The organism is Phaeodactylibacter sp., assembly GCF_022763345.1.
In the GTDB taxonomy this organism is placed as follows: domain Bacteria; phylum Bacteroidota; class Bacteroidia; order Chitinophagales; family Saprospiraceae; genus Phaeodactylibacter.
Genome location: NZ_JALEGS010000030.1, coordinates 1 through 57671, shown reverse-complemented (window position 1 = coordinate 57671; position 57671 = coordinate 1). Strand labels below are relative to the sequence as shown.

Here is a 57671-nt window from a genome sequence, read left to right as displayed (position 1 = left end):
TACTTTTTTGCCCACTCTTCAGGGTCCGTATCTTCGCCCAGTTCGACCAGCAGCTGATCGGGGATGAGGAAGTCCGGCACTTGTTCTTCCGGCGCTTCTTTAAGGATCCAGCCCTCCCTTTGTGCGATTTGATCGAGTTGGGACTCCAGCCATTTGACCGCATTGGGCCGGATTTCCTTTCCGGTCACCGTTTTCTTCTTGCCATTCTGATGGTAGGAGATGGTGACGCTCTGCATATCCGGGATACGCCCCCGGTAGCTATCGCGGAACTGCCAGAAGTTGGCCCGGTCAAACTCGCCCAGGATGCGTTCCATTTCAGATTTTTCCAGTTTTCTGACGAAGGTGCCCAGCCGGTCGGTATAGCGTTCTCCCTTGTAACTGGCAATGCCATTTTCGTAGATGGTCAGGGTGAATACCGGACAGCGCCCGTAGCAGGGCCCTTTGCTCATTTCAATGAGGGGGTCGAGCTTACTCAGTGAAGCCGAAGCCGGGGAGCCGCAACTGTGGAGCATGGTCAGGACCGCACCGAAAAAAAGCAGGAAGCCCAGATTCCTGGGGGGAACGAGAGGATTGATACTCATCAGGAAACGAAGGTTTGGTTTAAGCAGTGGATGATGGCAGCACAGGTCCGCTTGGCGGTATGCGCTGGTGGATTGAAACCGGTTGAGCAGGCAGGCTTTATGCTCCAAATGAGAGCCGTCGCCGCTTACGCTACTGTTTCAGTCACACGGATTCACTGCCATAATACAACAATTCTGGTTGGTTACAGCTACCGGCCACCGCCATCGTTCTCACCGGGCAATAATAAGCTTTTTGACGTGCATTTTATTCCCATACCGGATTTTTATATAATAATTTCCGGCATGAAAGCCCGCCACACTGAGCTCCGCTTCGGGGCCTACGGCTTCAACCTGCTGTACTAAACGGCCGGCAAGGTCAAAAATTGCAAACTGTGCCGGTTCATTTCCGGGCAGGCGGATTCGAAGATGGTCTCTGGCGGGATTCCCAATTATGGAGACCTCTGACGAAGAGCTGCCCGTTGTTTGGATGGAAACAGGCGTGCAGGAGCCTTGCAGCAGCCCGGGGCGGTAGGACTGCAGGGTGCTCAGCACACGCGCTTTTTGGCCGGGTGTGAACAGGGCCATACAGGCATCCTGCGTGAAATTCATGAAGTTCATAAACATATCCGGCGAGCCGCAGGAAAACGGGGGCAGGGTGGGGCAGGTACCTTGGTAGGTGTCGGCCTGAAGTGGGGTATCGGCAATGCCATCGTCCTGATCGCAGTTGAAATTGTCTGCATTGGGGCCCCAGAGGTGCTGCAGATTGAAATAGTGGCCGAGCTCATGCGTACAGGTACGCCCCAGGTGAAAAGGGGGGCTGACAGTGCCGGTCGTGCCAAAGGCATCAGGCCGGATGTAAAGCCCGTCTTCAGCGGGCGTTTCCTGCCCCTCCTCCGGGAAGGTAGCGGAGCCTAGTGCGCCATCGTTCCGGCCAGCCACCCAGATGTTCAGGTAATGGTCGGGGTCGAAGCCGTCTCTGCCGCCCAGGTCTGTATAGCAAAGTCGCCGCTTGCCACTGGAAAAGGTGTTGGTGATGCCGGCCACCGGTGTGGAAGTGCGCGTGATGGCAACGAGGCAGAATTCCAGCTCCAGGTCACTAACAAGCTCATCAAAGAGGGGGTGGACAAATGGGACTTCCACATTCAGGCTTCGGAAGTCCTGATTCAGGACCTCAATCTGTGATTCGACCTGTTCGTCGGAAATATTTTCTTCAGCGGTATGCCAGACTACGTGCACAGCCACCGGGATGACGACAGGCTCCCGGATTGGCACGATGGCTCCACTGTTTCTCACCGGGCTGTTGTGGGTATTCAGCGCACAGCGTGGCTGGGCCTGAGCTAGCGCAACTACGCTGCTCAACAGAGTGTAAATCAGTAGAAAACGCGCAGTAATGGGACGCATGGTTTTAATTGCTCAGCAGCTCGTACACCTCATCAAGCTTTGGCGAAATGACGATTTCTGTACGGCGGTTTTGTGCTTTTCCGGCAGCGGTATTATTAGTCGCGACCGGCATGTTTTCGCCCCGGCCGGCAGCGGTAAGCCGCTGTGGGGATACTCCAAACTGAGTCAGAATTTGGGTGACGGCAACAGCCCGGTCCACGCTGAGGTTCCAGTTGGCCAGCTCACTGCCATCTGAATCGGTATGCCCTTCGACGAGGATGTCAATGTCCGGGTTGTTCTTTAGCGCCCCGGCCAGTTGGCGCAGGGCTTCCTTGCCAGAGGGGTCAATACGGGTACTGCCGCTAGGGAAGAGCAGCTCAGCGCTAAGGGACACATAAAGCTTGCCGCCCCGGTCCTCCACAGTAAGCCCGCGGGAGGAGAATTGCCGGACGAGGTCACCCAGGCTGGCCCGTACGCCCTGCATATTGTCCTCCTTGAGGTTGAGCATTTCCTCCAGCTCCTGAATACGGATATTCCGGTCCTGAAGGGTGCCCTTCATCGCGGTATAGTCGTACTCCATGGTGTTGAGGCGGTTGGCTTTTTGGTAAAGCTCGTATTCCAGCCCTTCGAGGCGTTCTCTGTCCTTGTCCAGGTTTTGTTGCTGTTGGGTGAGCTGACGCTGCAGGGCCACCTTCTCATAGGAGGCTGTCTCGTCAAGCTCATTGCGCTCTTCGAGGATGCGGTCCATACGCTGAAGCAGGTCCTGATAGCTGCGGTTCAGGCTTTTATTGGTCACAACGTACTCTTCCAGCTCAAGGCGGGTGTTACGGACCTCAATTTCCAGCTGCCGGGTTTCTTCAGCGAGCTTATTGTACTCGTTTTGGAGCGAATCCGTAGACTGGGCTTCCTGCTCATAAAAGGTTTTGAGCTCTTCCATCTCCTGGTACTCCTTCTTGGTCACACAGCCGGACAGCAGCGCGACAAATAAAATTGCAATTGGAAAAAGGGGCTTCATGCTGCAAATTTTTTGTGCAATGTACCAAATTTTGTGAAATCACAGAAACACCTGTTCGTAACGAATCTCTCCACCGGTCTAGTTTGCAGGTGGTTATTTATTTCAGCCGGATTGATTCGCGATTTTTTTGCGTTACAAAGGGTAAGCCCATTAACTTTGCAGAAAAAATAATCCAATGACCATCCGTTTATTCTTTTTTCTGTCTGCCCTGTTCCTTGTGTGGAGCTGTCAGAACGATACCGCTGGCTCCACCGCAGGACAAACATCCGAAACCACTCAGTCTGAAGCCTCAGTAACTGCACCTGCTGAAAAAGAAGCTCGCCCGCAGCCCTCGCTTTATCAACCCCCACAGAGTACGGAAGTCCTGTTTTTAAGCATTGATGACCAAACAGCCGCTGCCGGAGAAACGGTCTGCACACCGGTTCGCGCTAAGGGCTTCAACAGTCTTTTGTCCATGCAGTATACCGTTGCCTGGGACCCGGACGTGATCTCCTTCAAGGGTTTGAAAGATTTTGGCCTGCCTCACTTATCTATTCAAAACTTTGGTACCACTAAAGTGCAGGAAGGCGTGATGCCAGTTGCCTGGATCGATAATGCACTCAAAGGCGTGACCGTTAGCGCCGGGAACCCGCTCTACACGGTTTGTTTTGAAGCCAAGGCAAGCGGGCAATCCAGTCCGGTACAAATCATCGATAAGCCTACAGCTATCGAAGTGGTCAATTTGGGCGAAAAACTGGTTGGGCTGGACAGTGAACCGGGCACAATTACGGTACAGTAGCACCTCTGTTTTGAGCACAGGTATCACTTATTTGGTAAACTTCCCGGAGTTTCTACTCATTTTATGGACAGAAATTATATTTTTGTTGGAAATCGTACCTTATGAGTAATATCGTTACCCAGCGTTTTGTCAAGTGCCATGATAAACTGAAGGCGGATAATCAGGTAAGGTCTAGCCGTCAGTTTGCCTTGTCGCTTGATTATTTGCCCCAGAGCCTGAGCGAAATTCTGAAGGGCCGGCGCGATGTAACGATAGAGCTGCTGCGCAAAGCCGTGGAGCAGTATAAGATCAATCCGGTTTACATTTACACTGGTGAGGGGCCCATGTTTATGAGTGAGGAAGGCGATAAAAGCTTCCGGGTGCTGACCATTGTAACCAACTCTAATGAAGACGAACGCATTGTGCATGTGCCAGTGCCGGCGCAGGCGGGCTATGCTGCTGAGATGACAGACCCCACCTTTATTCAGGAACTGCCGCATTTCACACTACCGGATTACAAGTACAAAATTGGAACTCACCGGTCTTTCGATGTAGCGGGGGATAGCATGGAACCCACACTGTTTGAAGGAGACAAGGTCATTTGCAGCTACCTGGAGCCCACGCTTTGGGAGTCTGGCATAAAAGATAATTACGTTTATGTGGTGGTCACCCGGGGCGATGTAGTGGTGAAGCGGGCCTTCAACCACCTGAAAGAGAAGCAAACCCTGGAGCTGCATTCTGATAACAACTTCTACGAACCTTATCACCTCAATCTTGGCGATATTCGGGAAATCTGGTATGTGCGGGCCAAGATCAGCCCATTCCTGCCTTCCCCGCAAAACATCAAGCGCTACCTCCATGATGAGATGAAGGACCTCAAACAAACCATTCAAAACCAATCCAGACTGATCAACAACCTCAACGAAACCGTGGAGCAGCTGTTGAACAGCAAAACAATTACCCAACCACATGAAAAACATCAGGATTAAAGGGACCATCAAACACGTGAAGCTCGAAGGCGGCTTCTGGGGCATTGTAGCCGATGACGGGCAGGAGTACCGGCCTGTCCAAATGCCCGAACAGCTCAAGCACGATGGGGAATCGGTTGAGGTGACGCTCAAGCCGGTAGAGGAGGAAATGTCCATCCATATGTGGGGGCAACCGGTTAAGGTCGTCTCTTTTCATACCCTGCACCCTTAAAACAACAAAAGAACCCGCCAGGATTGTAAAATCGAGGCGGGCACTTTGGTCCCGGTTCAATCTTTTCCGGGTAACGTGATGAACGATTATCGTTTTCAGGTGCGATAAAAGGCTTTATAGCCCTTTAAGCCACGTCCTATCTCCTCTGCCATTCCGAGTGATCCAATTGAGGGACGTTGAGCTGAATCTTGTTGCGTTCAAACAGGAAAGCAGATAGTTTGGCTGCCACTTTTGCTGCGCCTTCATTCCCCTTCTCAAGGGCTTCGGGCGTGAAGTAGTGCTTGACAAAGTGAGTGTCAAACTTTCCGCTTGTAAAGGCTTCGTGTTCGCAGACAAACTTGCCGAACGGCAAAGTTGTCTCCACCCCTTCGATTTCATACATCTCAATGGCCTCAATCATGCGCTGAATAGCCGCATCGCGATTAACGCCGTAGGTTACCAGCTTGGCAATCATCGGGTCATAATAGATCGGAATTTCCATGCCTTCTTCGTACCCATCGTCAAGGCGGATATCATCCCCTTTCGGACGGCGGTAGCGGGATAGGGTGCCAACGCTTGGGAGGAAGTTTTCCGCCGGGTCTTCGGCATATACCCGAAGTTCCAGGGCGTGGCCGGTAATGCTCAGGTCTTCCTGTTTGATCTGCAAAGGCTCGCCCCGTGCGATGAGGATCTGTTGTTCCACCAGGTCCACACCGGTAATGAGCTCCGTGACCGGGTGTTCTACCTGCAAGCGGGTATTCATTTCCAGGAAGTAATAGTTCATGTCGGCATCCATGAGGAACTCCACCGTGCCGGCTCCGGTGTAGTTACAGGAACGGGCCACATTGAGGGCATCATTGCCCATCTTCTCCCGCAGCTCCGGTGTCAGAATACAGGAAGGCGCTTCTTCCACTACCTTTTGGTGGCGGCGCTGAATGCTGCATTCCCGCTCAAAGAAGTGAAGGTAGTTGCCGTGCTCATCGGCCAGCACCTGAATTTCGATATGGCGTGGCGAGGTCACATATTTTTCAACAAATACCGAGCCATCGCCAAAAGCAGAAGTCGCTTCGCTAATGGCCCGCTTCATCTGATCTTCGAATTCATCCGGATTTTCAACAATCCGCATCCCCTTGCCACCACCACCGGCGGAGGCCTTGATCAGTACGGGGAATCCAATCTCTTTAGCTACTTTTTTGGCTTCGTCAATATCCGTAATGGCGTGGTCCAGCCCCGGCACCATAGGGATATCGTAGGCTTTCACCGCATCTTTGGCGGCCAGTTTGCTACCCATGACTTCAATAGCGTGGGGCCCCGGTCCAATGAATTTGATGCCGGCATCTTCGGCAGCCTGAGAGAACTTCGCATTCTCACTCAGAAAACCGTAGCCCGGGTGTATGCCATCTACATTTAGAGACTTTGCGACTTCCAGGATCTTATCGATAAGCAGGTAAGATTGAGCGGACGCCGGAGGGCCAATGCACACCGCTTCATCCGCGAATTTGACATGAGGCGCGTGCCGGTCTGCTTCAGAGTAAACAGCAACGGTACGTATACCCATTTTCTTTGCGGTCCGCATGACACGTAGTGCGATTTCGCCCCGGTTGGCGACAAGGATTTTTTTCATTGGTTTTAGCTTTTTTGTTGGACAGCTCTGAGAATTGCGAGCTGCTCGTTCTGTTTTCCTGCGGGAAAATAGTTATTTTCCCGGCCATTACACAACCAACAGCGCGGAACGGCGCGATGATTTTTCGCACCTTTTCTCTGATGGGGCGGAATCCAGCCGTGGCGCGGCAAAACCAAATTTATGATTGATCAACCCCGGCAGCTGTGGGCACCTACCGAGGCCTTCCGGGCGCAATCCCGCCTGGCCCACTACCGGCAATGGCTTAGCAAGCACCACCAACTGAACTTTGACGACTACGAGGCGCTTTGGTCTTGGTCGGTGGCCGAACCAGCCGCCTTCTGGGCATCCCTTTGGGACTATTTTGACATTATCGCGCATCAGCCGTACACTCAGGTCATGTCAGATGACCCTATGCCGGATACCAAATGGTTTGAAGGGAGCACGCTGAATTACGCAGAGCATATTTTTCGTAACCGAACTACTGCGCACCCTGCCCTGATGGCACAGTCCGAAACCCGGCCCCTGCACAGCCTCAGCTGGGCGGAGCTGGAAGAACGGGTCGCTGCCTTTGCAGCTTTCCTACAGGCGCAGGGCGTGGAAAAAGGCGACCGGGTCGTTGGGTTTTTGGCGAATACCGAAGAGGCAAGCATTGCTTTCCTGGCGGCCTGTTCGCTGGGCGCCGTCTGGTCGAGTTGCTCGCCGGACTTCGGGACCAGCAGCGTAACGGACCGTTTTCAGCAAATCGAGCCTAAAGTGCTCATCGCTGTGGATGGCTATACTTATAATGGTAAGCCCTACGATAAAATTGAGGTGGTACAGGAGATTGTAGCGGCACTGCCCACTTTGAAGCGGGTCGTACTCGTACCTTTCCTGGATGAAAGTGCCGAGGCAGCGGCGATTCCCAAAGCTGTAAGCTGGGCGGATGCCCTCAGGACTCCCCACGATGGGTTAGCGTTTGAGCCGGTCCCGTTTGCTCACCCTATCTGGGTGCTGTACTCCTCAGGCACCACGGGTATTCCGAAAGCGATCACCCATAGCCACGGCGGCGTACTGCTGGAACATCTGAAGTACTTGGCTTTTCATAATGACGTGCATCCTGGCGAACGCTTCTTCTGGTTCTCCACTACGGGGTGGATGATGTGGAACTTCGTGCAGGCGGCTATGCTGGCAGGCGCCACGCCGGTATTATACGATGGCAGCCCCGCCTACCCGGACATGACCGTCATGTGGGCATTTGCCGAAAAGGCGAAGATCAACCACTTCGGTACGAGTGCGCCCTTCCTGGTGGCGAGTATGAAGCGTGGCATCAATCCTTCCAAAGATTTCGACCTCAGCGCACTGCGATCTATTGGCTCAACGGGCGCGCCCCTGCCACCGGAAGCTTTCGATTATGTGTATCAGCATATCAAGGAAGACCTCTGGCTTTGTTCGATGAGCGGCGGCACGGATGTTTGTACGGCATTCGTGGGTGGCTGCCCGGAACGCCCGGTCTACATGGGCGAAATTCAGTGCCGTGCCCTTGGCTGCGCCTTGTATGCCTACGATGAGGACGGGCAGCCGCTGGAAGATGAAGTTGGAGAAATGGTGATCACAAAACCAATGCCCAGCATGCCGGTCTACTTTTGGAATGATGCCGGAAAGGCCCGTTACCGGGAAAGCTATTTTGAACTGTTCCCGGGCATTTGGCGGCACGGCGACTGGGTGAAAATTACCAGTCGGGATTCCCTGGTTATCCTGGGCCGCTCAGATGCCACGCTCAACCGGCATGGCGTCCGCATCGGTACTGCGGAAATCTACCGGGCGGTCAACAAGGTACAGGCCATTAAGGACAGCCTGATTGTGAATCTGGAGCTGGAAGGCGGGCAGCACTACATGCCCCTGTTTGTACTGATGAATGAAGGGCAAATGTTAACGGATGAGGTGAAAGCAGAACTGAAGACCACGCTCCGGCAAACCTATTCTCCCCGTCATGTACCAGACGATATCATTGAGGTGGCCGACATCCCCTACACGATCAGCGGCAAGAAGCTGGAGGCACCGGTAAAGAAAATCCTGCTTGGGCACCCGGTGGAAAAAGCGGCTAACCGCGATGCCATGCGCAATCCGGAGACCCTGGATTTCTTTATCGACTTTGCAAAACGGGTTAATGGCTAATAAAAACTGGCCCGGTGCAGCCCCGGCCGATAGGGCCGGTTGATGAGGTCAAGGATTTTCTGATAATCCTCTGGGTTGTTCAGGAAGTCCAAATTCTCAATATCGATGATCAGGATAGGGAGTTGTTCGTTAGAGCGGAAAAACTCAAAGTAGGATTGCTGGATTTCCTGCAGGTAGGAAGGCTCGATTTCCTGTTCAAAAGCCCTGCCCCGTTTACGGATGTTGTCCATAAGGCGGTCTACGGAGCGGTGGAGGTACACAAGCAGGTCCGGCTTTGGGAAAGCGGCGTTCAGAATGTTGAACAACCGCTGGAAGAGGCGGTACTCCTCGGTATTGAGGTTGTTGCGGGCAAAAAGCAGGGTTTTGTAAAAGATATAATCCGCAACGATGCCCTCCTGAAAAAGGTCGCGCTGTGCCAGTTCCTGCTGCAATTGCTTGTGGCGCTCGGTCATGAAGAAGAGCTCCACCGGGAAGGCATAGCGGTCCGGATTTTGGTAGAAATGTGGTAGAAAGGGATTGTCAGCAAACTCTTCGAGCAGGAGTTTGAAGCCGAAATCTTCCGCCAGCATTTGCGAAAGGGTAGTCTTGCCAGCGCCGATATTCCCCTCGATAATCAGGAACTGGTGTTGCATGGATTGGTCGTTGTTCATGATTCGCGTCTCGGTTTACAGCACATTGACTTCCGGTTTGAGAGCAATGCCGAACTGCCGCTGCACCTCCTCCATAATCCGTCGTGCCAGCGCCCAGACTTCAGCCCCGGTGGCACCTCCGTGATTGACCAGGACGAGCGCTTGTTGGTGGTAAGTGCCCACATTCCCGATGCGCTTTCCTTTCCACCCGGTCTGCTCAATCAGCCATCCGGCGGGTACTTTGGTGTGCGTATCCCCCTGCGGATACCCGGGAATGGTAGGGTGCTGGTCCCGCAAGGCTTCAAAGCGGGCATTGGCAATCACCGGATTTTTAAAAAAGCTGCCGCTGTTGCCCAGTACTGCGGGGTCTGGTAGTTTGCTTTGCCGGATGTGGATGACCGCCCGGCTGATGTCTTTAGGCCCCGGTTGTTGAATGCCCCACTGCTCCAGCGTTTCGGGTATGGCACCATAGCTGGTGTTGAGGCGGTGCTGCCGGCGGGTGAGCCTGAGGTGGATAGCGGTGATAAAGATTTGCCCCTTCAGAGACCGCTTGAACAGGCTGTCCCGGTAGCCAAAAGCGGCGTCCTCCTTTGTAAACTCCAGCGCTTTGCCCGTACTCAGGTCAATAGCTTCCAGCCGTTCGAAGACATCTGACAATTCCACTCCGTAGGCCCCGATATTCTGAATGGGAGCAGCTCCGGCGGTGCCGGGTATGAGCGACAGGTTTTCCAGCCCGCCCAGGTTTTGTTCCAGTGCCCAAAGTACGGTTTCATGCCAGTTTTCACCCCCGCCGATGCGCACCAAGGTGGTGTCTGTATCTTCAGCAAGGATGGATTTTCCCATAATCCGGTTGTGCAATACCCATTGGTGGAGGTCTTGGGTCAGGAGGAGATTGCTGCCGCCGCCGAGGACGAATACAGGGCGTTCCGGGTGCTGCCGTCGAAGGTCCTGTAGCATCTCAGGGCTTTCTATATCCGAAAAGAAAGCCGCTTTGGCGTTTATGCCGAAGGTGTTGTAAGCCCGCAGGGATTGTTGTTCCTGAATCATTGTACCACCGCTTTCTTTTGAATAACCTCGCAACCCCACAGTCCCGGTTTGATGTTGACCAGGACGGTGTCGCCCCGTTCCAGTGTGCCGGGGTAGGGGGTTAGGCTGGTGATTTCCTGGATTTCCTGCCGGTAGTAGAATTCAATCTCAAAGACATTCGGAGCTGGTTGTTCTCCGGCTATGGGCCCGCTGCGACTGGCGTAACGGGCACTTTGGGAAACGAACTCCACCGGCGTTGGTTGTGCAGGGGGGCTGAGCAGCCGATTGCTCAGGCTGCCGGCCAGCGGCCCAAAAATAGTACAGGAAAGCCCAAAAAAAATATAAATCTGGATTTTTTCAGTTAGCCCATTTTCATGCCGGGCTGCATAGTGCCCCAGTGCAAGACCGATGCAGGCACCCACGCCCATGCTGTAAAATGCCAGGCTGGGCATATCCAACGTGCGGTTGAACCATGCGAATTCAAGTGCGTAGACGACGACCAGCCCCAGCATGGCCAGGCCAGCCAAGGTATACGTTAGCCGCTCCTTCAGCGTATAGGCCATGTTTAGATCGGTTCGAATTGCAGTTTAGCCAGTGTGTTGTAGGCTCCTTCTTCCCGCTGAGAAAGCTCAGTATGTGTGCCCTGCTCGATGATCTGACCATTTTCAATAACGAAAATCTGGTCTACATCGCGAATCGTAGCCAGCCGGTGTGCGATGATGATGGACGTCCGGCCCTCCATCAGGGTAGCCAGTGCATCCTGAACCACCTTTTCCGATTCGGCATCCAGGCTGGAGGTCGCTTCGTCTAGCAAGAGTATAGCGGGGTCTTTGAGGATAGCCCGCGCAATTGCAATACGCTGCCGCTGTCCCCCCGAGAGCTTTACGCCGCGCTCGCCCACCAGGGTGTCCAGCCCTTCCGGGAAGGTTTGGATGAAGTCCCAGGCATTGGCTTTCTTTGCTGCCTCAATGATTGCTTCTTCCCCAGCATTCGGGTTGCCGTAGAGGATGTTCTCGCGAATGGAACCTCCGAAGAGGATGACTTCCTGAGGCACGATGGCGATATTCCGGCGATAGGCTGTTGTATTGAAACTGGAAATCGGTTGCCCGTCTACCAGGATGTCTCCCTCATCAATATTGTAGAAGCGCAGCAGCAGTTGTACAATTGTGGACTTTCCGGCTCCGCTCGTCCCTACGAGTGCCACCTTCTGTCCCGGCTCTACCTGAAAGCTCATGTCTTTCAACACCTCAATATCCGGGCGGGTGGGGTAGCGGAAGCGCACGTTTTTATACTCGATATGACCTTTGACCGGGATGTCAGGAATATGCGCCGCATTTTGGATGTCAATTTCCTGGTTTTCCAAAAGGATTTCACGAATACGCTCGGTGGCCCCAATGGCACCCAGCAGCTCCGTGTAGAAATTCCCAAGACCAGCAATAGAGGCACCAATAATAGCGGTGTAAGCTACAAATTCAATGAGAACGCCTACGCTCATGGTCCCATCCTGAACCATCATAGCTCCCTGCCAGATGATAAAGAAAAGCGCCCCAAACAGGAAAGTAACGATGAAGACAGAAAATAAAGCCCGCCATCGTGCGTACTTCAGTGACATACCTACCACCCGGTTGATCCGTTTGCTGTAGCGTACCGATTCAAACAGCTCATTGGTGAATGCCTTTACCGCCTGAATGGCCTGCATGGTTTCGTTGAGGATGTTATTGGACTCCGCCAGCTCCTCCTGCCGCTCCTTGGAAAGCTTGCGGATGAAGCGCCCAAAGAACATAGCTCCAATAATGACTACCGGAAAGGTGGCCAGCATAATGAGTGAAAGCTGAGGTGCCCGAAAAGCCAGGAAGATAATACCCGCAAGCAGGATGATGATCTGGCGCAGGAATTCGGCAAGAGTGATGGAAAAAGCATTGTAGAGCTTCTCTACATCGGCTGTAAGCCGGCTCACCAGCTCACCCACGCGGGCGTGCTCAAAGAAAGACATGGGCATAGAGATAAGCTTCTCGTACAGTGCTCTTCTAACATCAGCAATACCCTTTTCACTGACGATGGAAAACAGGTAGATGCGGAAATAAGACACTGCGCCCTGCACTACCAGAATGATGGCAAGTATCCAACCTACATCGACCAGGGAGTAGGGCATTTCCTTTTCGCCGGAAGCGATATCGACCATCAGCCCGGAAAGATAGGGGAACACCATGAAGGTGATCGAAGAGACAAATAGCAGTACTAGCCCGAAACCGAATGCGAAACGGTAAGGGCGGATAAACCTGAAAATCTTAGCGGCGGCAGCCAGCTTTTCCCGGGTAAGGCGGACTTTGGGCGCATCATCAGCGCCTGACTTGCGTCTGGACATTATTGTAATTGGTTTTTTTGCGTTCCACGATCATAAACAAATCGAGCCGCTTTAAGTTAAATCCACAGTTGCAATAATCCAGCAAATGAATACATCAACCGGAAGCAAGGCTTGAGATACAGTTTGGTTGGTAGTGCTTGTCCCCTAAAAGTGAGCCAAAACTACTACCTATTTACCAATAGCGTTTTCGTACATGTATCCAAGTACTTTTTTTGGAGGGTGTCAGAAAAAAAATTAGCTTTGTAGCCACCCACACACAGGTATGCCGGGCAGGCAAGCGGACTTATTGCCCACCTGCCGATACACAGCGACTCCCTAATTATAGTTCGAATTTGTTCATCCATTCCCCAGTATTGAATGAAAATTAAAACCAGTCTACTCGGTCAGGGGCTTAGGGCTGTTTGACTTGGGCCCTTCGATTCCCAAATCCCATTAACTATGCAAAGACAATTTTCAGTCCTTCTTTTTTGTTTTTTGGTGCATACGACGCTAACTGCCCAGTTTGTGGATATAGGGTTTACTTTCGGTAGTATGTTCTACAGCGGGGATATTTCACCCAGCGACCCCAGAGCGATGATCCAGGAAATGCGCCCGGCGGGCGGGATTTTCTGCCGGCTTTCTTCCAGTAATGTATTCTCCACCCGGTTTTCCCTTAATTTAGGCAGCGTTCAGGGCGATGATTTTCGGAATAACCGCGAACAAAGAGGGCTGGCTTTCCGTACCAACATCACTGAGTTTTCAGCAATCGGCGAGTTGCATGCCTGGCGCATCCGGCATACCGAATATAGCTTTACGTTCCCCTATCTGTACGGTGGAGTAGGGCTGTTTCATTTTAATCCCAGAAGGGAAGTGGACGGGGAGTGGATAGAGCTTCAGCCGCTTGGTACTGAGGGGCAGGGAATCCCGGGTTATGCGCAACGGTATAATCTGACTCAGTTTTTTGTGCCCTTTGGAGCTGGCATTAAGTTTATTACCCGGAAGTTTACGTTCGGGTTTGAATTTGGCCCTCGTTTTTTGCTAACGGATTACCTGGATGATGTGACCGGGGCAGAAGTGAACCATCGGGATATTTTCATCAACAACGGTCCTCTGGCTGCCCAGCTTAGCCGGCCTGCGCTAGGGGGGGAACAAGGCGTGGACCAGACTTACCGCCGTGGGGTGACCTCCCGGGACTGGTACTATATGATGAATATCACGGTTTCCTACAATTTCGGTGCAGGGCTAAATAAAATGCTATCTGATCCGGTCCCTTGCCCCAAATGGTATAAGCCAACGAACCGAAGACTATAATAAATCCCTGTACTAATAATTATTTTGGATTGGAAAGCGTTTCTTAATCTCGAAGCGTCTATCCTTCAGACTAATACCCTAATTGATCATTCAATCCCAATGAACAGCATTATGACACGCAAGCTTATCCACTTTATCCAACCCCTTTCCCTGTCTATTTTACTGACCGGACTCCTTGGTTTTGTTGCCCAGGGCCTTCAGGCGCAAACGCACCTTGGGGTCATGGGAGGCGTTTCCCTTTACAGCGGCGACCTTTCTCCAAAGGAATTCGGCGTTTACCTGGGAGAGGTGCGGCCCGCATTCGGCGTATTTGCCCGGTTTGAACTGGGGCGTGCCGCTGCATTGCGGTTAGGGATCAACGGAGGTTCTGTAGAAGGCGATGATGCCCGGCATGGACGGGAAGACCGCGGCTTAGCCTTCAGAAGCCGGATTACAGAGTTTTCAATGGTCGGCGAGCTGAACCTTTTCAAAATTGGTGCGGCCAGGAACCGCGGCCTTGTCCCTTACCTGTTTGGCGGTATAGCTGTTTTCCGTTTCAATCCGGAAGCCCCCTTTGATGGAGACTATATCGAATTACAGCCATTAGGCACAGAGGGGCAGGGGTTGCCCAATTATGAAGACCCCTATCGCCTTACCCAATTCGCGGTGCCAATGGGCGTTGGCGTTAAGGTCCTGCTGAGCGATCAGCTCACGTTGGGGCTGGAGTTTGGTGGCCGCATGCTCTTCACTGACTATCTGGACGATGTTAGCAATACAGAAGTCAACTACTTCGATGTACTGGAGGGCAACGGGGAACTAGCCGCCCGCCTCAGCCGCCCAACCGTGGAAGATCCTACCGCTGACACCAGCTACCGGCGTGGTGGTCAGTACAACGACTGGTATTACGTAGGTGGTGTATCCCTTGCTTTCCGGATCGGTGGACACAACCGAGGGGTACAGAGCGGACGCGGTATAGGTTGCCCAACCTTCTGAGGTTGACGGGGTTCTGAAGGAATACCTACTATTTTTTCAGCAGAAGCTTTAAATTGGTTAAATTGCTATCGTATAAGCGTTGCTGAGAATCCCATTTGCTCAATCCGCAAAGGAGGAGACAGATTGAAACTCGCCCGTATGTTTTCCGGAATTTTTCCCTGACCGGAAGTTCGGTCAACCCATTGTGACTTTGCATTTTTGTTTTTGGGGTTTCCATTGTCCGCATTTAGTGTTAACTTTGTGTTAACCAGACATTAAATACACTGCAATGAAAAGGGTATTAGTGCTTTGCACTGGCAATTCCTGCCGCAGCCAAATGGCGGAGGGCTACCTAAGGTTCTACTCCGGCGGAAAGCTCGATATTTACAGTGCAGGGCTTAAGGCTCAACATTTAAACCCTTATACCGTGCGAGTGATGGAGGAGGATAATATCGACATGAGTGAGCATGTTGCCAAATCCATTGATAACTTCAGCAATCAGCACTTTGATTACCTGATCACGGTTTGCGATGAAGCCACTGAGGCTACACTTGAGGGCATTCATTTTAGCAAAAAAATCCACTTCAGTATTCCGGACCCCGCGAAAGCAACGGGTTCAGATCAGGAAGTGGAAGCGGCTTTTCTGAAAGTCCGTGAAACGGTGAAGCGGTATATGCTCAAATTTTTGGGTAAAGCACTTGCTGAAAATGTCGAGATCGCTTAATCCCCCTTCTCCCGATCCGCTTTTCTGCCACCTTGGGCAAGGAGTACAGGCTGATAAAACCCACTTTGTGTCTCCTTTAAGATCTTTATGTTTTTATAACCGGCTTTTTGGTAGGCTGCGGCTAATTCTGTCAGGGACCATGCCCGGTAGAAAGCCTGACGTTTCTTCATTTGCCATCGTTCGATAGGGTCTTGCTTTACGGTATAATGATCTAATCTATATCGATTAGTGCCGGTTTCCCAATTCCATTCCTGGAAAGTGTACACACGCTGCCCTTTCCTGCCGCTTTTTACAATTGAAGTTGCCTTGGGGCGTGCGCTTCGCAGCTCATCGTAGCGGCGCACGGAAGCGATGAACAGGCCATCCGGGGCTAGGCAATCTCTGATATGGCTAAGGGCACATTGGAGGTCAGCGGCGGTTAAGAAATGGGGCAAAACGTTATCAATAGCCAGGATTACCCGGTAAGGCTGCGGTGCCCAATTCGCTAAATTCCGGATATCTACCGTAGCGAAAGGTAGGTGGAGCCCTTTTTTCCGGGCTTCTGTTTCGGCACGCTGAATGGCACGAGGGCTGATATCGGTACCCCAGACCTGGTCGTACCCCAATGAAGCCAAGCCTAAAACCTGTGTGCCAATGCCACAGGCGCAGTCGAGGATCGGTGCATTACGCTGAACACCCTGAGCCTCCAGCCAGCCTGCAATTAACCGGGCCTGACGAGCCTGGGCAGCTTCCCAGTCCTGAAAAATCAGGTGGTAGTCATCGGCAAGGCTATCGTAGAAATGGCGGGTCTGGTCTTCCATTAAAATGTTTGGTTTGAGTTTACCAGTGGCTGACAACTGCTCTACCTAAGATTCGTTACCTTTGACACAATCAGAAAAAAATTCGACATGGATACCATTTCCCTGGAAAACAGGACGCGTTCGGCAGCATTATTTGAGGAAGCCAAAAACTATTTCCCGGGTGGAGTGAACTCTCCCGTGCGTGCTTTTAAGTCCGTCTATGGTCCGCCTTTGTTCATCAAGGAAGGGCAGGGGTGCCGGATTACCGACGAGGATGACCATACTTACATCGACTTTTGCTGCTCCTGGGGGCCACTTATTCTGGGGCACAATAATGCCAAGGTACGCGACCTGGTCACGGAGACCGTAGCCAAGGGGACCTCCTTCGGTACACCGACCCGCCTGGGCAATGAACTGGGGAAACTCATAGTCGATAACAACCGCTACATCGATAAAATCCGCTTTGTCAGTTCGGGTACAGAGGCCGTGATGTCTGCCCTGCGGCTGGCACGGGGCATTACAGGTAAGAGCAAAGTCATCAAATTCGAGGGCTGCTACCATGGCCATGTTGATTCCCTGCTGGTAAAAGCAGGGTCGGGCCTGGCTACCTTTGGAGAAAGCACTTCTGCGGGCATTCCTAAGGCATTTGCAGAAGAAACGCTCGTTCTGCCACTGGATGACCGGAAACTACTGGATGAGACCCTGCAAAAGTATAGCGACGATATCGCCTGTATCATAGTCGAGCCCGTGCCCGCCAATAACGGGCTGCTGCTTCAGGACCCTTCTTTTCTGGAATGCCTGCGCCTGAAATGCTATAAATACGGTGTACTGCTCATTTTTGATGAGGTGATCTCTGGATTCCGGGTTGGCTTTGAAGGAGCAGCCGGATATTATGGCATTCAGCCAGATATAATCACGTATGGTAAAATTATTGGAGGAGGTATGCCGGTAGGCGCGTACGGCGGCAGTCATGAGGTAATGAGCCATATTTCCCCTGATGGGCCCGTTTATCAGGCCGGTACTTTATCGGCCAATCCGGTAGCGATGGCAGCCGGGTATGCAGCTCTGAAGCAGCTGCTGGAGCCTGGCTTTTATGAGGGGCTGGAAGCCAAAACCAAGCGTTTGGCAGACCGTCTTCAGACTTTTGCGCTGAAGCATGATTTGCCGATGCATGTGCAGCAGATTGCCTCTATTTTCTGGCTGGCCTTCACCCGCGACCGGGTCGTACGGGCAGATCAGATTGATGCGGGAAGTATGGAGTATTTCAAAAACCTGCACCGGGAGCTGCTCAAGCGAGGCGTGTACCTGGGGCCAAGTGGATATGAAGTTGGGTTTGTCTCAGCTGCGCATACCGAACAAGACCTTGACGAGGCCGCTTCTATCATGGAGGAGTGCCTGCATTTGGTTTTTAAAACCTCAAAGTAATGGAGAACCGGCGAAATGTAAGGTTGCGTTTATTGTCTTATGTAGTCATCGCCTATATGATGATGGCCTTTGCCTGGTGGTCGGTACTGCTGTATACTAAGAACAGTGATGCCTTTGCCGCCAAACGGGACAAAATGCGCCTGCTCATGGTAGCGGAGGGCACTGTTCAGTCCGAAGAAGCCTTCTTACAGTCAGCGCCCTATCTTGAGCTCAAACAGCAGTACACCCGGCAGGAATATATGATTTTAGGGGAAGCCGGGGTCATTATTCTCACCCTCCTGATCGGGATGTACCTCATCAACCGGGCCTACAATAAGGAAATGGAAGCTGCCCGGCAGCAACGGAACTTCCTGTTGTCGATCACCCATGAGCTGAAGTCGCCTATTGCTTCCATCCGCCTGGTCCTGGAGACCTTTCAGCGCCGCAGCCTGCCACCGGAAAAGACCGAGCGGCTCATCCGTAGTGCACTGCTGGAAACGGAGCGCCTCAACGGCCTGGTGAGCGACTTGTTATTGTCTGCGAAGCTCGAAGCGGCATACAAGCCTCACGAAGAAGCACTGGACTTGCCGCAGATACTGGAAGATTTAATAGAAACGCTGGACTCCAAATATCCGGATGCCCGGTTCCATTTCGACAAACGGTCGGCAATCAGCCCTTTCCGGGGCGACCGCACTGGCATGACCTCAGTGATGCTCAACCTGATGGAAAATGCGGTGAAGTATTCACCTAAGCCCGCCGATATAGAAGTGAGCCTGGAAGAAATGCCGGATGCATTGATTCTCCGGTTTGCAGATCAGGGGCATGGGATACCGGATAAAGAAAAACCACAGGTCTTTGGGAAGTTCTACCGGATTGGCAACGAAGATACCCGCAAAACAAAAGGTACAGGTTTGGGTTTATACATTGTGCAGCAAATTGTCGCCGCTCATGACGGCCGGATATCCATTGAAGATAACCAACCTAAGGGTACGGTTTTTAAGATCGAACTCCCCTCGGAGCGGCTGGACAAGCAGGCAGCGCAACGGTCTGTAGAACTGTCAAAAACACAAAGCCAATAAAATAGCATATGCGCATATTACTCGTTGAGGACGAAGAGAACATTCAGGATGTCATTAAGCTCAATCTTGAAATGGAAGAGTACGAAGTCGTTGCTGCAGATAACGGCAAAGACGCACTCAAGTACGCTAAAGAGCAGCATTTTGATCTTCTGATCCTTGATGTGATGCTGCCGGAAGTGGATGGTTTCCAAATTTGTGAGCAGGTCCGCCTGACCAACCGAGAAGTGCCAATCATGTTCCTTACCGCCAAGGATACCGCTCAGGACCGGATTTCAGGCCTAAAAAAAGGCGCAGATGATTACCTGACAAAGCCTTTTAACCTGGAGGAGCTGCTCCTGCGTGTCAATAACCTGATCAAACGGACGAGCAAGAGCCCGGAAAATACACCGGAAGAATACGAGTTTGGTAATAATTGGGTAAACTTTGCTACTTATGAAGCGAAGGGCAACCCCGGGCATTTCACCCTGACCAAAAAAGAGGCGATGCTGCTGAAACTGCTCGTTGACCGCAGGGGCGAGGTCGTCTCTAGACAGCAAATCTTGCAGTCAGTCTGGGGCTACGATGTGTATCCTTCCACCCGGACTATCGATAATTTTATCCTGTCTTTCCGAAAGTATTTTGAAGCAGATCCTAAAAACCCCGAGTACTTCCTTTCGGTACGGGGCGTGGGGTATAAATTCATTGATGAGTAGAAGCTGGCCTTCCGTTTCGCTGGTATTTGTTCAAGTAGGTGAGATTTTGTTTGGTGTTTGTTTTGAAATGCAAAATAAATGCGTAATTTATAGCATGAGATAACACCAAATGCTTCATGCTATGATGAACGAGCCCATTTCCTCGATTATGACTAAAAAGGTAGTAACGGTCCGGCCGCAAGATACCTTGGAAGTCGTCAAAGACATCCTCTTCTTTAAGCACGTCCACCATATTCCGGTGGTGGAAGGGCATACCCTGGTCGGGATCATCACTTCCTTTGACCTGGTGCGGCTCGGCCGGTGCCAGGACGAATACAAACAGGTCAAGGTCTCAGAAGTGATGACAACAAAGGTAGCGACGCTTGGCCCTAACGATAAAATAGGAGCGGCAGCGGAAGTTTTCCTGGAAAATCTGTTCCACGGCTTACCTATCGTCAATGAAGACAAAGACCTGGTTGGTATTATTACCACCCATGATGTGCTGAAGTACGAGTTCCACAAGGAATATCCCAATCACAAAATCTACTGGGAGCCGGTCTAGTAGTCGGATGAGAGCCTTTTGACACCTTCTTTGGTTGCGGCAATGGTACCCAGCGGCAGCGCGAACAGGAAACCCACTATGGAAAAAAGGAGCAGCAGAAAAGCAGCGCCATTGCCAATGCATAAACCCCGGTTGGCGCGGGCAAAGGCGATGCTACCTCTGACATCCCGGTGCCTTTCCAGTGTAAAGTCCAGGTTGCCGAAGCCGGCATAGTAGGCTTGTACGCCGAATACAGCAAAGGCGATTAGAGGGCTAAGCACCGGAATTAAAATCCCAAGCAGAAAAAGCAGAAGGGTGAAGAATAATTCCCGGACAATATTTCTAAGCGCCAGGGTAAGTCCTCGTGCCAGGTCCCGTAGCGCCTTGCTGATCGAAAAAGGGACCTGTTGGTGATGCCCCTTCAGGTGCTTTTCTATTTTTTCAGACAGGAAACTCATGAAAGGGGAGGAAATGGCGAGGACCAGGTGCTTAAAGACCAACAGCCCGATAGCCAGGACAAAGACACCGCCAAATATTTGCACGATGGTCTCCAATGCACCTTTCCCCCACTCGAAGGGATAAAAATCAATCAGCCACTGTGCAATGTCGTCGCTGGACGACCAGGCGCCGTAAAAAATGGCTGCGCCTAGCAACAGGCTTATTAGGCCGGGTGCAAGCACGTACCCCCAGAGATTATACCGGGAAGTCAGCCGGATGGCATCGAAGTAAGCCGTAAAACCTTGGATAAAGCCAGTAATCATAGTTCGTTTTCACCCCAATTTGGACAAGCCACCGCCTTCCGCCGAAAATAATGGACAGAAGCAGGCCGTTCTCCGATAAAGGCTACTCCGTAAAGCGGCCCAGGAACCGGCGCACATCTTCTACGGAAAGCAGATTGTAGCGGGCTACAGACTTATCCAGGCCAACCTTAATGGTGTGGGCGGTGTCTGGGAGTGCTTTAAAGGTATCCTCATCGGTATGGTCGTCGCCCAGTGCCATAATGAAGTCCCACTTGCCTTCTTCCAGCCAGTTGATTGTGGCTTTGCCTTTGCTGACACCTGCGTTTTTGATTTCCACAACCTTGTTGCCTTCAAGCACCTGCAAATCGTCGTTGGCTGTGAGGTATAGGAGGACGTCACGGAATTCGCGCACCCGCTTTTCACCCAGCTGGGGGTCAATACGGCGGTAGTGCCAGGCAATGGAAAAGTCTTTTTCTTCAATGAAAGAGCCCGGTGTACGCTCAACCATATTCTCCAGCACCTGCCGGATTTTGGCTTTCCAGCTGATGGTCAGCCCAGGGTTGCTTTGCCATTTGCCATCGCGTTTCATCCACACGCCATGCTCGGCAGCCATATCAAGCCCCAGGTGGCCCAGCCAGTTTTCCAGGGTAGTCCGGTCCCTGCCGCTGTTGACAACCAGCTTGGTGCCCGGGTGGCTGGAAAGCGCCTTGAGCAGGTTGATGACCTCTTCTCCGGGTACCACAGCCTGCGGGTCTTTATGGAATGGCATGAGCGTACCATCATAATCAAGGATGATCAGCCGGTTCTCCGCATCATGGTAGTCTTTGACAATTTCTTTTCTTAAATCGCGGTCTATTCGTTTCACAATATTTTCTTTTTGCGACTCCATCAGTTTTTTTTGTTCATTAATGAAAGTGGCAGCCCAGTTGCGTACATCGTGCTGCTTAAGCTTTTCCTGCATGCCTTCCAGACGCTTAGCTTGTTCTGCTTCGTCCATTGTGAGAGCCTGAAGCAGGGCTTTGGTGATATCCTGACGGTCTTGTGGGTTGACGGTAATACTGTCGTGGAGCTCGTTATGCGCACCAGCCATCTCACTTAGGATAAGCACGCCTTTCTTAGAGGCTTCCTTGCTGGCGATGAATTCCTTGGCCACCAGGTTCATGCCATCGCGCAGGGGCGTGATCAGCGCAATATCAGCTACTTTATAAAGTGTTGTCAAATCGCCGAAGTCAAGGCTGCGATAGAAGTACTGAATGGGCACCCAACCGAAATTGCCATATTCACCGTTGACCCGGCCCACCAGGTTGTCAATCTTTTGCTTCAGTGCCTGATACTGTGAAACATTGGCCCGGGATGGCACAACAATCATCACCAGGGTGACTTTGCCCCGGTACTCCGGATGCTTTTCAAGGAAGTTAGCATAGGCTCGGACGCGCTGTGGGATGCCTTTAGAGTAGTCGAGGCGGTCGATAGAAATGATGAGCTTTTGCTCTTGAGCAAGCTGAATGATCTTTTGCGCCGTTTCCGACTCCTCGCTTGCCGGTTCAGGATGAGCATACTTGTCATAGTCGATGCCCATTGGAAACATATCGACGTTGACCAGGCGGTCGCCCACTGTCAACATGCCAAAGTGGTGCTCAAACCCGCAAATCCGATAGACGGCGCTCAGAAAGTGCCGCATGTAGCCGAAGGTGTGGAAACCGATTTGGTCTGCTCCCAGAATGCCTTCCAGAATTTCTTTACGCCAGGGTAGGATACGGAACACCTCGTAGGATGGGAAGGGAATGTGCAGGAAAAACCCAATAGACACATCAGGGTATGCCTCTCGTATCATGGCTGGCAGGAGCATGAGCTGGTAGTCGTGCACCCAGACCAGGTCGCCTTCTTTGATGAGCGGAATGACCTCATCGGCAAACTGCCGGTTGACCTGTTTATAAGCTTCCCAGTAGTGGTCGCGGTAAGAGGTATACTGCGTAAAATAGTGGAAGTGCGGCCAGATGGTTTTGTTGCTGTAGCCTTCGTAGTAGAGCTCAATTTGTTCCTGGGTCAGAAAAACCGGGAACAGGCCGTCTTTTTTGAGGTCCTGACGCACCGTCTCGCGTTCCCATTCGTCTTTGATATCCTGGCCCGGCCAGCCAATCCAAATTTTGTCAAAGGATTCGTCAAGGGAGTTCAGGCCGGTGGCCAATCCTCCGGCGCTGGGATGGTAGATCAGGTCTCCGGCTTCTTTCTTAATGGTTACAGGCAATCGGTTGGAAATGATGACTAATCGGGACATCCTCTTTATAGGGTTTTGTAGGATTGAATAATACGGAATGCTTTGGACTTCTCCAAGAAACTTAATGTAAAAGCTACACTAAGTTTTATTCGGGTACTCAATAATTAAAGTGTTGGTATTGTCGCAATGTTCGACCGGTAGGAAAAGGAGAAGATGGCAACACGGAGTTAGGTTTATTTTTGTTCTTTGTTTTGTTAAGGGGGTAACTTTTTATTTGGTTTTTTATCCTAGTGAAGATTTTTTATGTAAATTGTGGTGCTTGGATTTAAACTATTTATTGTATGAGAAAGCCTGTTACACCCAAAACCATCCTGAATATACAAGTGGTGCTCTTATACGGAGTGCTGGTCTTGTTATTTTTTCTATCTTATCAGCAGCTGCCTGAAATTGCCGAGTTTTTCCGGGAATACAGCGGTAAAATGAAAGCCGCGATCCCAATAAGGTAAAAAAGCACCGCCCGGTCTCTACCAGGCAGTGCTTTTATCAGCGGCTGAAAAAGGACTTATAAAGTCACGCCCCCATCAACGTTCAGTACGGCGCCATTAATGAATGCGGCATCATCGGAAGCCAGGAAAGCGTAGGCGGCCGCAATTTCTGAAGGCTCGCCCAGGCGCGGGACCGGTGTCTTTTGCTTGAGCATATCAATGACCTTTTCAGGGATGGTTAGTACCATTTCTGTACCGATAAAGCCCGGTGCTACGGCATTGGCGGTAATGCCTTTGCGGCCAAACTCTTTCGCCCATACTTTTGTCATGCCAATCACGCCTGCCTTGGTAGCCACGTAATTCGTTTGCCCGAAGTTGCCATTATGCGCGACTACGGAAGCAGCGCTCACGATACGCCCGTATTCACGCTCCAGCATGTACGGCAAAACGGCTTTGGTGCAGTTGAACACGCCAGTCAGGTTGACATCGATAACCTGCTGCCACTGATCCGTGCTCATTTTCTTCATTGTCGCATCCCGGGTAATGCCCGCGTTGTTGATGATGATGTCGATCTGCCCGTAGGCATCTACGGCTGCTTTGGCGGCGGCCTCGCAGGCAGAGAGGTCGGTGGTGTTCACCTTGAAAAACAAGCCGTCGAGCTCAGCCGCCAGTGCCTTGCCTTTTTCCTCGTTAATGTCCCAGATGACCACTTTGGCGCCTTCTTCAGCAAAACGGATAGCGGTAGCCTTGCCAATGCCCATTGCGCCGCCCGTGACGATCGCTACTTTTTCCTTCAATTTATTCATAATTCAGTATTAAAAGGTCAGTCAAATTGAGTTCTGATGTGTTCAAAAGTAGGTAAAGACGCTTTATTCCTGATTCCGTAAGAGGAGTGAAGGGGGTTGACTTGCTTAGTTTTCAGCGCTGCAAAAAAGTATAAAAAGAACACTGTCAGTATTTTAAGGTGATAATTGATGATGTGGACGAATTAAAGCCCCTTGCAGCAGTCTTTTTATTTTCCGATCTTTACATATAAATATCTAAATAATTTAATTTATCAAATCCTAACCGAAAATGAAAGAAGTCTATATCGCATCCGCCGTCCGTACGCCCCTGGGCAGTTTTGGTGGCGTATTCGCTAATGTTTCAGCAACGGACCTTGGTGCAGCTGCTATCAAAGGCGCATTGGAAAAGGCTGGTGTGGATGCCAGTCAGGTCGAAGAGGTCTTCATGGGCAACGTTTGCTCGGCCAATCTCGGTCAGGCACCGGCTCGTCAGGCAGCACTTGGAGCAGGCATTCCGGACACAGTGCCTTGTACGACTATAAATAAAGTATGCTCCTCAGGGGCCAAAGCCATCATGTTCGGCTCTCAGTCTATTATGCTGGGGCATCAGGACCTGGTTGTCGTTGGCGGCATGGAAAATATGAGCGCCATTCCATACTATGTCCCCAAAGCGCGTTACGGGCATAAATACGGGCACGGGCAAATCGTGGATGGCTTGCTTAAAGATGGCCTGACGGATGCCTACCAGCAAGTAGCGATGGGCGTATGTGCAGATGCCACGGCGAAGAAATACGAGATTACACGGGAACAGCAGGATGAATTCGCGATGCTTTCCTACAAGCGCTCTGCAGAGTCAACAAGTTCTGGTGCTTTTGCGAACGAAATTGTGCCCGTGCACGTCCCGCAGCGTAAAGGTGACCCGATCGCGATTACAGAAGACGAAGAGTACAAGCGGGTGAAGTTTGAAAAAGTACCTACGCTGCGCCCGGTATTTACGAAAGATGGCACAGTAACTGCTGCCAATGCTTCAACGATCAATGATGGAGCGACAGCGCTGGTGCTGGTAAGCGAGGAGAAGCTCAAAGAATTGAACCTGACACCCTTGGCTAAAGTGGTCAGTTTTGCAGATGCCGCTCATGAGCCGGAATGGTTCACTACTGCACCCACTAAGGCAGCACCGATTGCGCTAAAGCGGGCTGGGCTTACGATGAATGATATTGATTATTTTGAGGTCAATGAAGCGTTCGCAGTCGTTACACTGGCTTTCAATAAAATGCTGGACGTGCCTGTGGAGAAAACGAACGTCTTTGGCGGCGCGGTCTCCCTGGGGCATCCGCTTGGGGCTAGTGGTGCACGCATCATTACAACACTGAATAACGTACTGCAGCAAAAGAATGCCAAGCGCGGGCTGGCAGCGATCTGCAACGGTGGTGGCGGCGCTTCTTCCATCATCATTGAGAAAGTCTAAGGTTTATTAAAAATTGTTTAAGTAACGGCCCGGGGCGCTCGCATCGCTCCGGGCTTTTGCTTTCCTGCAGGCAGTTTACAAAGGTATAGGGATTAACTGTCAAGGGCTTTAAAAATTAAGTCAAGGTATGTGTTTTTGAATTTAAAGTATTGAATTATAATAGTTTATGACAGTAATTTACCTTTAAAGGTCTTTTGGTCAGGGTAAAACATATAAAAAAGCCTATTGATCCCCGTCTCTTCTCCGCGTACCTTTAACCTATCAATTAAAACACACATTCTCTTCCACTTAAACGATACTTATCATGGCTTCAACAAAATCTTTCTACGATCAGCTGATGGACAATCAGTCCAAACTGTTCAACACGATGACAGAATTTACCAATGCCTGGATGGAAATGATGACACCATCATCCGACCTCTCTGACAAGGCTGGCGAACTGATGAACGAATACTACACTAAGACTTCCGAAATGATGGAAGCTATGGCTTCTAAAGAAAAAATGGAAGCCTATCAGAAGGACTTCTGGACCACTTTTACGGCTGACTACACCAAGAACATGGAGGTGAGCATGGAGCTGTACAAGAAGTCAGCAGAGTACTTTAAGAACATGTGGTCTGGAAACACCATGGAAACCACGCAGGAGCGCACCAAGAAGCTCAGCGAGCTTTACCAGCACTCTATGAAGGCCTTTTACGATACCACCAAAGCCAATGGTAAGGTGATGCAGGAGTATATGAGCGCCAATTAAGGCTGCCCAAGCCCCATCCTCCACTTTTAAAACCAACAACCATGAGTAATCAATTCGATACCTTAATAGAGGGCCAGAAAAAAGCAATGGAATTTTGGTCGAAATTGTCCGATCAGATGACTAAGCCATTTCAGCAGGAGCAGGCTGACCCTGCCAAAGCCGGTGAGGCGCTTTTCCAGGAATGGTACAACAAGCAACAGGCTTTTTTCCAGGAGGCTATGAAAGGCAACCCTCAGGAAATGCTGCAGCAAACACCGGAGCACCTGCGCAAGTACATGCAGATTCAAACAGAGTTTACCCAAAAGTGGGCGGACTTCTTCAAGTCCAATGCCGGTAAAATGGGCTTCCAGATACCGGGGGCTGACAGCTTTGGCAACTCCACGCAGTTTTTCCAGGAGAATATGTCGAATTGGAACAAGTGGATGAACGGCGGGCAGGATTGGTTCAGTGCTCAGGTGCTGGACAAGATGCCTTTCAATATGCGGCCTCACTACACGGGCTTTCTCGATAGCTACAATTTTATGTCAAAGTATTGGGAACCGCTTCAGCGCCTGATCAAAAACGGGCTCTACGATGGCGATATGGTGAACAAATACTTTGGCATGGAAGCCTATCAGAAATTGGTCAACCAAATGATGGGCTTCCGGCCGGTAGGCAATACCAGTGAGGTCATTGAACAGGTGAACAAATGGTTTTCCAACATGATGTCCTACATGGGCGATCAGTCGGGCGACTGGAAAACGGTAAGCGATAGCTGGAAGGAGAAGATGGAGTCTTTCAGCAATGCAGGCAACATGCCTTTCTTTGAAATGGCTGCCGAATTCAACAACCGCCTGCGGGACCAACTAGCGCCGTTCAACAACATCGCGGCTCAGGGTCGGGAAACAGAGATTTCCAAAACGCTGCAGGATATTCAGTTTCAGTACATTGCGTTCGTACTCAAGTCTGCCGAAATGCAGTCTAAAGTTTACGAGTCCGGGCAGTTTGCAATGCCGGATACCCTGCGCGAGTTTGCTGAAAAGTACAAACAGGAACCGGAAATGCCGGATTTCCAGGCGTTCTTCCAGGCTTACATCAATAAGCTGGAGGAGGCGATGCTTGAGGTCCTGCATTCATCAGAGTACTCGAAGCTTCAAAGCGAAGTGTCGGCGCTGGCGACCAGCATCAAGAAGGACAATGGCCGCCTTATGGAGCTGATGTATGCCGATATGCCATTTCTTACGCATACCGATGGCGACGACATCGCCAAGGAGGCGTCCGCAATCCGCACCAAAGTCCGCTCTTTGGAGCACCGTTTGGCGGAACTGGAGAAAGCCATGCTGTTGAGCGGAAAGCCTGCAGTCGAAAAAAAAACGCCGGCTGAGGGCGGAAGCCTCAAGAAATCACTGATGGACAAAATCGGGATTGCCTCTGCTTCTGATGCCGACGACCTTAAGCAAATCAAGGGGGTAGGGCCTAAGCTGGAGACGATGCTCAATGACCTGGGGGTTTACACCTTCAAGCAGGTGGCTCAGATGGGCGCTTCTGAATACGATATGATTGACGAACTGCTTGGTGCCTTTCAGGGGCGGGCCAAGCGCGACAACTGGGCCAAGCAGGCCAAGGCTTTACTTAAATAATCCACATCAGGCTTCCAGGGCTGCTAACCGGGATAAACCGGTTGGCTGCCTTGAACAGGTCGGACTCATAACCAGGTAAAAAATTAACCAATGAGCACAACGGCATCCAATAACGTCAGCGATCAGCTCCTCGAACAAGTCAATACGGCTTCCGATGCGCTGCGCAATATTAACAGCGTCCATGATGTGGATGTAGCTACGGCACCCCGGGAAGTTGTCTGGGAAGATGGCAAAGTCAAACTCTATCACTTCCTGAGGGACGACAAACCGGCTACCAAAACACCTGTTCTGGTCTCTTACGCCCTGGTCAACCGCTGGGAAATGATGGACCTGCAGCCGGACCGCAGCTTTATCCGTAAGCTGATTAGCGAAGGGCTGGACGTTTACCTGATTGACTGGGGTTACCCAACTAAGGTAGACCGCTACAAAAAAATGGAGGACTACATCCTTGGGAATATCAACGACTGCGTAGATTACATCCGCGAAGCTCATGGTTTGGCTAAGGTGAACCTGCTTGGCGTTTGCCAGGGTGGGACTTTTAGCCTGATTTATTCCGCCTTGTTCCCCGAAAAAATCAAAAACCTGGTCACCCTTGTGACACCGGTCGACTTTGACAACGAAGAAGGGCTGCTCTTCAAGTGGGCCAAGGATATGGATGTGGATGCAATTGTAGATGGCTTCGGGGGCATTATCCCCGGCGACTTCCTCAATACCGGCTTCGACCTGCTCAAGCCAATGAACAAGGCACGCAAGTACATGGCGCTGCCCCAAACCATGGCTAACAAAGGCAAGCTGATGAACTTCCTGCGCATGGAGCACTGGGTTGCTGACAGCCCCGCACAAGCCGGAGAGACCTACCGCCGTTTCATTAAGGATATGTACCAGCATAACAAGCTCATCAAAGGCGAATTTGAGCTGGGCGGCCGTGAGGTAAAGCTAAAGAACATCAATATGCCGGTACTGACCATCTATGCCAAGCACGATCACATCGTGCCACCGGCAACAACAAAGCCGATCAATGATGAAATCGGCTCCAAGGACAAGGAGCTGATGGAATTCCCGGGCGGGCACATTGGTGTATTCGTAGGCGGGCGTTCTCAAAAGCTGTTAACGCCCGCAGTAGCCAGCTGGCTGACTGAGCGGGACTAAGAATAAGGAAAGTTTGGTCCCATGAACATGAACTTTGATCACGCACTACTTTGTCTTAGCGTACGCCCGGGCGCGGAGCTAAACAGAAATGACTCCGCACCTGCGTACAGTTTAACAGCGCAGCAGGATATCGCGCTGCGCTGTTAAGCTACAATTTGGTAATACCTGGTTTTAATTTGGTTAGGGCTGAGCTGGCTGTGGGCAACTGCAGCCAGTTCGTTTTTTACCGCCCCCGGGAAAGTTTTTCCAGCATCTGTGTCACCCACGCTATGCGGTCCGCCTGCCCATCACCATTCTCCGTTTTTTTCAGTGCATTCCTGTAACTTTCCAGTTCCCTGCGAGCGCCCTCCTGCTCATCGAGGCGCATGAACACCATAGCTTTTTCCAGGTGTATTTCCGGGGAAAGCGCGTAGGCCTCCTGCTCCGCTTTGCGTAACAAGAGCATTGCTCGTTCCATATCACCTGCATCATTTGAGGTTTGGCGGAGGAGTACAGACTGCAACATGTAATCTTCAAGCACGGCAGCGTCTGCATCGAGCTGAACGGTGAGCAGCTCTTGCGTGCGTTCGTAATTGCCGCTCAGGAATTCCTGCCAGGCTGTATTGCGCCTTGCCATCGCTGTGGCACTGATATAGGCAGGATCTGCTGCTGGTAGCTGTTGGTTTGATTTGTAGCCCAGATTTAGCATTTGGCGGTAAAGATGGGGGTAGAGATGCTCCTCTGCAGTCTGTAACCGGAAAGACCTGCTTTTTTTCTGAGCCTCGTGGATGCGGGTATAGGCATTCAGCAGTGCTTGGTTGTCAGCCTTGAGGTGTTGTAAAAGGGTAATTGCTGTTTGATCTGCCTCCTGTTCCTGTTCTGGGGAATATTCCATGCCCAGCCGATTGGCAATCTGAAAGGCAATAGCGGTGGAAAGCAGTGATATGCTCTCTGTAAAAGCTCCGAATGCATACAAGTCGACCGGGCTAAAGGTGCCATTTCGAATAGATTGTTCAGCCACAGCGGTCTCTGTTACCGCAGCGGCTACGGTGATCACGCCGCTCCAGAATGCTGCCCGGGCTTCCCGGGAAAGGTTGCGGCGGAAGTTGTCTACGGAATGATTGAACTGAATGTGTGCAAATTCCTGAGCCAAAATAGCCAGCAGTTCCTCTTTGGTTTGCAGGGCGGCCAACAGGCCGGTCGAAATGAACAAGTCGCCATTGGCACAGGCAAAGGTGCCGGGCTCTACCGACTCATAGACCCGTATGCGCATCACCGAAGGATGTTTTTCTACAGGCTGTTTGGGAAAAAGCTGTAGCCGGACCTGATTCAGGTAGTCGTCAAGATAGGGGTCGTCAAACAGGGTGATGGTTTCATTAAAGCTAAGGTATTCTTCCTGTAGCTCCCGTCTGACCTCTTGGTCCCAACCCCTTTTGGAGAGTTGGTCCAATGCGCTGGACTGCAGAAATTGCTGATACCAAACACCATCAACAGACAATTCATTAAGCTGATAATCGAGGTGCTTGAGGTCAAATGCAGAAATCATGCGCTCTTGCCCGTTGATTATAGCTCTGATGGTAGGAGTGCCTGCGATGATGCGATAGTCGCTAAGTTCAACAATCGTGCCGGCATCTAATTTTTCATAAGAGGCGTCAGCCGTCCGGAATTTTTCCTTGACAACGGCTCTGATGGAATAGTCCTGTGCAAGGAGCACGTCATTGACTGAAAACAAGAGTAAAGCGGGTAGGAAATGGAGAAAATACTTCATATCAAAGGGTTTAAGTATGTGAACAAAGGAGCATTTTGCTGAGGCTCATGTATTTTTTCTTCGCCCATCTAATTTACAAATGAAAACGGGTTCGGTGCGCTATAGGAATGTTAATAATGGCGTCTGCTCATCGTTAAAGGGCATTAAGGATGCTAACAAATTGTTAAAAAAAGTCCGACCTTAGCGCAAAACGCCAAATATGACCGAATTCCAAAAATCAATCCTGGAAGGCATACCGGACGAATTGCCGATGGCTAAGCCCTATGATCCGAATGTAAGCCACGCCCCAAAACGTGGTATCGAGGGGGTTTTGTCAGATAAAGACCGGGCGCTGGCCCTTAAAAACGCGCTGCGGTACTTCCCCGCCCATCAGCATGAAGTTCTGGCTCCTGAATTTGCCGCAGAACTAGAGCACTACGGGCGCATTTATATGTTCCGCTTCCGTCCGGACTATGAAATGTATGCCCGCCCGATTGATGAATATCCCCATCAGTCCAGGCAGGCTGCCGCCATTATGCTTATGATTCAAAACAACCTGGACCCCAAAGTCGCCAAGCACCCGCATGAGCTGATCACCTACGGCGGCAATGGAGCGGTTTTTCAAAACTGGGCGCAGTACCGGCTGGTCATGCAGTACCTGGCTCAGATGACGGATGAACAGACCTTGGTGCTTTATTCCGGGCATCCGCTTGGGCTATTCCCTTCCCACCCCGAAGCGCCGCGCGTAGTGGTGACCAACGGCATGATGATCCCCAATTATTCCAAAAAAGAAGACTGGAACAAGTACAACGCCCTGGGCGTCACTTCCTACGGGCAAATGACTGCCGGCTCCTTTATGTATATCGGGCCACAAGGTATTGTGCATGGTACAACGATTACCTTGTTGAATGCAGGCCGCAAAATGGGGCTGGGCGATAAAAACCTTCGCGGAAAGGTATTCGTGACTTCCGGGCTGGGGGGTATGTCCGGTGCACAAACCATTGCCGCGGAAGTGACTGGAGCGGTAGGAATCGTAGCAGAAATTGACCCTGATGCCGTGCAGCAGCGCCTGACGGACGGCTATATCAAAGCAGAAAATGTCTTTACCAACCTCGGTGCGCTGTTGCCCAGAATAGAGCAAGCCAGACAAGACAAGGAAGCCGTGGCCCTGGTCTATCAGGGGAATGTGGTGGAGCTGTGGGAACGCCTGGCCAAAGAGGAGGTAAAAGTAGAGCTGGGCTCCGATCAGACTTCTTTGCACAATATTGAAGGCATGGGCTACACGCCTGCGGGCTATACCTTTGAAGAAGCCAAGCGGCTGCTGGATAAAGACCCGGTGCAGTTCATGTCTGAAGTGCGGGACACCCTGCGCCGCCACGTAAAAGCCATTAATACGATGGCGGAGCGCGGCATGTATTTCTGGGATTATGGCAATGCTTTTCTAAAGGAAGCAGGCAATTCCGGAGCGGATATATGGCTGGATGAAACAGAGGGGCACTTTCGTTACCCATCCTATGTGGAGGACATCATGGGGCCGATGTGTTTTGATTATGGTTTTGGCCCATTCCGTTGGGTGTGTGCTTCCGGAACCATGAAAGATTTGCAAAAGACCGATGAAATTGCGGCGGAAATCCTACGCGAGATGCTGGCCGAAGCGCCGGAGGACATTCGCCCTCAGTTGCAGGATAATCTCAACTGGATTGAAGGAGCAGAAGACAACCTTCCTGTCGTAGGCTCAAAATCAAGAATTCTGTATGCTGATGCTGAAGGCCGCATCCGCATCGCGCGGGCGTTCAACAAAGCGATTGCCCGCGGGGAATTGAGCGCTCCAGTCGTATTAGGCAGGGACCACCACGATGTCTCCGGTACTGATTCGCCCTACCGGGAGACCGCAAATATTTACGACGGCTCCCAGTTTACCGCAGATATGGCGGTGCACAATGTCATTGGGGATGCTTTCCGCGGGGCAACCTGGATTTCCCTGCACAACGGTGGCGGAGTTGGATGGGGCGAAGTGATGAACGGAGGTTTTGGGATGGTGCTTGATGGTACACCAGAATCTGACCGCCGCCTGGAGAGTATGCTCTTCTGGGATGTCAACAACGGCATTGCCCGGCGGTCCTGGGCCCGCAACCGGGGTGCGATGTCTACTATTCAACGCACCATGCAGGCTTATCCGGGGCTCAGGGTCACCTTGCCTACCATTGCGGATGATAACCTGGTGGAAGAGGCGCTGGGCCTGAGTGCTAAAGAGGGAAAGGCTTAAGCCTGCAATTTCTTTAAGATTTCCAGGCACCCCCACAGCGCACGCGGCACGTGGAAACAGCCTTTCCATTTGCCGCCCTTTGCAGTATGCAGTGGGGTGCCGTCCCGTTTCAGGTAGCCGAACCATTCGCCGTATTCCGGGTCAGAGAATCGGGGCCAGGCGTAGTCATAGAGTTGCTCAAACCATCGTGCACATCGCTCATCGCCGGTATGTTGCAGCCCTTTCAATGCGGCCTCCATAGCCTCGAGGTGGACCCACCATAGCTTTTGGTCCCATTCCAGCTGCTGTGGCGGATAGCCTTTGCGGTCCAGGAAGTAAAACAAGCCGCCTGCTTCTTTGTCCCACCCGTAGTCCAGCATAAAAAGCGCCCGCTCCGTGGCCTGACGGATCAGCTCCTGATCGTCCCGGCGCTCGCCCAGGTCCATGATGAACCACATAGCTTCCAAAGCATGGCCTGGATTGAGGAGCCGGCCTTCGAAGGTATCACTGAGCTTACCGTCGGGCTGTACATTTTCCAGGACCAGTCCGGATGCTTCGTCATAGAAGGTATCCATTACAGTGTGAATGCAATGGTCGATCGTGGTTTCCACCAATTCGGGTTCCAAGAGGGGCTCCAGCTCCAGGCAAAGGTTGCATAGGATCATAGGCAGGGAGAAGCCCATGAGGGGGCGGGTACCGCGGACCAGTTTGTTGTACTTGCCCTTGGGGTTGTCCTGCCGTTCCAATATTCGGCTAAAGGTGGCCCGGGCTATGGAGGCGTACCGTTCCGTGCCCGTGGCCTGGTAAAGTTGCCCGAAAGCCATAGCCGCGAAGCAATCGGAGAAAATATTATAGGCTTGTACCAGGGGCTGCCCGTCCTGCCGGAGGGAGAAATACCAGTTGCCGGCTTCGTCCCGGCCGTGTTTTTCCAGAAAGTTGGCACCCAGCAGGGCGAGGTCCAGCCATTCCTGCCGCTGTTCCTGATGGTTGTACAATTTGGAAAAAGTCCAAACCTGACGGGCCTGTAGCCAGATGAACTTGTCGGTATCGTAAACCTGTCCGTCCCGGAGCAGGCAGGTAAAATAGCCGCCATGTTCGCGGTCCGGAGAGTAACGTTCCCAAAAGGGGATGACCCTTTCGTTTAGTTCTTGTGCAAAAACCTGGGTGTATTGTCCTGCCTTCAGCATGTTTAGTGTTCGTTTCGGTATTCCTGGTATCTGTTGTACAAATGACCCGCCTGTGGATAGGCCGATTGTGGGCTCATAAAATGCGAAAACTCAAAGGTAATGGCTTTTTCCAATCCGGCAGCACGGGCGGCTTCCAGTTTAAGGCGCAGCTTTTCCCACTTGATAGGCAAAAACTTGATGGGCATATCCCGGTCGAACGATTCTGCATTCGTCCAGCAGCGCAGCCCGTGGCGGTCAGCGAGCTGTTTGTTAACAGCAAAATAGTCGGTCAGCTGATGGTAGTCCACATGCCCGTCCTGAAAGGCTACGATATCTATGGCCTCCCGTATGCCGGTGAAGATTTCGTCCCACTCGGCTTCATGTTCCTGCAGGCTGACGGCATCGGTTTTGGTCAGTTCAGCTTCACTGGCCATGATGGCTTTCTGTCCGTCGATGTATGGAGAAATCAGGGTGGGCAGCCCACCACTTACTTTTTTGCAGTGCAGCCCCAGTTGCCGGTAGAGGTCAATGATACCGGCCGTTTTGCGGCTGACTTCCTGGCAGATGTACCAGCCTTGAAATGCCGTTGAGGAGCCATATCGTTCCCAAACTTCATCAATAACCCGAAGGTTGAGGGCGACTTCGCGTTGGAAATCGCCTTGCGCCCACCAGTACTTGCCGGAGTCATAAAGCCCGAAGTAGAAGGCCATTCCATGCTTTTCCGAAAGGTCCAGGAACAGGCGCACCAGGTCGACCGGTGGTTCGTACGCCCCCTCTTCCTCCTGAAGGACTGCCGATGGATAGGTCAGCCAGTTTTTATACCCGCAGCGGATGAGAATGACGGTGTCAATGCCCATGCGCTTCATATGCTGAAAATCGGTATCCCACTCTTTTGGGCCCCAGTTTTGGTGGGGGATATCGTGGGAAATTTCATCCAGGAAAGTTCCTGATAGCTTCATGTGTTTTAGTCTTCAAGTTTGTCCCACCAGTACTTCTTCAGCAGCCAGGTGGTGATTAGGAAAATAAGGAACGTAATGGCCAGCTCCGTAGACTGCCGGATGAGGAGGTAGATTGGCATGACGACCAGGGACATCTGCCAAACGATACCGACGAGGACATTGAACGCATCCCGGCCAAAAGAATGGTTGGGCACAAAAGCAGGGTCGGCTGCCAGTACTTTTTTGCGGATTGGCTTCCAGAATCCCCATGGATTGGTCTTTTTGTAGAAGTTCATAAGCGTTTCATCATCTTCGGCAGGAGTGGCAAAGGTACCGATGAGGCAGCCCGCCAGGGAAATGGCAAAGATGACCGGGAAAAGGTAGATCGGCGTAACATCCGGAAACAACGGCGGGATAAAGGTTGCCGCAACCAGTCCACCGATCATGCCCCAGAAGTAACCGTAGCCATTGAAGCGCCACCAGATCCACTTTAGAGCATTGGCTGCTGCATAACCGCCGTACAGGGCTGAGGTGATCCAAAGCGTCAGGGAGTTGATGCTACTGGCATAAAAACCGCCGATCAGTCCAATAGCAACCAGCAGAAAGGAAGCCAGGTAGCTGTACCGGATGTAGGTCTTGCTGCTGGCATCTGGATTGATGTACTTTTTGTACAAATCATTGACCAGATAAGCCGGAGCTGCGTTAATAAAGGCTGCGAAAGTCCCCATAAAGGCGGCTAAAAGCCCGGCCAGCAGCAGGCCCTGAAAGCCGGGTGGGATGAAACGCTCAATGGCTAGCGGGAGGACAGTCTCAAAATCAATATCAGCGCCCATTTCCCTGAATTCCGGCGTCAGATAGACCAGGGAGAGCACCGCAAACCCGGCAATCATGAGGTAACGGGGGAAGTAAAGGGCAAGAATCGTCAGCCCGCTCATCTTTGCTGCTTCAGAAGCAGTAGGGGTGGAAAGCACCCGCTGCATATCGTAGCTTGGCACCGGTCCGGCCAGGCTGGCAAAAATGCCCTTAAAGATCATTGCGATTAGCAGAAGCCCTATGGCACCAAACCCATCATCCTCAATGCGTTTGTTGACACTGTCCAGATAGCCGGTCCAGTCGAGGTCCATCTCCCAGCTGAAGAACAACTCCGTCCAGCCGGGCGGTACGGCTTCCATCACCTGTTCGCCACTGACGTTGGTATAAGCAATGATGCCGACTACAAAACAGGAGATGGTCATAATGACGAATTGCAGCACTTCCGTTCCGACCACGCTGTACATCCCGCCTTTGATGGTATATAGGGTAGTGACTGCGATAATAATAAGTGCATATGACTGCTCGGAAGTCAGCTGAATCAACCCCTGGTCAACGGATAAATCCCAAGGAAAAAAGATGACGGCAAACTTGCCAATCCCTTCGAAGAAATAGGCGATAAACCCAAATACACTGATTACCGCAAAGACCGTCACAATAATATGGGATAAGCGCCCGCCGGTCTGATCCCCAAACCGGAAGGTAATCCACTGCGCGCCGGTGAGTACCCCTGAGCGCCGGAGCCAAATGGCCAGGAATACCATGACGAACACTTGATTCCAGACCGGCCAAAGCCACGGGATCCAGGCACTCTTCAGCCCGTACACAAAAAGGATGGTGACCGTCCACATCGTACCCGAAATATCAAACATGCCGGAGGCGTTGGAAAGGCCCAGGAGGTACCAGGGGATCTTATTGCCGCCCAGAAAATAAGCCTGCATGTCCTTAGAGGCCCGCTTCGAAACCCAAAAACCGAAAAGTACGGTCAGGACAATATAGCCGAGAATAATCCCGGTATCCAGTAAGGTTAAATTCATTGTAACAGGTGTTTAAAGTCAGCTTGCGCTCTGCTTTTTTGGCATAGCATCAGAGCTTCCGGTTTGTTTTAGCCGGCTCAGTTTATGGCAGCCTTGTTTTTGCTGTAGGCCAGGACAGTCTGGTTATTTCGGAAAAATAAAAGGGTTTGCCCCTCATTCAACGCAACGGCGCTGCGCACATCTCCGATCAGGCTAAGCCCGGATTGATGCTGAGGGACATACTCAAACTGCCCATCGCCCCGGTTGATAAACAGCTGGCCATAGTTGGCATCCCAGGGCCCCATCGTAGGCCGGGTTTCGCTTAGGTTGCCGGCCAGTATCAGGTCTTGTCGTCCATCGTTGTTGGCATCAAGGGGCAGGATGGCAAACACTGGTGACATTTGCGCGGCAGCAGGGAGTTCCCGAACGGTCCAGTTGCCGTTGCCCTGGTTTTCCAGCCAAACGGTTTTCCCTTGCGTCGCTTTGAGTTGCCGGGCACTTTCCAGCTGCTCCGGTGACAGCACATCCTCAATTCGTGCATCGGAGTAGCTGGCGTAATCCCTGAATTTTTTGCGCATGGCAGCCAGTTGCCCAAACAGGTTGTCCCGGCTCACAAAAGGGTAGGGCGCACCCTGTATGTAATGGGTGATGAGGGGGTCTACTGCGCCATTCTCATCAAAGTCGCCGTAGTAGAGGGTAGCGGGCTCTTTAGCCGATACTTTGAGGTTGGTGTTTTGGCCAAGGTTGCCGGCGATAAAGTCGGTATCACCATCGCCATCGAGGTCGGCTTTCGCCATGGACCACCACCAGCCATCGGTATGCTCCCCAAAGAAGTTGTCTGTTCGCTGAAGTTGCCCGCTTTGGTTGAGGAATACAGTGAGTGGCATCCACTCGCCGGCCAGGACAAGGTCGGGCTGACCATCGCCATTGAGGTCTTCCCAAAGCGCGGAGGTGACCATGCCGGGCTGCTCCAAGCCGGGAGCTTTTTCCGAAGTTACCTCCTTAAATTCGCCTTTGCCATTGTTTTCGAGCAGGTAGCTGCGCGCAGCTAAGGGGTATTGCCCCGGAATGAGCCGCCCTCCCGCAAAAACATCCTGGTCCCCATCACCGTCGAAATCGGCAACAGCAACCGTGCCGCTACTGCTGCGCATGAGTGGCAAGGCGCGGGTGGCTTTCTCAAATTGGCCAGAGCCGTCATTGAGGTATAAGCGGTCTTGCAATGCCAGGTCTTCCGGAAGGTAGTGGTAGCCCCCGCTGCTGACATAAAGGTCGGTGTCCCCGTCTCCATCGGCATCAAAGGCGGCGGCGGCAACGTCTTCCATGATCAGGTCATTGGTCAGGGCAGGCTGCAGGGACGGCGCCCATGAGCCATCAGTTTGTTGCAGGAATATCTGACCAGCTTGCATTTTGGCACCTCCAGCAAAAAGATCGGTCAGTCCGTCACCATTAAAATCGGCCGTGGCGACCGAAGGGCCCATGTAGGACAATGCGTAGGGGAGGAGGGACTGTTGTTTGAAGTCTATGCCCTGATTTTCCTGATGGGCAAAGGGCATGCTATTGTTAAGCGGGCTAAACATCGCTTCCGGTGCTGGAGCAGGGTTTGCGGGTTGCGCATTAGCGATGTCGACCGTAAGGGTTTGGTCTGCCGGTATATTGTGGAGTACCGTTACTGTTCCATCTGGCCAGGATACAGAGAGCTTATCCACGGATTGTGCTTCTCCAAGTCCGAAATGCAGTGGCAGGTGCATGGCAGACTGAAATCCACGGGTAGGCATAAATTCCTGCATGAAGGTCTGGCTGTTGGCTTCCAGCTTTACTTTGGCACCTATGGCATGCCGATTGCTGCCGTTACCCATTAGATTGACTTTGAGATAATGGCCTTTGGCAACCTGATTTTCGTAGATTCGGGCGGGAGCGTTGACGTTGTTGATCACTAAATCGAGGTCGCCGTCCAGGTCCAGGTCAGCGTGAACGGCGCCATTAGAGAGCACCAGCTCGTCAAAACCCCAGTCAGCTGATTTTTTGGTGAAGGTCAAGTCGCCATTGTTCCGGAAAATATAGTTAGGTGTTTTGGTGGACTCCATTTTGGCGATGATATCTAATAGCGCATCCGACTTCTCGCCCCGCTGCTCCTTGATTCGCTGATCAGCGTAATAGGAAACGAAATCGCGGTTGGTGTAGTCGCGCAGGTAGCCATTGGAGACGAAGAGGTCTTTCCAGCCATCATTGTCGAAGTCGGCGAAGAGGGGCGCCCAGCTCCAGTCGGTATTGGACACGCCAGCCAACTGTCCGATCTCGCTGAAGGTGCCATCCCCATTATTGAGCTGCAGCATATTGCGCATGATCTGATGGTAAAAACCGTTGCGGAGCATGGATTGGTACTTCTCATAGGTATCCGGCCCGTAGAGCAGCTTTTGACGGCGGTTATCCTCCGGTAGCATGTCCAGGCTGAGAATGTCCGGTAGGGCATCATTATTAAAATCCGCTATGTCTGAACCCATGGAAAAATGGGAAATATGCCCGATTTGCTGTTTTAGTTCGTCTTTGAAAGTGCCATCTTTCTGGTTGATGTACAGGTAATCCTCTTCGATGTAATCATTTGATACGTAGAGGTCTGTCCAACCATCTCCATTGACATCGGAGGCGGCAATGCCCAGCCCGAAACCCAGGGGCGTACTTTTGATGCCCGCGTCAGCCGTCACTTCCGTGAATTGGCCATCATCGTTGCGCAGGAGCTTATCGCCGGCGAACGCATCGGACAGCCCTTTGACGTAAGTGGCATCAAAGCTTTGAAAATCTTCGATAGAGTGGTTGAGCAGGTAACAGTCGAGGTCGCCGTCCCGGTCATAATCAAAGAAAAGCGCCTGTGTGGTATAGGTGGGCAAGTCGAGCCCGTACTTGGCCGCATTTTCTTTAAAAGTGGGGACGCCCTCGCTGTTATTGCCCTGATTGATGTAGAGCTCATTGCGGCGCAGTTCGGGAGCTTTATCGCCGGAGTAGCATAGGTAGATGTCTAAACGCCCGTCATTGTTGATGTCTACGAGGGTCGTACCGGTGTTCCAACCGTTTTTTCGTCCGGCCACACCGGCAATTTGGGTAACGGCTTTGAATTGGAGCCCTCCCTGATTGAGGTACAGGGCATTAGCCACCATATTACCGGTAAAATAGAGGTCCGGCAGGCTATCTTGGTTGAAATCCCCTACGGCAATTCCGCCACCGTTGTAAAAGTACTCGTAGGAAAGGACGTTTACGTCTTCCGTTTCCGTCAGTGTATTGGCAAAGCCGATGCCGGTTTTTTGCTCGGCATGCGGCACAAAAGTGCCTTGTTGGCGGGCAATATCCTGGTTATCAGTGTTCTGGCAGCCCGCAACAAGCAAGCTTATGGCGATTAATAGGCAAAAATACTGTTTCATGGAACGAAAAATAAGTAAATCTGCCAGAAGCGCCTAGCAATTGCCGGTAAAGTTGTGTGCGCACACAGTGTTCGGTAAACATTGCAGCCTACCGCGTGGCAGGCTTAAAATCAGCCTTTGGCTTCTTTTTTGTGCTCTTCTATTTTATCAGCAATTTTAAGGGCCCACACCATTTGTTTGGCGGAGGGGTGGTTGTTATACAGCGCTTTTTTGCGGGCCTGCATAAGGATGCCGCGTTCATCATAGGAGAGCAGCCGTTTATTGCCTTCCTGCAGGGTGTAGTCAATCATTTCCTGCCATTCGTCCGCGTCGTACATTTCGAAGTCGGATTTGAGCACATCAAGATCGGTGGGGTCGGAGAGGTCGTAATTTCTGGACATGGTGGTTTCCAAGTTTGTGGGTTACTGATTATTAGGCGCAGGCTGTTTACCTGCTTTTGTGTTTAAGTTTCGGATGATTTCCTCCTCGTCTTTGCCTAAATTTTCCAGCAAAACCTGAGCAGAGGAAGCGAAGTCATCATCGGGATGTTGGTCTATGAACTGCTGATAAAGCTGCCCGGCTTCATCGAACCGCTTTAGGTCATTGTCGAGGATGAAAGCCTGCATAAACAGTGCCTGAGGCGCTTTTTCAAATTCCGGGTATTGAGCATAGAGTTTCCCGTACAGTTCCAGCGCTTTTTCGTAGTTGCGGGCTGAGCGGGCAATTTCTCCGGCACGGTACAGGAGGGTGGGTGTCAGCGCCTCATCCGGGAGCAAAATGCTGTAAAGTTCGGATTGCTGAATATAAAGGTCTGCCTTCCGGAAATCCAGCCGGGCCAGGGAGTCGTTGTAAATGGACAAGCGCAGGGCTTCCAACTCGTCCTCCAGTGCCACCATAGTGTTGCCTAGTTGTTCGGCAGCAGTTTTAGCGGATTCGCTTTCCGGGTATCTTTGGGTAAGGGCCTGCAGGGCCAGTTGACCGGCCTTAGGCTGTTGAAGGGCGGAGTTGTAAAGGTCTCCCAGGAGAAGCATCGCCTGCGGGGCCACCTCTGCACCATTGTGTTGCTCCAGCAACTGCCGGAGCCGTTCTGCTGCGACAGGGAAATTTCCCAGCCGGTATTGCAGGGTTGCCTCCCGGTAAAGGTACCGGGGCGTAAAGGTTGGGTCATCGGGATAAGCAGATACGTAGTCCTCGTAGGATTCAATCAGAATTTTGGCTGTAGCCGCATCTGTTTCGCCTTCTGCTTCAGCTTCCAGCTCGGCGATGGCCGCCTGCCTTTTTTGCTGTTCATTGGTACAGCCCATCAGTGCCATGAACAGGAGCAAAAATAGGGGTAAAATCAGGTTGTATTTCATAACGGTCTGATGTTCTTAACCACTCAAAACTACAAAATCCCGAAGGAATTCAGGTTGCTAAACAAACAGCTGTTTTTCCTGTTTCTCCTCCGAAAATGAATCCAACTTTATGGCAAAGGTAAGTATCTTTTGGTTCCGCAGGGACCTTCGTCTGCATGATAATGCCGGACTTTATCACGCGCTCAGAGGAAAGCACCCGGTTTTGCCCCTTTTTATTTTCGACCGGGAAATCTTGGATGATTTGGAAAGCCCTAAAGATGCCCGGGTGGAATTTTTGCACGACACCCTTGCTGCCATGAAGGAATCCCTTGAAAAAGAGGGGCACTCCTTGTTGATACGTTATGGTTTTCCAAAGGAAATCTGGCCGGATTTGCTAAAGGAATACGATGTGGGCGCCGTATACACCAACCGGGATTATGAGCCCTATGCCAAATCGCGGGATCAGATGGTCCGGGATCTATTGGATGACGAAGGAATCCCCTTTTATGATTTTAAGGACCATGTTATTTTTGAGGCCGAAGAGGTCCAGAAAAAGACGGGTGGCACCTACACGGTTTTCACGCCCTACAGCCGCACCTGGAAGGAAGTACTAAGCAGCCGAATGGATTCATTCACCAACCCGGATGGAGAGGAGCAGCCAATTTCCTACTACCTGAAGCCCTACCCGGTGGAGGCGTACGCCAGTCATTTTTTAGAAACGGAACCTCTGCCGATGCCCACCCTTGAGGATATGGGTTTTGAGCCTGCTGACATCGATATCCCCTCCAAATCCGTTAGCCGGGGCCTGATCCGGAAGTACGATGAGACGCGGGATATCCCGGCCATTAATGGTACTTCCCGGTTGGGGATTCACTTCCGGTTCGGCACCATTAGTATACGCGAGAAGGCCTGGCGGGCGAAGCAGCTCAACGAAACCTTCCTCAACGAACTCATCTGGCGCGACTTCTATGCGCAAATTCTGGATGAGCACCCGCATGTGGCAGAGCGATCTTTCCGGCCTAAGTACGATTATGTGCCCTGGCGCAACGACGAAGCTGACTTCAAAAAATGGTGCGAAGGTAAAACCGGCTATCCGATTGTGGACGCCGGCATGCGCGAGCTCAATACCACAGGCTATATGCACAACCGGGTGCGGATGATCACCGCAAGTTTCCTCACCAAGCACTTGCTGATTGACTGGCGATGGGGGGAGGCTTATTTTGCAAAAAAACTACTCGATTTTGACCTGTCCAGCAACAACGGCGGCTGGCAGTGGGCGGCAGGCAGTGGCACGGATGCGGCGCCTTACTTTCGGGTTTTCAATCCCTACTCCCAGCAGAAAAAGTTTGACAAAGACTTCAAATACATCAAGAAGTGGGTGCCGGAGTTTGGCACAGACCGCTACCCCGAACCCATGGTCGATCATAAGATGGCGAGGGAACGCTGCCTGGAGGCCTACAAATCAGGGCTCGACCAAGCCGAAGATGCGCAGTAAGCTATTTTTAGTGAAGATTCTTTAGTTTTAGGCAGAATTACTGCCTATGCTACCAAGAACAATCTTTTTTTTACTCCTGGTTATTGCCGGGATAGCGCTACTTTATGGTAGCACCTCCCTGAGTGATGCGTCCCGGTACCAACCACCACCCAATATTGTCCTCCTATTTTGCGATGACCTCGGCTACGGTGATCTCCACGCTTATGGTCACCCCACCATTGCGACGCCCCACCTGGACCGAATGGCTCAGGAGGGCATGCTTTTTACCCAATTTTACAGTGCTTCCCCAGCCTGCACCGCAAGCCGTTATGCCTTGCTGACCGGCCGCTACCCGGTGCGATCAGGTTTTGACTGGGTGCTGTATCCAAAGTCGGAGCGCGGATTGCACCGTGAAGAGCATACCTTAGCCGAGGGGCTTAAAGCAGCGGGCTACCGTACCGGGTGTTTCGGCAAATGGCACCTGGGTTCCACACAGCCCGGCTTCCTTCCTTTGCAGAATGGGTTCGATACCTACGTAGGCCTGCCGTACAGCAACGATATGATCCCTCCGAAATGGCCGGATATTGCCCTGCTCTCCGGCAATGATACGCTGGGTATAAACCCCGATCAGTCGTTGCTTACCGGATTGTATACGCAGACTGCTATTGACTTCATACGGGAAGATGAGGCTTCACCCTTCTTCGTCTACTTGCCTTTTGCGATGCCTCATGTGCCTCTGTACCCTGGTAAGGACTTTGAAGGGCATTCCCGGGCAGGCACCTACGGGGATGTTGTGGAAGAGATTGACGATGCTGTGGGGCGCATCCGTGCGGCCCTGGAGGAGGCAGGACTGGCAGAAAATACCCTTATCTTGTTCACCAGCGACAACGGTCCGTGGATTATCAAGGGCGCGGATGGTGGCTCAGCGGGGCATCTGCGGGACGGAAAGGGCAGTACGTGGGAAGGTGGGATGCGAGTGCCGGGTATTGCCTGCTGGCCCGGGACTATTGCGCCTGGTCAGGTACAGCGTACGCCTGTCAATACGATGGACTGGTACACGACGCTGCTCGGGCTGGCTGGCCAGGATATTCCCAAAGACCGGGTGGTGGATGGTGGTGATCTGAGCCCCTTGTTGCGTGGAGAGGCGCTTTTAGATCGCCCTTTTTTCTACTACGGCCCCGGCAATCAGTTGCAAGCCGTGCGCAGAGGTCCGTGGAAGTTACACCGCATCACATCAAGTCAGACCGGCCTGGATTACTTTGATGGGAAACTGCCACTACTGTTCAATTTGGATGAAGACCCCGGCGAACGCTTTGACCGGTCGGAGCAGTTCCCGGAAATGGTTGCTGAGCTGCAGAACCTGATGGACAAGCAAATGAAAGAAACAGACAGGGCAGGAACGTTTTGGGATTAGGTGCCGCTCACAATCTCCAGCTTTTCCTGTATCCAACGTGCTTTCCCGACGGCTCGTTCCAGGGATTCATCCACGATGGTAGCGTGGCCCATTTTGCGGAATGGCTTGGTGGTGCTTTTGCCGTAGAGGTGGAAATGGGCACCTTCAATTTTCAGGCACTCTTCCAGATGCTTGTAATAAGCCGGGCCAGTGTGGCCGGGTGCGCCAAGCAGGTTCACCATGACAGATGGGGATTTCATTTTGGTGCTGCCAAGAGGCAGGTTGAGTACGGCGCGCAGGTGCTGTTCGAATTGAGAAGTATAGCAACTGTCAATCGTGTGGTGGCCACTGTTGTGAGGCCGGGGTGCGACTTCATTGACCAGCAGGTTATCCTCCTTGTCAAGAAACAGCTCCACAGCTAATAATCCGCAGATACCGTAGGCGTTGATGACCTGAGCAGCCAGGGCTTCAGCCTTGGCTTCCACTTCTTTGCTGATATTGGCCGGGCAGAACAGGAACTCCACCAGGTTAGCTTCCGGATTGAAAGCCATCTCCACGGCGGGGAAGGCCTGGGTCTGACCACTTTCATTGCGGGCCACAATGACGGCAATTTCCTTATCCATTTCCACAAGGTCTTCAACCATGCAGGGGCCAGGCAGCAATTTCTCCTCCAGGTCTGCTTCTGTGCGGATGATGCTTACGCCGCGCCCATCGTAGCCGGCGGTGCGCGACTTTTGTACAAATGGGAGGGAGCGCTCTCCACGGGCTACCGCCTGTTTGACTTCCGATTCACCCTTGTAAAGCTCGAAGGGAGCGGTTGGAATATTGTGTTCCGCATAAAACTGCTTTTGCAACCCCTTGTCCTTGATGATGTCCAGCTGGGCGGGGGCTGGGTGCACTTTCACGCCTTCCCTTTGCAGCTGATGCAGCGCCTCGGTATTGACGTGCTCAATTTCGATGGTTAGCACCTGCTTGTCTTTTCCAAAGTTGTACACATTGTTGTAATCTTTAAAGTTGCCTGCGGTGAAGAAGGGAGAGACCCGGCCTGCGGGGAAGGTGGTGTCGTTATCCAGCAGGTAGAGTGGCAGGTGCCAGTTGTTAGCCGCCTGAGCCATCATTTTGCCGAGCTGCCCGCCACCCAGGACGCCCACTTTAAAGTCCGGATGAAGGATAGAGTCTTGATATGCCATTATTTGGATCGCTTGGTTTCGCCTGCAAAGCTAAAAAAATGCCTGCTATCTGTTAAGGATTTTAAGCTATCGCAATTAAGGTATTAAGGTTTTCCTAATTGGAGTGATGGCACTGGCGGCATATTCCTGTCAGGCGTATTTTGCACCTTTATTTTACATCAACAAAACCCGACTTGAAATGAAAAAAGCATTGTTCACCTTAATCGCGCTAACCAGCTGTCTCCTCTTTGCCCAAGCTCAGGAATACAAAGTTATTACCACCGTGGAGTCTATCGTGCCTGGTGGGCTGGGGCGTTCCCGCATCATCGAAAACAAGACTGAAGTTGACGCGGAAGATTTTACCACAGAGCGTACCGATGGCAAAACCAGCGATCAGCGCAGCGTGCGGCGCAGGGATGCCAAAGTGGATGAATTTTCTGAGACAAAACTGCTAAACTTCTACAGCCTGGTGGGCATTAACTTCCAAAACATCGCTTCCAACGATGCACTGGTAAGCTCACGCATCAATCAACTGGTGGCAGAAGGCTGGGAACTGGCATTCGTGACATCCGGTGTGGAGAGCAGCGCCGGAGGAGACGATACGGAAGGAATTTTTATTACGCGCTATATTTTTAAGCGTCAATAAAAGCCTGTACGCTTTGAATTATAATAGCCATTTTGGTAACTGCCAGGATGGCTATTGTCGTTCTGTTACCCTTCGAACAGCCCTCCAATTTCCGTTTCGGTGGCTCGAAGTTTTTCCCGGCAGTAGGCAATCAGCTCCGCGGCCCGCTTGACTTTGGCAGAAAGCTCATCAATATTCACTTCATCTTCCTGAAGCTGAGCTACTGTTTCCTGAAGCTCCTGAATGGCCTCTTCGTAAGTTAGGTTCATTGCACTTTGCTTTTTACGCTTCCGTCTTTGAAACGGGTGGTCAGAATATCCCCTTTTTTGACGTGCCGAGCATCGGTCACCGGTTGTCCTTTCAGAGTGGTAAGGGTATAGCCCCGGCGGAGTGTCGCCTCAGGGCTTAGCAACTGAAGCAATTGCTCAAATTGCCGCAATTGTTGCTGTTCCAGTTTCAGGTGCTGCCGGACGGTTGGCAGTAGGAGCTGCCTGAGCCGGTCGATATGCTGATGCTCCTGCTGAAGCTTCCGGTCAGATAGGTACTTTAATTGTTGTGCCCAGCGTTCGAGCTGCAGTTTTTGCTGGCTGAAGTGCTGCTGTATCCGTTTTGAAATGGCATAACCGGCTTCTACCAGCTGGCTTTCAAACCGGGCCGCCCGGTCGATCAGCCATTCTGCCACAGCCGTGGGCGTTTTGAGTGCGGTATGGGCAACCAGGTCGAGCAAAACTTCATCAATTTCGTGCCCTATTCCGGTGAGCACCGGGATTGAACATTCTGCAACGGCCACACACAGCTCGTAGTCATCGAATGCGGCTAAGTCAAGCCTCGCTCCACCTCCTCTTGCGATAATAATGGCATCGTAGGGCCTGGTCAGGTTTTGGATACTTCGAATTTGAGCGGCTACTTCCAATGGTGCATTTTGACCCTGCATGGCAGCAGAAAAAACCTTGATCTGGAACTGATAGCCATATTCATTTTGCTCCAGCTGTCGCAAGAGGTCTTCCAGCCCGGCAGCTGTGGGCGAACTGATTACCGCCAGCCGCTGGGGGACAAGAGGCAGTTTCTGATTGCTGTTTTTGGAAAGCAGGTTTTCTGCCTTCAGGCGCTCGAAGGTAGCCCGGCGTTGCTGCTCCAGCTGGCCCATAGTGTAGGCAAGGTCGATATCTTCTACGACAAGCTTAAGCCCGTAGCGCTCACTAAAGTCGATGCTAACCTGAAGAAGCACAGCAGTACCTTCCCTTAAAATTTGGCTTAGGCTGCCGCCAAGTTGACGTTCCAGCTTTCGGTACTGCCTTTGCCACAGAACGGCGTCGCTTTGAGCAATAATCTGGTCCTGGCCCTGCGCCTTCTGCACCAGGCTAAGGTACCGGTGCCCCCGGGAAACATTCAACTGGTAGATTTCGCAGCTCACCCATACCGGTGCAGGCAGGTTGAGCGCGATGATCCTTCGAATGTATTCATTGAGTTCGTAAAGCGTATGCTTTTCCAAGTCCCTTGCTTTAGTCAGGCTTCAAAGGTAGGCATTTAGGCTTCAACTTCCTGCGTGCGTTCCCCGAAAATCGCTACCAGGTCATCTTTAAAAGCAACCTCTTTGGTCAGCAGCAACTGGGCCAGTTCTTCAAGTTGGGTGCGGTGGTCGCGCAGCAAATTCAGCGTTCGCTGGTAAGCTGTCTCTACCAGTTTGTGGACCTCCTCATCAATGACCTGTGCGGTGGCTTCACTGTAAGGCTTTTGCAGGGATTGCTCACTTTGCCCGGTGCTGTCGTAGTAGCTAATGTTGCCCAGCTTTTCGTTAAGCCCGTAGTAAGCCACCATGGTGTAAGCCTGCTTGGTCACTTTTTCAAGGTCATCCAATGCGCCGGAAGAGACTTTGCCAAAGATGATCTCCTCGGCCGCCCGGCCGCCCAGTGCGGTACAGATCCGGTCCATGAATTGATCGGTATTGTAGATGACATGCTCCTGAGGCAGGTACCAGGCTGCCCCCAGGGACCGCCCTCTGGGCACCACCGAGACTTTCAACAGATTGTCGGCGTGTTTTAGGAACCAGCTGGCGGTCGCGTGCCCGGCTTCATGGTGGGCAATAACTTTCTTTTCGCCTTCACTGATGATTTTGCTCTTTTTCTCTAAGCCGGCAATGACCCGGTCGGTAGCATCGTAGAAGTCTTTCATTTCCACCTGCTCCTTGCTGCGGCGGGCTGCAATTAACGCTGCTTCATTACAGACATTGGCGATATCCGCACCGGAGAACCCTGGCGTTTGGGCAGCCAGGGTATCCAGGTCGATATCCTCTGACATGGCGAGGGGTTTGGTGTGCACTTCCAGGATCGCTTTCCGTTCGGTGCGGGTGGGCAATTCCAGGTAAATCTGCCGGTCGAAGCGACCAGGGCGCAGCAGTGCCCGGTCGAGGACATCGCCACGGTTGGTTGCAGCCATCACAATGACACCAGTGTTGGTGCCAAAGCCATCCATTTCCGTGAGGATTTGATTGAGGGTGTTTTCCCGCTCATCATTGGCTTGCATAGCGGCACTTTTCCCCCGGGAGCGCCCGATGGCATCAATCTCATCAATAAAGATGATACTGGGGGAGGTCTGCTTGGCTTTTTTGAAAAGATCGCGCACCCTTGAAGCACCAACACCTACGAACATTTCCACAAACTCAGAACCGGAGATGGAATAAAAAGGGACTTCTGCCTGACCCGCCACCGCTCTCGCCAGCAAGGTCTTACCGGTGCCCGGAGGCCCTACCAGCAGGACACCTTTGGGGATTTTCGCACCCAATTTGGTGTAGCGGGAAGGGTTCTTCAGGAAGTCCACGACTTCTTTGACTTCCACTTTGACTTCTTCCAGCCCGGCCACATCTTTGAAGGTGACATCACTAGACCCTTTCTCAAACAGCTTGGCTTTGGACTTTCCGATGTCAAATATGTTGCCGCCGCCGCTGCCCATGCCACCGCCGGGGCGCATACGGCGAAGGATAAAGATCCATATACCGACAATGATCAGTATGGGGAGCATCCATGACAGTATGCTGCCTACCCAGTCTGTACGCTCCTGAAAAGCCAGATCAATAGTGTTGCCTGTGGCTTCCTGATTGGCGTCAAGCGTTTCCTGAAAATTATCAAGTGAACCGATATTAAAAGTGTAATGCGGGCCAGACTGACTGGAGTCAATCTCCGGATAGCGGCTGCTGGTGAGGGCTTCCGATTTGATATAGACCTCTGCCTTCTGCTGATTGATGACATCGATCTTGTAGACATCTCCGTTCCCAAGCATTTCCTGCTTAAAGCGGCTCCAGGAGATTTCTTCTGTCTGGGAGCCATTGAAATAGAAAACAGCTTGTCCCAGAAGCAGGGCAAGCAGTATGTAAAGTAACCAGGATGGTGATCTGCCAGAAGGGGAGTTGGGTTTCCCCTTGGAAGGTTGGGATTTCGGATTGGTTTGGTTAGCCATGTATAGGATTGATTTTCAATGTTATATTGTATCCGTAATTAAAACGGATGGGAGAGTGGGATGTTTTAAGCGGGCGAGGTAGTGCGCATACTGTCCGGGTGAAGGTATTTTAAAATGGGAATAAAACACAAAGCCAGAAGTGGTTAGTGCTCGCCATAGTGGTTGCCGCCTTGAGGCTTGTTGGGCTTTTCGGTCAGCCAGTTGACGATGATGTGCCGTACCTGCTCATTGTTGAATGGCCATGCCGCTATGCTCAGGTGTGTTCCTTTCTCTATCTCATGGAAGCTAAGGTTATTTGAGCTGGCTTTAGCTTCCTGAACGAAAGCCCTGGCAGCCGCTACCGGAACCATCCCGTCCCGATCACCGTGGATGATAAGCCCCTGCTGTTTGGGATGAAACGGAAGATGTGCAGCGGGGTTGGCTTTGGAAAACAAAGCACCTTCCCGGGGGCCTGCCAGGTCCCGGATGGCGAAGCTTTGGGGCATTTGCTCCAGGTCGAGTGGCGCACCAAGCGCGAAGAAACCGGCCATTGGGGAGGCATTAGGCAGTACCTCGCGGACCAAATTCACATCAAGCGCCAGCAGCGCCGAAAGATGCCCTCCGGCAGACATTCCGCCGGCAATCGTAGCCTGCGGTGACCATTCAGGGTGGTTTTGGCCGAGTGCGCGGAGCAATGCCTTCAGGTCAGCTGCAATGTGGGTATAATTGTGTTTTGGGCAGGGGCGGTACGAAGGGAGAATAACATGGAAGCCCAAATCGGATAGGATACGGGCATGTACCTTGAAGTAATCGGGTTTGCCCCACCTCCAGCTGCCACCATGAAAGTAAATAATCCACTGAGCAGGTTGAGGTGATGGCCGGGCAGCAGTACAAAAAAGATAGTATTGCCTGGGGTGTGGTCCGTAGCTAATCTTTTCTGCGGCTGCTCCTGTTTGCCCGCTTCTTAGCGCCTGGTACCACAAAGTGGGCAGTCGCGTGGCTTCATGCAGCAGTGTGCCGCGAGGCGCTGAAGTGTAAAGTAGGACCAACAGTAAAAGTAGATATAGGATAAGCATAGGCAAAAAAATTGCACACACGGCTATTGCCCTGCGTGCAACTCAACTATTTTAACTAAAACCTATTACGGGGACCTAACCACAATCGGGAAGAAATGTTTTGATTTTGGAAATAAACTTTCCATTTTCCTGATGAAACGAGTACTTTAAAGCTCAGGATCAATAAGACGGGGGTTATGAATCTATGGAAACTAAACCTTTGGGTACTGCTGGTAGCATGCTCAGTGATACATGTTGCACACGCCCAGGAAGACACACCTGAACTGCTGGTATGTGAAGGAGACGAGTTGCGTTCAGCTAATGCATACATTCCAGCCTATGAGGCCTACGAACAAGCTTACCCTTACTTTGCGGCTCAGAATGATTATTACCGGATGGCTTACCTGAAGACCTGGGCCAGTGAAATGTCTTACTACGGCCACGAGTCTTATACACCCGGCAATATTGCTGTTCAAGAGGCATACCGGATCTTCGAAACCTATCTGGAGGCAGAAAAGGACACGATCTCGTTTTATCCCATCGCGCTCATGAACATGAGTATCTATCATGGGGAGATGAAAGACTACGAGAAAAAGCTGGACTTTTGCCATAGGGCAAGAGATACCGCTCTGCTCATTAATGGCTATAAAAGCCTAAACGCTTCCATGGCTTACAATAACCTTGGATTCGCCTATGGGGCACGTGGTAACTGGAAAAAAGCACTAAGCTATCTGGATACTTCCCTAACTATTGCCACGGAGCTGAATATGCAGGATGAGATTTTCAGCGCGAAGAACAATATCGCTCACAGCTATGCCGAATTGGGGGACCTGCAACGGGCCATCCACATTCAGGAGGGCGCAGTAGAAGCTGCACAGGAAGACAGAGACCTCGCCCGGGCGCTCAACAACCTCGGGGCGCTTTATGTGGAGGTCAATGAATGGAAAGACGGTATCCGGAATCTGAAAAAAGCGCTGGAGATACGACGTAGGCTCAATGGCAGTCTGACGAACAATATATTCTCCACTCAGCTCAATCTGATTTGGGCCTACAGTGAGAGTGGGAAAATCAGGCGCAGTGAAGCATTGCTGGATGAAGTCATTGCTGAAGCCAATGCACTTAAACCTGCATTTGACCGTTCTGGCTATCTACAGATTGCCTACAATTATAAAGCCCGAAATTTTCTGGAGGCAGGGCGCGCAGCAGAAGCGTTATCCTGGGTTGCCAAAGCGGAAAAGGTCGGTTCAGGTAGTGTTGAATCCTGGGCTGGTACTAAGTTGGTCAAAAGTAAAGTCCTTCAGGCACTCCAGCGAACGGAGGATGCGCTATGGGCTGTACAGGAGGCTTATCAGGTCCTCGTGCCCGGCTATAAGCCTGGGAGTTACACCGATGTTCCCAACTGGCGCGCTATGGAAGCCATTGCCTATACACTGACGCTGTTCCCGATACAGGCAGCCTTGCTGGAGCGGCAAGCTAAGGAAACTGCGGACTTTGAGTTGCAGCAGGCCGCATTGCGCACCTTACAGGCGGCCGATTCAGCCGTGACTGCATCCCGTTTGTCCTATCAGAGCCAGAAGTCCAAAGAACTCATGTCAGCCAATTCCAAAAACCTGTACAATGCGCTTATTGGAATGCACTATCGGCTGTACCAGAAGACCGGGGACAAGCTGCATATTAACCAGGCATTTCTGTATATGGAAAAGAACAAAGCCCTGTCGGTACTGGAAAACCTAAACGCGATGGAGGCTGCCCGCTTTTATGATATTTCGGACCAGGTGGTTGAAGCAGAACGCAGCATTCGGGAAGACATCGCCTTTTATCAGCTGAACCTCAATACTTTGAGCAGCAGCTCATCCCCAAAGCAAGTTGAGGCCTGGAAGGGCGCGCTCGGTCGGCTGACCCGTGCACAGGATAGCCTTTTTGGCATCATCAGAGTCCAGTATCCGCGCTACTACAAAACCCGCATTGAAATGATTATGCCAGACCTCGAAACGGTTAGGCAGGACGTAGTGGATCCTGACGAGACGATGGTGGAGTACTTCTACGCAGATAAGGAATTGTATGTCCTGATTGCTGATGCTGAAACCACTCATTTTCTTAAGCTTGAGGCCGCGAATCTTGAAAAAGATGTACAGTCGTTATACGATGCTCTGCGAAACAATGAGGATCGGGTAGGCAAAGCAAGTTACAAGGTCTATCAACAGGTATTCGCGCCCTTACAGCCTTACTTAAACGATGAAAAACTGGTTATCATTCCTGATGGTCCGCTTGTATATATCCCTTTCGATCAATTTTTGATGCAGCCTCCTGAGGTAAAGCCTCTTCATTACTTGTTGGAGGCCTATCAAACGAGGCGACTGCTTTCTGGAAGTGCTGCATTGCTGTACAAAGGCGTGCAGCAGGAGGTTGGGACACGCTACGGCGTCACAGCGATGGCTCCATTATTTGATGGAGGCGAAGGCAGTGTAAGGGCAGGAGACCAATTTGGGGCTTTGCCCGGAGCGCAAAAGGAAGTCAGCACGCTAAACCTGCTTTTTAAAGGGACTTTTTTGAGGGGCCAGGAGGCGACGGAAGAGGCCTTTAAGCAAAAGTGCAGTGAATCTGGCATTTTACACCTCGCGACTCATACGGCTATTAATGATCAATTCCCCAGCGCTACACACCTGTTGCTCAAAGAGACAGGAAAAGAAGACGGGAAACTAAACATTTACGAAATTTACGGGCAGCATATCCCTGCACAGCTGGGCTTTTTAAGTGGCTGCAATACGGGCTTCGGTACCATTAGGGCAGGGGAAGGCGCGGTAAGCCTCGGGCACGCTTTCGCTTACGCGGGCTGCCCAAATACGGTGATGACGCTATGGCCGATCAAAGATGATTTAGTGCCTGACCTGGTCCGGGTGTTCTATGAAAAGCTCAGTGAAGGGCTGGGCAAGGCGGAAGCCCTGCGGGAAGCTAAAATCTACTGTCTGAAAAATGACGATTTGTTTGCCCATCCTTACTACTGGAGCAGCTTTGTTTATAGCGGGGACCTTGCTCCTGTAAAGCTTTCGGCCATTGTAATCCATGATTATTTACGGTTGGTCGTCGCAGGGCTGCTTGTGGCAGTTCTACTGGCAGGCATATGGTGGTACCGGAAGCAACGCAAAGCCCCCGGGCCTGACCTCAACTAAAGCCCGTAGTCGGACAATATCTCGACTGCCTTTCTGCCGTATCGGTCTTCCCGGTCTGCCAGCGATTGTAGCAACGGAAGCACTTTGTCATGTTGTTCCTGCCGGATATGCGCTAATGCCAAATAAAAAGTAGCCGACCTTTGAAGCCCGGCTTTTGGCGGATTGTTGCGGGTGTCTTCAAAAATGGAAATGGCGGGCTTCAGCTTACCCTGGTCGAGGAGCGTAATTCCGTAGAAAAAGCGGGCAATACGGTCTTGTGGATCTGCCTGGCTGAGGTAAAGCTGGAATAACCCTTCAGCTTGAGCATAGTTGCCCTCTGTATAAGCCAGTATCGCTTTGGTTTTAATATCTTCGGTAGACTTCACTTGCGTGCGGGTGCCCCGCTTGACATCGTCATCCACATAGCTAATAGCTGTGAAATGGGTACGGTACATATCCTCCCCAGAGACAGCAGTGCCCTGGAAAAAGGCGAGGTAACCTACACTAATGAGAATGGCAACGCTGGCGGCAGCAGCCATGATCAGCCGCATGGAAACGCGGCGGCCACCACCTGAAGAATGAAGCCCAAGTTGTTTCTCCATCCTGGAAAAAACAAGGTCAGGGTTCTCTTTTTGATAACGCACACCACGTAGCGCGGCTTTTGAAAACGCATTGTAACCGGAAGGGTCTACATCAACTTTTCCGATACGGTGAAAGCGCATGAAATCTTCTCTGGTCAGGTTGTTTTTGCCCTTTGGCTGTTCCCTTTTCATGTTCACTTGGTTAACTGCAATCTGAGGTTCCTTTTACCATTTTGTATGTAGCTCTTAACCTGGTTGACCGAAAACCCTTCTTCTGACGCAATGTCTTTATAGGTCAGCCCCAGGAAATAATGAGCGACAATACATCGGTTTTGCTCGTCTTTAAGTTCGTCAACAGCTTTTAGGAGCTGCTCCAACTCGTCGTCTCTACCATCAAGAGCCTCAATAATGGGAAATTCCATAAAACCGGGGTCATTTTTTTCAGAAAGATCTTCGATCCGGTTCTTCATGTAGTTTTTTAAACGGCTTAGGCACTCGTTTCGGACTACGGTCATCAGCCAGCTGGAAAAGTTGGTGATGTCATATTTGCGGAGCTTTTCCCCAATATTTGCGAGTATGTCCATAGCAGCATCTTCTGCATCCATTTGATTTTTTAGAATGCTCAGCGCGAAATAGTACACCTTGTCGAGGTAGCGGGACAACAGTTGATTGAGTGCCCTTTCGTCCCCATTATTCAGATAGAGATCGATCAGGGCTTCGTCGGTGAGTTTGGTATAGTTGGGCCTTCGATTACGCCTCATAAGGTGCAGAGTGATTGTTCTATCAAATGTAACGAAATTTAATCAAAAATGGACAAGATTAGATTATTCCGGTAGCCGCCGGAAAAAGACAAAACCATTTTTCTCTTTCAATAATTCCAAGTTAGGATTGTTGCGGTGGGCTTCCGCTTTATGCACTTTAGTCGCAATGTATACCGGCTTGCTGATCGGGCCATTGAGCAGTTCCTCCCGGCAGTCCTCATCCTTGAAGCAGGCTTCTCCGCCCTGCTGAGGACGGGTGTAGAACAGATGCACATAAGATTTGTAGCCTGTAACCAGGTAATGCGCATCTTCAGACGCCCGTTCCTTGAAGAACTCCACCGCAGCGCGCTGTGAATAGCCTTCAACGCGCTTAATGAAGAAAAGGAGCGTGAGCATTACGAATAGGCCCGTACCTCCAAAAAGCAGGGCAAAGGCACGCTGCCGGTTTTTTTTCATAAATCGGCTAAACAGGAACAGCAGCCCAAACAGGAAGAGCCCCGGAATGACTTCCCAGCCGGTCCAGTTGACCTCAGCTTGCAGGTTGCCCTGTGCAAATGGGTCCTTAAACAATGGTGCCAGCACCTCTGCCTGCATCCCAACAAATGGCAGCGCAAGCGTCAGCAGAATGTACAGCCCCCCAATACTGTACAAGAACCACTTTATCCAGGGCTTAAATGCCACCTTTCCAGTAATCAGGCCTTCAATAGTCAATGCAGCCAGATAAGTGAGTGGAAAGTAGCACATAGAAGAGTAATGGACGATTTTGGATTTAACAATCGTGAACAGGATCAGTACCGTCCAAAACAGAAATTTCATCCATCTGCGGAAGTCAACCTGAAAGGGCTTTTCCTCCTCAGGCAGTTGGAAGAAGGCACGAAGGGCAAAAACGGAAGCCGGGAAACACCCCAAGAGCAACACCACAAAGTGATAGCCCGGAAACCCCCGGTGCCCGGCATCAGGCGTACTGAACAGTCGGTACTGGTACACATTGAACTCAATCATAAACTCCGGCCCGTTCTTCATGGTTTCCAGCCCAAACCAAATCAGGCTGACCAGCGTAGCGGATAACGTAAAGAATAAGAACTGAGGTACATTTACATAAAACCGGAAACGCTGGTATACCCAGTAGACGCCCATGGTGAGCACCGCAATAAGATAGGCTACCGGGCCTTTGGTCAGCATGCCCATTCCAATCCAGAAGCCTGCAAGAAAAAGGTACCACCACGCACTTTTTCCCAATGCAACTCCCTCAAAACCGTCCCGCTTCCAGTAAGCCAGGATGAAGTAGTAGACGCCAAGGAAAATAAACAGGTTAAACCAGGGGTCGATGATGCCGGACTTGAAGTACAAAAAAGGCAGCACGGACCCGAAGTAAGCTCCGGCCCAAATCAGCCCAAAGCGGGTACCTTTGAGGCGTTGCCCGATCCGGAAGAGCAGGGGCAGGGTGATAATGCCACAAACCGCATTCGGGAAGCGGGCGGCAAATTCTCCAACTCCAAAAACCGCCATGGCTGCCGCCTGCAACCAAAGAAAAAAGGGCGGCTTTTGAAAAAAGGGCTCGAAATTAACGTATACCCGTGTGTATTCCTGGGTGATTAGCATCTCCCGGCTGATTTCCGCGAAGTTGATCTCATCCCAGTCAAAAAGGTGTACACCGCCCAGAAAGGGCAGGAAAAACAAGGCCCCCAGCAGGGCAAAACCCATTGTGTAATTCCGGTTGAATGCTTGCTTCACAGATTGCGTTTTTCGGTTGAGGTATACGCTTAACAAAGTGGTTTGCGACAACGCCCCGTGACGAAGCGTAGCCTTTCAGGGCAAGCGCAGACCACTTTCCAGCGTTTATGCCGGCATTAAGTCGGTTTGCTGCTCCGATCTTTATCGGAGACCACTTTATCGTCGGTATAGTTGGATGTTGGGGCAGGGCAAAGATAATCCATAGCCTTGTCTTGGTGCGCACCGGATACCCAAAATCGGGAATTGTCGGACGAATCGCCCGTTATTTCGGGCCGGCTGGCTTAGACTATGTTGGGAATTCGCTTTTGGAGCGAATTTAGTCAAATTT

At 51.6% G+C, this 57671-nt stretch carries 48 protein-coding genes (1 of these 48 running past the window's edge); 21 read left to right on the top strand and 27 right to left on the bottom strand.

The features are described from left to right. The 3 genes from MRY86_RS08710 to MRY86_RS08700 form a co-directional block, all read right to left on the bottom strand. Positions 1-581 carry the 5' portion of a DUF6438 domain-containing protein gene (locus tag MRY86_RS08710; RefSeq protein ID WP_293565454.1) on the bottom strand. Its footprint begins 280 nt before the window's first position, so 581 of the gene's 861 nt are visible here — the first part of the coding sequence; its start codon is at positions 579-581; its stop codon lies off the left edge, out of view. 210 nt (positions 582-791) lie between these two features. Next, complete coding sequence (locus MRY86_RS08705; RefSeq protein WP_293565452.1) at positions 792-1961, bottom strand: zinc-dependent metalloprotease; 1170 nt, start codon at positions 1959-1961, stop codon at positions 792-794. Between the two features lie 4 nt (positions 1962-1965). After that, entirely contained in the window at positions 1966-2955 is a 990-nt protein-coding gene (locus tag MRY86_RS08700; RefSeq protein WP_293565450.1) for an OmpA family protein, read from the bottom strand. A 175-nt stretch (positions 2956-3130) separates the two neighbouring features. Between MRY86_RS08700 and MRY86_RS08695 the strand changes: the two genes are divergently transcribed. The 3 genes from MRY86_RS08695 (at position 3131) to MRY86_RS08685 (ending at position 4912) form a co-directional block, all read left to right on the top strand. Next, positions 3131-3733 (top strand): cohesin domain-containing protein, encoded by a 603-nt coding sequence (locus MRY86_RS08695; RefSeq protein WP_293565448.1) that lies wholly within the window; start codon positions 3131-3133, stop codon positions 3731-3733. Between the two features lie 101 nt (positions 3734-3834). Continuing rightward, positions 3835-4701: a S24 family peptidase gene (locus MRY86_RS08690; RefSeq protein WP_293565447.1), complete on the top strand. Its 867-nt coding sequence runs from the start codon at positions 3835-3837 to the stop codon at positions 4699-4701. After that, positions 4682-4912 carry a hypothetical protein gene (locus MRY86_RS08685; protein ID WP_293565445.1) on the top strand — a complete coding sequence of 77 codons (231 nt, stop codon included), beginning with the start codon at positions 4682-4684 and terminating at the stop codon, positions 4910-4912. The genes MRY86_RS08690 and MRY86_RS08685 overlap by 20 nt, the downstream gene beginning before the upstream one ends. A gap of 136 nt (positions 4913-5048) precedes the next feature. Here MRY86_RS08685 and accC read toward each other — a convergent pair whose 3' ends face one another. Next, positions 5049-6515 (bottom strand): acetyl-CoA carboxylase biotin carboxylase subunit, encoded by a 1467-nt coding sequence (gene accC / locus MRY86_RS08680; RefSeq protein ID WP_293565443.1) that lies wholly within the window; start codon positions 6513-6515, stop codon positions 5049-5051. Positions 6516-6695: 180 nt separating this feature from the next. On the opposite strand from accC, the gene MRY86_RS08675 reads away from it, so the two are divergent. After that, on the top strand, positions 6696-8669 hold the full coding sequence (locus MRY86_RS08675; RefSeq protein WP_293565441.1) for an acetoacetate--CoA ligase: 1974 nt from the start codon (positions 6696-6698) through the stop codon (positions 8667-8669). On the opposite strand, the gene MRY86_RS08670 is transcribed toward MRY86_RS08675, so the two are convergent. From MRY86_RS08670 to MRY86_RS08655, 4 genes are read right to left on the bottom strand one after another with little or no spacing between them, the layout of a single operon-like run. Then, positions 8666-9319 carry a deoxynucleoside kinase gene (locus MRY86_RS08670; RefSeq protein WP_293565439.1) on the bottom strand — a complete coding sequence of 218 codons (654 nt, stop codon included), beginning with the start codon at positions 9317-9319 and terminating at the stop codon, positions 8666-8668. The two genes, MRY86_RS08675 and MRY86_RS08670, sit on opposite strands and share 4 nt — an antisense overlap. Before the next feature lie 15 nt (positions 9320-9334). Further along, complete coding sequence (murB, locus tag MRY86_RS08665) at positions 9335-10345, bottom strand: UDP-N-acetylmuramate dehydrogenase (RefSeq protein ID WP_293565437.1); 1011 nt, start codon at positions 10343-10345, stop codon at positions 9335-9337. After that, complete coding sequence (locus MRY86_RS08660; RefSeq protein ID WP_293565435.1) at positions 10342-10887, bottom strand: hypothetical protein; 546 nt, start codon at positions 10885-10887, stop codon at positions 10342-10344. Before MRY86_RS08660 ends, murB begins: the two co-directional genes overlap by 4 nt. Before the next feature lie 2 nt (positions 10888-10889). After that, a complete protein-coding gene (locus tag MRY86_RS08655; protein WP_293565433.1) occupies positions 10890-12689 on the bottom strand; it encodes an ABC transporter transmembrane domain-containing protein in 1800 nt (599 codons plus the stop codon). 438 nt (positions 12690-13127) lie between these two features. Between MRY86_RS08655 and MRY86_RS08650 the strand changes: the two genes are divergently transcribed. From MRY86_RS08650 to MRY86_RS08640, 3 genes are all read left to right on the top strand, one after another. Further along, the gene (locus tag MRY86_RS08650) at positions 13128-13979 is read left to right on the top strand and encodes a DUF6089 family protein (RefSeq protein ID WP_293565431.1); all 852 of its coding nucleotides are present in this window, start codon (positions 13128-13130) and stop codon (positions 13977-13979) included. Between the two features lie 111 nt (positions 13980-14090). After that, positions 14091-14951 (top strand): DUF6089 family protein, encoded by an 861-nt coding sequence (locus MRY86_RS08645; RefSeq protein ID WP_293565429.1) that lies wholly within the window; start codon positions 14091-14093, stop codon positions 14949-14951. A gap of 268 nt (positions 14952-15219) precedes the next feature. Next, entirely contained in the window at positions 15220-15654 is a 435-nt protein-coding gene (locus MRY86_RS08640) for an arsenate reductase ArsC (RefSeq protein WP_293565427.1), read from the top strand. On the opposite strand, the gene MRY86_RS08635 is transcribed toward MRY86_RS08640, so the two are convergent. Next, positions 15651-16454 carry a class I SAM-dependent methyltransferase gene (locus MRY86_RS08635; protein WP_293565425.1) on the bottom strand — a complete coding sequence of 268 codons (804 nt, stop codon included), beginning with the start codon at positions 16452-16454 and terminating at the stop codon, positions 15651-15653. The two genes, MRY86_RS08640 and MRY86_RS08635, sit on opposite strands and share 4 nt — an antisense overlap. A gap of 87 nt (positions 16455-16541) precedes the next feature. Here MRY86_RS08635 and hemL point away from each other — a divergent pair, with 87 nt between their 5' ends. From hemL to MRY86_RS08615, 4 genes are all read left to right on the top strand, one after another. Next, positions 16542-17858 carry a glutamate-1-semialdehyde 2,1-aminomutase gene (gene hemL, locus MRY86_RS08630; protein WP_293565423.1) on the top strand — a complete coding sequence of 439 codons (1317 nt, stop codon included), beginning with the start codon at positions 16542-16544 and terminating at the stop codon, positions 17856-17858. Further along, positions 17858-18916 carry a HAMP domain-containing sensor histidine kinase gene (locus MRY86_RS08625; RefSeq protein WP_293565421.1) on the top strand — a complete coding sequence of 353 codons (1059 nt, stop codon included), beginning with the start codon at positions 17858-17860 and terminating at the stop codon, positions 18914-18916. Before hemL ends, MRY86_RS08625 begins: the two co-directional genes overlap by 1 nt. Positions 18917-18924: 8 nt before the next feature. Continuing rightward, positions 18925-19608, top strand: coding sequence for a response regulator transcription factor (locus MRY86_RS08620; RefSeq protein WP_293565419.1), 684 nt, complete (start codon positions 18925-18927; stop codon positions 19606-19608). Between the two features lie 121 nt (positions 19609-19729). Continuing rightward, positions 19730-20149 (top strand): CBS domain-containing protein, encoded by a 420-nt coding sequence (locus MRY86_RS08615; RefSeq protein WP_293565417.1) that lies wholly within the window; start codon positions 19730-19732, stop codon positions 20147-20149. Here MRY86_RS08615 and MRY86_RS08610 read toward each other — a convergent pair. Together MRY86_RS08610 and MRY86_RS08605 are read right to left on the bottom strand one after the other, a co-directional pair. Next, the gene (locus MRY86_RS08610; RefSeq protein ID WP_293565415.1) at positions 20146-20889 is read right to left on the bottom strand and encodes an EI24 domain-containing protein; all 744 of its coding nucleotides are present in this window, start codon (positions 20887-20889) and stop codon (positions 20146-20148) included. The genes MRY86_RS08615 and MRY86_RS08610 overlap by 4 nt on opposite strands. 82 nt (positions 20890-20971) lie before the next feature. Next, positions 20972-23146 (bottom strand): bifunctional alpha,alpha-trehalose-phosphate synthase (UDP-forming)/trehalose-phosphatase, encoded by a 2175-nt coding sequence (locus MRY86_RS08605; protein ID WP_293565413.1) that lies wholly within the window; start codon positions 23144-23146, stop codon positions 20972-20974. A 281-nt stretch (positions 23147-23427) separates the two neighbouring features. Here MRY86_RS08605 and MRY86_RS08600 point away from each other — a divergent pair, with 281 nt between their 5' ends. After that, complete coding sequence (locus MRY86_RS08600; protein ID WP_293565411.1) at positions 23428-23592, top strand: hypothetical protein; 165 nt, start codon at positions 23428-23430, stop codon at positions 23590-23592. 56 nt (positions 23593-23648) lie between these two features. Here MRY86_RS08600 and fabG read toward each other — a convergent pair whose 3' ends face one another. Beyond that, positions 23649-24377: a 3-oxoacyl-ACP reductase FabG gene (gene fabG / locus MRY86_RS08595; protein ID WP_293565409.1), complete on the bottom strand. Its 729-nt coding sequence runs from the start codon at positions 24375-24377 to the stop codon at positions 23649-23651. Positions 24378-24645: 268 nt separating this feature from the next. Between fabG and MRY86_RS08590 the strand changes: the two genes are divergently transcribed. The 4 genes from MRY86_RS08590 to phaC all read left to right on the top strand — a co-directional run bounded on the left by MRY86_RS08590 (position 24646) and on the right by phaC (position 29343). After that, entirely contained in the window at positions 24646-25824 is a 1179-nt protein-coding gene (locus MRY86_RS08590; protein ID WP_293565408.1) for an acetyl-CoA C-acyltransferase, read from the top strand. Between the two features lie 304 nt (positions 25825-26128). After that, positions 26129-26575 carry a hypothetical protein gene (locus MRY86_RS08585; protein ID WP_293565407.1) on the top strand — a complete coding sequence of 149 codons (447 nt, stop codon included), beginning with the start codon at positions 26129-26131 and terminating at the stop codon, positions 26573-26575. A gap of 41 nt (positions 26576-26616) precedes the next feature. After that, the gene (locus MRY86_RS08580; RefSeq protein ID WP_293571276.1) at positions 26617-28194 is read left to right on the top strand and encodes a poly(R)-hydroxyalkanoic acid synthase subunit PhaE; all 1578 of its coding nucleotides are present in this window, start codon (positions 26617-26619) and stop codon (positions 28192-28194) included. A 90-nt stretch (positions 28195-28284) separates the two neighbouring features. Further along, entirely contained in the window at positions 28285-29343 is a 1059-nt protein-coding gene (gene phaC / locus MRY86_RS08575; protein WP_293563294.1) for a class III poly(R)-hydroxyalkanoic acid synthase subunit PhaC, read from the top strand. 223 nt (positions 29344-29566) lie between these two features. Here phaC and MRY86_RS08570 read toward each other — a convergent pair whose 3' ends face one another. Next, entirely contained in the window at positions 29567-31090 is a 1524-nt protein-coding gene (locus tag MRY86_RS08570) for a M48 family metalloprotease (protein WP_293563295.1), read from the bottom strand. 199 nt (positions 31091-31289) lie between these two features. On the opposite strand from MRY86_RS08570, the gene MRY86_RS08565 reads away from it, so the two are divergent. After that, entirely contained in the window at positions 31290-33335 is a 2046-nt protein-coding gene (locus MRY86_RS08565; protein WP_293563296.1) for a urocanate hydratase, read from the top strand. On the opposite strand, the gene MRY86_RS08560 is transcribed toward MRY86_RS08565, so the two are convergent. The 6 genes from MRY86_RS08560 to MRY86_RS08535 all read right to left on the bottom strand — a co-directional run bounded on the left by MRY86_RS08560 (position 33332) and on the right by MRY86_RS08535 (position 41991). Further along, a complete protein-coding gene (locus MRY86_RS08560) occupies positions 33332-34501 on the bottom strand; it encodes an AGE family epimerase/isomerase (RefSeq protein WP_293563297.1) in 1170 nt (389 codons plus the stop codon). The two genes, MRY86_RS08565 and MRY86_RS08560, sit on opposite strands and share 4 nt — an antisense overlap. Positions 34502-34503: 2 nt before the next feature. Next, positions 34504-35439: a DUF4434 domain-containing protein gene (locus MRY86_RS08555; protein ID WP_293563298.1), complete on the bottom strand. Its 936-nt coding sequence runs from the start codon at positions 35437-35439 to the stop codon at positions 34504-34506. Between the two features lie 5 nt (positions 35440-35444). Further along, entirely contained in the window at positions 35445-37265 is a 1821-nt protein-coding gene (locus MRY86_RS08550; protein ID WP_293563299.1) for a sodium:solute symporter family protein, read from the bottom strand. Between the two features lie 77 nt (positions 37266-37342). After that, positions 37343-40657 (bottom strand): FG-GAP-like repeat-containing protein, encoded by a 3315-nt coding sequence (locus tag MRY86_RS08545; RefSeq protein WP_293571274.1) that lies wholly within the window; start codon positions 40655-40657, stop codon positions 37343-37345. Positions 40658-40767: 110 nt separating this feature from the next. Next, the gene (locus MRY86_RS08540) at positions 40768-41037 is read right to left on the bottom strand and encodes a hypothetical protein (RefSeq protein ID WP_293566011.1); all 270 of its coding nucleotides are present in this window, start codon (positions 41035-41037) and stop codon (positions 40768-40770) included. A gap of 21 nt (positions 41038-41058) precedes the next feature. Next, positions 41059-41991 (bottom strand): tetratricopeptide repeat protein, encoded by a 933-nt coding sequence (locus MRY86_RS08535; protein ID WP_293566009.1) that lies wholly within the window; start codon positions 41989-41991, stop codon positions 41059-41061. Positions 41992-42100: 109 nt separating this feature from the next. On the opposite strand from MRY86_RS08535, the gene MRY86_RS08530 reads away from it, so the two are divergent. Next, positions 42101-43465, top strand: a complete 1365-nt coding sequence (locus MRY86_RS08530) for a deoxyribodipyrimidine photo-lyase (RefSeq protein WP_293566007.1) — start codon at positions 42101-42103, stop codon at positions 43463-43465. 46 nt (positions 43466-43511) lie between these two features. Beyond that, positions 43512-44858, top strand: coding sequence for a sulfatase (locus MRY86_RS08525; protein ID WP_293571272.1), 1347 nt, complete (start codon positions 43512-43514; stop codon positions 44856-44858). Here MRY86_RS08525 and MRY86_RS08520 read toward each other — a convergent pair. Further along, the gene (locus tag MRY86_RS08520; protein WP_293565653.1) at positions 44855-46027 is read right to left on the bottom strand and encodes a 5-(carboxyamino)imidazole ribonucleotide synthase; all 1173 of its coding nucleotides are present in this window, start codon (positions 46025-46027) and stop codon (positions 44855-44857) included. The genes MRY86_RS08525 and MRY86_RS08520 overlap by 4 nt on opposite strands. Before the next feature lie 178 nt (positions 46028-46205). Here MRY86_RS08520 and MRY86_RS08515 point away from each other — a divergent pair, with 178 nt between their 5' ends. Beyond that, positions 46206-46652, top strand: coding sequence for a hypothetical protein (locus MRY86_RS08515; protein ID WP_293565655.1), 447 nt, complete (start codon positions 46206-46208; stop codon positions 46650-46652). A gap of 65 nt (positions 46653-46717) precedes the next feature. Here the strand turns inward: MRY86_RS08515 and xseB are convergent, their stop codons facing one another. From xseB to MRY86_RS08495, 4 genes are all read right to left on the bottom strand, one after another. Further along, the gene (gene xseB / locus MRY86_RS08510; RefSeq protein ID WP_293565657.1) at positions 46718-46900 is read right to left on the bottom strand and encodes an exodeoxyribonuclease VII small subunit; all 183 of its coding nucleotides are present in this window, start codon (positions 46898-46900) and stop codon (positions 46718-46720) included. Then, positions 46897-48123: an exodeoxyribonuclease VII large subunit gene (xseA, locus tag MRY86_RS08505; protein WP_293565659.1), complete on the bottom strand. Its 1227-nt coding sequence runs from the start codon at positions 48121-48123 to the stop codon at positions 46897-46899. Before xseA ends, xseB begins: the two co-directional genes overlap by 4 nt. Before the next feature lie 35 nt (positions 48124-48158). Continuing rightward, entirely contained in the window at positions 48159-50084 is a 1926-nt protein-coding gene (gene ftsH, locus MRY86_RS08500; RefSeq protein WP_293571271.1) for an ATP-dependent zinc metalloprotease FtsH, read from the bottom strand. Positions 50085-50227: 143 nt separating this feature from the next. Continuing rightward, entirely contained in the window at positions 50228-51139 is a 912-nt protein-coding gene (locus MRY86_RS08495; protein WP_293568396.1) for an alpha/beta hydrolase, read from the bottom strand. Between the two features lie 176 nt (positions 51140-51315). Between MRY86_RS08495 and MRY86_RS08490 the strand changes: the two genes are divergently transcribed. Continuing rightward, a complete protein-coding gene (locus tag MRY86_RS08490; protein WP_293571269.1) occupies positions 51316-54288 on the top strand; it encodes a CHAT domain-containing tetratricopeptide repeat protein in 2973 nt (990 codons plus the stop codon). Here MRY86_RS08490 and MRY86_RS08485 read toward each other — a convergent pair. The 3 genes from MRY86_RS08485 to MRY86_RS08475 form a co-directional block, all read right to left on the bottom strand. After that, on the bottom strand, positions 54285-55040 hold the full coding sequence (locus MRY86_RS08485; protein WP_293570002.1) for a hypothetical protein: 756 nt from the start codon (positions 55038-55040) through the stop codon (positions 54285-54287). The two genes, MRY86_RS08490 and MRY86_RS08485, sit on opposite strands and share 4 nt — an antisense overlap. A gap of 2 nt (positions 55041-55042) precedes the next feature. Then, positions 55043-55609 (bottom strand): sigma-70 family RNA polymerase sigma factor, encoded by a 567-nt coding sequence (locus tag MRY86_RS08480; RefSeq protein WP_293570004.1) that lies wholly within the window; start codon positions 55607-55609, stop codon positions 55043-55045. A gap of 63 nt (positions 55610-55672) precedes the next feature. Next, the gene (locus tag MRY86_RS08475) at positions 55673-57343 is read right to left on the bottom strand and encodes a glycosyltransferase family 39 protein (protein WP_293571267.1); all 1671 of its coding nucleotides are present in this window, start codon (positions 57341-57343) and stop codon (positions 55673-55675) included. Positions 57344-57671 lie beyond the last annotated feature (328 nt).

Bases quoted from the DNA above. Each gene is read 5' to 3' on its own strand.
- MRY86_RS08705 (WP_293565452.1), bottom strand. From the start codon at position 1,961: ATGCGTCCCATTACTGCGCGTTTTCTACTGATTTACACTCTGTTGAGC.
- MRY86_RS08700 (WP_293565450.1), bottom strand. From the start codon at position 2,955: ATGAAGCCCCTTTTTCCAATTGCAATTTTATTTGTCGCGCTGCTGTCC.
- MRY86_RS08695 (WP_293565448.1), top strand. From the start codon at position 3,131: ATGACCATCCGTTTATTCTTTTTTCTGTCTGCCCTGTTCCTTGTGTGG.
- MRY86_RS08690 (WP_293565447.1), top strand. From the start codon at position 3,835: ATGAGTAATATCGTTACCCAGCGTTTTGTCAAGTGCCATGATAAACTG.
- MRY86_RS08685 (WP_293565445.1), top strand. From the start codon at position 4,682: ATGAAAAACATCAGGATTAAAGGGACCATCAAACACGTGAAGCTCGAA.
- accC (WP_293565443.1), bottom strand. From the start codon at position 6,515: ATGAAAAAAATCCTTGTCGCCAACCGGGGCGAAATCGCACTACGTGTC.
- MRY86_RS08675 (WP_293565441.1), top strand. From the start codon at position 6,696: ATGATTGATCAACCCCGGCAGCTGTGGGCACCTACCGAGGCCTTCCGG.
- MRY86_RS08670 (WP_293565439.1), bottom strand. From the start codon at position 9,319: ATGAACAACGACCAATCCATGCAACACCAGTTCCTGATTATCGAGGGG.
- murB (WP_293565437.1), bottom strand. From the start codon at position 10,345: ATGATTCAGGAACAACAATCCCTGCGGGCTTACAACACCTTCGGCATA.
- MRY86_RS08660 (WP_293565435.1), bottom strand. From the start codon at position 10,887: ATGGCCTATACGCTGAAGGAGCGGCTAACGTATACCTTGGCTGGCCTG.
- MRY86_RS08655 (WP_293565433.1), bottom strand. From the start codon at position 12,689: ATGTCCAGACGCAAGTCAGGCGCTGATGATGCGCCCAAAGTCCGCCTT.
- MRY86_RS08650 (WP_293565431.1), top strand. From the start codon at position 13,128: ATGCAAAGACAATTTTCAGTCCTTCTTTTTTGTTTTTTGGTGCATACG.
- MRY86_RS08645 (WP_293565429.1), top strand. From the start codon at position 14,091: ATGACACGCAAGCTTATCCACTTTATCCAACCCCTTTCCCTGTCTATT.
- MRY86_RS08640 (WP_293565427.1), top strand. From the start codon at position 15,220: ATGAAAAGGGTATTAGTGCTTTGCACTGGCAATTCCTGCCGCAGCCAA.
- MRY86_RS08635 (WP_293565425.1), bottom strand. From the start codon at position 16,454: ATGGAAGACCAGACCCGCCATTTCTACGATAGCCTTGCCGATGACTAC.
- hemL (WP_293565423.1), top strand. From the start codon at position 16,542: ATGGATACCATTTCCCTGGAAAACAGGACGCGTTCGGCAGCATTATTT.
- MRY86_RS08625 (WP_293565421.1), top strand. From the start codon at position 17,858: ATGGAGAACCGGCGAAATGTAAGGTTGCGTTTATTGTCTTATGTAGTC.
- MRY86_RS08620 (WP_293565419.1), top strand. From the start codon at position 18,925: ATGCGCATATTACTCGTTGAGGACGAAGAGAACATTCAGGATGTCATT.
- MRY86_RS08615 (WP_293565417.1), top strand. From the start codon at position 19,730: ATGATGAACGAGCCCATTTCCTCGATTATGACTAAAAAGGTAGTAACG.
- MRY86_RS08610 (WP_293565415.1), bottom strand. From the start codon at position 20,889: ATGATTACTGGCTTTATCCAAGGTTTTACGGCTTACTTCGATGCCATC.
- MRY86_RS08605 (WP_293565413.1), bottom strand. From the start codon at position 23,146: ATGTCCCGATTAGTCATCATTTCCAACCGATTGCCTGTAACCATTAAG.
- MRY86_RS08600 (WP_293565411.1), top strand. From the start codon at position 23,428: ATGAGAAAGCCTGTTACACCCAAAACCATCCTGAATATACAAGTGGTG.
- fabG (WP_293565409.1), bottom strand. From the start codon at position 24,377: ATGAATAAATTGAAGGAAAAAGTAGCGATCGTCACGGGCGGCGCAATG.
- MRY86_RS08590 (WP_293565408.1), top strand. From the start codon at position 24,646: ATGAAAGAAGTCTATATCGCATCCGCCGTCCGTACGCCCCTGGGCAGT.
- MRY86_RS08585 (WP_293565407.1), top strand. From the start codon at position 26,129: ATGGCTTCAACAAAATCTTTCTACGATCAGCTGATGGACAATCAGTCC.
- MRY86_RS08580 (WP_293571276.1), top strand. From the start codon at position 26,617: ATGAGTAATCAATTCGATACCTTAATAGAGGGCCAGAAAAAAGCAATG.
- phaC (WP_293563294.1), top strand. From the start codon at position 28,285: ATGAGCACAACGGCATCCAATAACGTCAGCGATCAGCTCCTCGAACAA.
- MRY86_RS08570 (WP_293563295.1), bottom strand. From the start codon at position 31,090: ATGAAGTATTTTCTCCATTTCCTACCCGCTTTACTCTTGTTTTCAGTC.
- MRY86_RS08565 (WP_293563296.1), top strand. From the start codon at position 31,290: ATGACCGAATTCCAAAAATCAATCCTGGAAGGCATACCGGACGAATTG.
- MRY86_RS08560 (WP_293563297.1), bottom strand. From the start codon at position 34,501: ATGCTGAAGGCAGGACAATACACCCAGGTTTTTGCACAAGAACTAAAC.
- MRY86_RS08555 (WP_293563298.1), bottom strand. From the start codon at position 35,439: ATGAAGCTATCAGGAACTTTCCTGGATGAAATTTCCCACGATATCCCC.
- MRY86_RS08550 (WP_293563299.1), bottom strand. From the start codon at position 37,265: ATGAATTTAACCTTACTGGATACCGGGATTATTCTCGGCTATATTGTC.
- MRY86_RS08545 (WP_293571274.1), bottom strand. From the start codon at position 40,657: ATGAAACAGTATTTTTGCCTATTAATCGCCATAAGCTTGCTTGTTGCG.
- MRY86_RS08540 (WP_293566011.1), bottom strand. From the start codon at position 41,037: ATGTCCAGAAATTACGACCTCTCCGACCCCACCGATCTTGATGTGCTC.
- MRY86_RS08535 (WP_293566009.1), bottom strand. From the start codon at position 41,991: ATGAAATACAACCTGATTTTACCCCTATTTTTGCTCCTGTTCATGGCA.
- MRY86_RS08530 (WP_293566007.1), top strand. From the start codon at position 42,101: ATGGCAAAGGTAAGTATCTTTTGGTTCCGCAGGGACCTTCGTCTGCAT.
- MRY86_RS08525 (WP_293571272.1), top strand. From the start codon at position 43,512: ATGCTACCAAGAACAATCTTTTTTTTACTCCTGGTTATTGCCGGGATA.
- MRY86_RS08520 (WP_293565653.1), bottom strand. From the start codon at position 46,027: ATGGCATATCAAGACTCTATCCTTCATCCGGACTTTAAAGTGGGCGTC.
- MRY86_RS08515 (WP_293565655.1), top strand. From the start codon at position 46,206: ATGAAAAAAGCATTGTTCACCTTAATCGCGCTAACCAGCTGTCTCCTC.
- xseB (WP_293565657.1), bottom strand. From the start codon at position 46,900: ATGAACCTAACTTACGAAGAGGCCATTCAGGAGCTTCAGGAAACAGTA.
- ftsH (WP_293571271.1), bottom strand. From the start codon at position 50,084: ATGGCTAACCAAACCAATCCGAAATCCCAACCTTCCAAGGGGAAACCC.
- MRY86_RS08495 (WP_293568396.1), bottom strand. From the start codon at position 51,139: ATGCTTATCCTATATCTACTTTTACTGTTGGTCCTACTTTACACTTCA.
- MRY86_RS08490 (WP_293571269.1), top strand. From the start codon at position 51,316: ATGAATCTATGGAAACTAAACCTTTGGGTACTGCTGGTAGCATGCTCA.
- MRY86_RS08485 (WP_293570002.1), bottom strand. From the start codon at position 55,040: ATGAAAAGGGAACAGCCAAAGGGCAAAAACAACCTGACCAGAGAAGAT.
- MRY86_RS08480 (WP_293570004.1), bottom strand. From the start codon at position 55,609: ATGAGGCGTAATCGAAGGCCCAACTATACCAAACTCACCGACGAAGCC.